At 71.9% G+C, this 54,709-nt stretch carries 56 protein-coding genes (1 of these 56 running past the window's edge); 24 read left to right on the top strand and 32 right to left on the bottom strand.

Annotation, left to right across the window (positions count from 1 at the left end; genetic code table 11):
- The first annotated feature begins 26 nt into the window (after window positions 1-26).
- Both KUV85_RS04425 and KUV85_RS04420 read left to right on the top strand, forming a co-directional pair.
- Window positions 27-1,094: a thiolase domain-containing protein gene (locus KUV85_RS04425; RefSeq protein ID WP_219962012.1), complete on the top strand. Its 1,068-nt coding sequence runs from the start codon at window positions 27-29 to the stop codon at window positions 1,092-1,094.
- Window positions 1,094-2,257 (top strand): thiolase domain-containing protein, encoded by a 1,164-nt coding sequence (locus KUV85_RS04420; protein ID WP_219962011.1) that lies wholly within the window; start codon window positions 1,094-1,096, stop codon window positions 2,255-2,257. Before KUV85_RS04425 ends, KUV85_RS04420 begins: the two co-directional genes overlap by 1 nt.
- On the opposite strand, the gene KUV85_RS04415 is transcribed toward KUV85_RS04420, so the two are convergent.
- From KUV85_RS04415 to KUV85_RS04405, 3 genes are read right to left on the bottom strand one after another with little or no spacing between them, the layout of a single operon-like run.
- Window positions 2,209-3,291 (bottom strand): ABC transporter ATP-binding protein, encoded by a 1,083-nt coding sequence (locus KUV85_RS04415; protein WP_219962010.1) that lies wholly within the window; start codon window positions 3,289-3,291, stop codon window positions 2,209-2,211. The two genes, KUV85_RS04420 and KUV85_RS04415, sit on opposite strands and share 49 nt — an antisense overlap.
- Window positions 3,288-4,823: an ABC transporter permease gene (locus KUV85_RS04410; protein ID WP_219962009.1), complete on the bottom strand. Its 1,536-nt coding sequence runs from the start codon at window positions 4,821-4,823 to the stop codon at window positions 3,288-3,290. The genes KUV85_RS04415 and KUV85_RS04410 overlap by 4 nt, the downstream gene beginning before the upstream one ends.
- Window positions 4,820-5,842 (bottom strand): extracellular solute-binding protein, encoded by a 1,023-nt coding sequence (locus KUV85_RS04405; RefSeq protein ID WP_219962008.1) that lies wholly within the window; start codon window positions 5,840-5,842, stop codon window positions 4,820-4,822. Before KUV85_RS04405 ends, KUV85_RS04410 begins: the two co-directional genes overlap by 4 nt.
- 116 nt (window positions 5,843-5,958) lie before the next feature.
- Here KUV85_RS04405 and map point away from each other — a divergent pair, with 116 nt between their 5' ends.
- Window positions 5,959-6,729, top strand: coding sequence for a type I methionyl aminopeptidase (gene map / locus KUV85_RS04400; RefSeq protein WP_219962007.1), 771 nt, complete (start codon window positions 5,959-5,961; stop codon window positions 6,727-6,729).
- Between the two features lie 11 nt (window positions 6,730-6,740).
- Here map and KUV85_RS04395 read toward each other — a convergent pair whose 3' ends face one another.
- Entirely contained in the window at window positions 6,741-7,979 is a 1,239-nt protein-coding gene (locus KUV85_RS04395; RefSeq protein WP_273543998.1) for a cytochrome P450, read from the bottom strand.
- 177 nt (window positions 7,980-8,156) lie between these two features.
- On the opposite strand from KUV85_RS04395, the gene KUV85_RS04390 reads away from it, so the two are divergent.
- From KUV85_RS04390 to KUV85_RS04380, 3 genes are read left to right on the top strand one after another with little or no spacing between them, the layout of a single operon-like run.
- A complete protein-coding gene (locus KUV85_RS04390; RefSeq protein ID WP_219962006.1) occupies window positions 8,157-9,320 on the top strand; it encodes a steroid 3-ketoacyl-CoA thiolase in 1,164 nt (387 codons plus the stop codon).
- 9 nt (window positions 9,321-9,329) lie between these two features.
- Window positions 9,330-9,743 (top strand): homing endonuclease associated repeat-containing protein, encoded by a 414-nt coding sequence (locus tag KUV85_RS04385; protein ID WP_219962005.1) that lies wholly within the window; start codon window positions 9,330-9,332, stop codon window positions 9,741-9,743.
- Between the two features lie 22 nt (window positions 9,744-9,765).
- Window positions 9,766-10,743, top strand: a complete 978-nt coding sequence (locus tag KUV85_RS04380) for an SDR family NAD(P)-dependent oxidoreductase (protein ID WP_219962004.1) — start codon at window positions 9,766-9,768, stop codon at window positions 10,741-10,743.
- 12 nt (window positions 10,744-10,755) lie between these two features.
- Here the strand turns inward: KUV85_RS04380 and KUV85_RS04375 are convergent, their stop codons facing one another.
- Both KUV85_RS04375 and KUV85_RS04370 read right to left on the bottom strand, forming a co-directional pair.
- Window positions 10,756-11,637, bottom strand: a complete 882-nt coding sequence (locus tag KUV85_RS04375; RefSeq protein ID WP_219962003.1) for an SDR family oxidoreductase — start codon at window positions 11,635-11,637, stop codon at window positions 10,756-10,758.
- The gene (locus KUV85_RS04370; protein WP_219962002.1) at window positions 11,634-12,428 is read right to left on the bottom strand and encodes an SDR family oxidoreductase; all 795 of its coding nucleotides are present in this window, start codon (window positions 12,426-12,428) and stop codon (window positions 11,634-11,636) included. Before KUV85_RS04370 ends, KUV85_RS04375 begins: the two co-directional genes overlap by 4 nt.
- A 42-nt stretch (window positions 12,429-12,470) precedes the next feature.
- On the opposite strand from KUV85_RS04370, the gene KUV85_RS04365 reads away from it, so the two are divergent.
- The 4 genes from KUV85_RS04365 to KUV85_RS04350 are packed head-to-tail and all read left to right on the top strand — an operon-like array spanning window position 12,471 to window position 16,058.
- Window positions 12,471-13,316, top strand: coding sequence for an enoyl-CoA hydratase family protein (locus tag KUV85_RS04365; protein ID WP_219962001.1), 846 nt, complete (start codon window positions 12,471-12,473; stop codon window positions 13,314-13,316).
- On the top strand, window positions 13,313-14,212 hold the full coding sequence (locus KUV85_RS04360; protein WP_237690197.1) for a CoA transferase subunit A: 900 nt from the start codon (window positions 13,313-13,315) through the stop codon (window positions 14,210-14,212). The genes KUV85_RS04365 and KUV85_RS04360 overlap by 4 nt, the downstream gene beginning before the upstream one ends.
- On the top strand, window positions 14,209-14,982 hold the full coding sequence (locus KUV85_RS04355; protein ID WP_219962000.1) for a CoA-transferase subunit beta: 774 nt from the start codon (window positions 14,209-14,211) through the stop codon (window positions 14,980-14,982). Before KUV85_RS04360 ends, KUV85_RS04355 begins: the two co-directional genes overlap by 4 nt.
- On the top strand, window positions 14,979-16,058 hold the full coding sequence (locus KUV85_RS04350) for an NAD(P)H-dependent flavin oxidoreductase (RefSeq protein WP_219961999.1): 1,080 nt from the start codon (window positions 14,979-14,981) through the stop codon (window positions 16,056-16,058). Before KUV85_RS04355 ends, KUV85_RS04350 begins: the two co-directional genes overlap by 4 nt.
- Window positions 16,059-16,070: 12 nt before the next feature.
- Here KUV85_RS04350 and KUV85_RS04345 read toward each other — a convergent pair whose 3' ends face one another.
- Window positions 16,071-17,057, bottom strand: a complete 987-nt coding sequence (locus KUV85_RS04345) for a GNAT family N-acetyltransferase (RefSeq protein ID WP_219961998.1) — start codon at window positions 17,055-17,057, stop codon at window positions 16,071-16,073.
- Between the two features lie 60 nt (window positions 17,058-17,117).
- Here KUV85_RS04345 and KUV85_RS04340 point away from each other — a divergent pair, with 60 nt between their 5' ends.
- Window positions 17,118-17,471 carry a hypothetical protein gene (locus tag KUV85_RS04340; RefSeq protein WP_219961997.1) on the top strand — a complete coding sequence of 118 codons (354 nt, stop codon included), beginning with the start codon at window positions 17,118-17,120 and terminating at the stop codon, window positions 17,469-17,471.
- Window positions 17,472-17,574: 103 nt separating this feature from the next.
- Here KUV85_RS04340 and KUV85_RS04335 read toward each other — a convergent pair whose 3' ends face one another.
- The 4 genes from KUV85_RS04335 to KUV85_RS04320 form a co-directional block, all read right to left on the bottom strand.
- Entirely contained in the window at window positions 17,575-18,741 is a 1,167-nt protein-coding gene (locus tag KUV85_RS04335) for an acetyl-CoA C-acetyltransferase (RefSeq protein ID WP_219961996.1), read from the bottom strand.
- A complete protein-coding gene (locus KUV85_RS04330) occupies window positions 18,734-19,351 on the bottom strand; it encodes a TetR/AcrR family transcriptional regulator (protein WP_219961995.1) in 618 nt (205 codons plus the stop codon). The genes KUV85_RS04335 and KUV85_RS04330 overlap by 8 nt, the downstream gene beginning before the upstream one ends.
- A complete protein-coding gene (locus KUV85_RS04325) occupies window positions 19,344-20,147 on the bottom strand; it encodes an SDR family oxidoreductase (RefSeq protein WP_219961994.1) in 804 nt (267 codons plus the stop codon). The genes KUV85_RS04330 and KUV85_RS04325 overlap by 8 nt, the downstream gene beginning before the upstream one ends.
- Window positions 20,148-20,229: 82 nt before the next feature.
- On the bottom strand, window positions 20,230-21,465 hold the full coding sequence (locus KUV85_RS04320; protein WP_219961993.1) for an acyl-CoA dehydrogenase family protein: 1,236 nt from the start codon (window positions 21,463-21,465) through the stop codon (window positions 20,230-20,232).
- Between the two features lie 42 nt (window positions 21,466-21,507).
- On the opposite strand from KUV85_RS04320, the gene KUV85_RS04315 reads away from it, so the two are divergent.
- From KUV85_RS04315 to KUV85_RS04300, 4 genes are all read left to right on the top strand, one after another.
- Window positions 21,508-22,992 carry a FadD3 family acyl-CoA ligase gene (locus tag KUV85_RS04315; protein WP_219961992.1) on the top strand — a complete coding sequence of 495 codons (1,485 nt, stop codon included), beginning with the start codon at window positions 21,508-21,510 and terminating at the stop codon, window positions 22,990-22,992.
- Window positions 22,992-24,143, top strand: a complete 1,152-nt coding sequence (locus KUV85_RS04310; RefSeq protein WP_219961991.1) for an acyl-CoA dehydrogenase family protein — start codon at window positions 22,992-22,994, stop codon at window positions 24,141-24,143. Before KUV85_RS04315 ends, KUV85_RS04310 begins: the two co-directional genes overlap by 1 nt.
- Before the next feature lie 168 nt (window positions 24,144-24,311).
- A complete protein-coding gene (locus KUV85_RS04305; protein WP_219961990.1) occupies window positions 24,312-25,259 on the top strand; it encodes an acyl-CoA dehydrogenase in 948 nt (315 codons plus the stop codon).
- Entirely contained in the window at window positions 25,259-26,260 is a 1,002-nt protein-coding gene (locus KUV85_RS04300) for an acyl-CoA dehydrogenase family protein (RefSeq protein ID WP_219961989.1), read from the top strand. The genes KUV85_RS04305 and KUV85_RS04300 overlap by 1 nt, the downstream gene beginning before the upstream one ends.
- A 19-nt stretch (window positions 26,261-26,279) precedes the next feature.
- Here KUV85_RS04300 and KUV85_RS04295 read toward each other — a convergent pair whose 3' ends face one another.
- The 7 genes from KUV85_RS04295 to KUV85_RS04265 all read right to left on the bottom strand — a co-directional run bounded on the left by KUV85_RS04295 (window position 26,280) and on the right by KUV85_RS04265 (window position 32,940).
- A complete protein-coding gene (locus KUV85_RS04295; protein WP_219961988.1) occupies window positions 26,280-26,930 on the bottom strand; it encodes a flavin reductase family protein in 651 nt (216 codons plus the stop codon).
- A 16-nt stretch (window positions 26,931-26,946) separates the two neighbouring features.
- A complete protein-coding gene (gene hsaC, locus KUV85_RS04290) occupies window positions 26,947-27,846 on the bottom strand; it encodes an iron-dependent extradiol dioxygenase HsaC (protein WP_237690196.1) in 900 nt (299 codons plus the stop codon).
- A complete protein-coding gene (gene hsaD / locus KUV85_RS04285) occupies window positions 27,843-28,769 on the bottom strand; it encodes a 4,5:9,10-diseco-3-hydroxy-5,9,17-trioxoandrosta-1(10),2-diene-4-oate hydrolase (protein ID WP_219961987.1) in 927 nt (308 codons plus the stop codon). The genes hsaC and hsaD overlap by 4 nt, the downstream gene beginning before the upstream one ends.
- 4 nt (window positions 28,770-28,773) lie before the next feature.
- Window positions 28,774-29,952 carry a 3-hydroxy-9,10-secoandrosta-1,3,5(10)-triene-9,17-dione monooxygenase oxygenase subunit gene (hsaA, locus tag KUV85_RS04280; protein WP_219961986.1) on the bottom strand — a complete coding sequence of 393 codons (1,179 nt, stop codon included), beginning with the start codon at window positions 29,950-29,952 and terminating at the stop codon, window positions 28,774-28,776.
- Window positions 29,953-30,019: 67 nt separating this feature from the next.
- Window positions 30,020-31,126 (bottom strand): 4-hydroxy-2-oxovalerate aldolase, encoded by a 1,107-nt coding sequence (dmpG, locus tag KUV85_RS04275; protein WP_219961985.1) that lies wholly within the window; start codon window positions 31,124-31,126, stop codon window positions 30,020-30,022.
- 1 nt (window position 31,127) lies between these two features.
- A complete protein-coding gene (locus tag KUV85_RS04270; RefSeq protein ID WP_219961984.1) occupies window positions 31,128-32,063 on the bottom strand; it encodes an acetaldehyde dehydrogenase (acetylating) in 936 nt (311 codons plus the stop codon).
- Between the two features lie 70 nt (window positions 32,064-32,133).
- Window positions 32,134-32,940 carry a 2-keto-4-pentenoate hydratase gene (locus KUV85_RS04265; RefSeq protein WP_237690195.1) on the bottom strand — a complete coding sequence of 269 codons (807 nt, stop codon included), beginning with the start codon at window positions 32,938-32,940 and terminating at the stop codon, window positions 32,134-32,136.
- 26 nt (window positions 32,941-32,966) lie between these two features.
- Between KUV85_RS04265 and kstD the strand changes: the two genes are divergently transcribed.
- The 4 genes from kstD to KUV85_RS04245 are packed head-to-tail and all read left to right on the top strand — an operon-like array spanning window position 32,967 to window position 36,803.
- On the top strand, window positions 32,967-34,685 hold the full coding sequence (gene kstD / locus KUV85_RS04260) for a 3-oxosteroid 1-dehydrogenase (protein WP_219961982.1): 1,719 nt from the start codon (window positions 32,967-32,969) through the stop codon (window positions 34,683-34,685).
- Complete coding sequence (locus tag KUV85_RS04255) at window positions 34,686-35,564, top strand: MaoC/PaaZ C-terminal domain-containing protein (protein ID WP_219961981.1); 879 nt, start codon at window positions 34,686-34,688, stop codon at window positions 35,562-35,564.
- Between the two features lie 44 nt (window positions 35,565-35,608).
- On the top strand, window positions 35,609-36,049 hold the full coding sequence (locus KUV85_RS04250; RefSeq protein ID WP_219961980.1) for an OsmC family protein: 441 nt from the start codon (window positions 35,609-35,611) through the stop codon (window positions 36,047-36,049).
- Between the two features lies 1 nt (window position 36,050).
- The gene (locus KUV85_RS04245) at window positions 36,051-36,803 is read left to right on the top strand and encodes a dienelactone hydrolase family protein (protein ID WP_219961979.1); all 753 of its coding nucleotides are present in this window, start codon (window positions 36,051-36,053) and stop codon (window positions 36,801-36,803) included.
- Between the two features lie 9 nt (window positions 36,804-36,812).
- On the opposite strand, the gene KUV85_RS04240 is transcribed toward KUV85_RS04245, so the two are convergent.
- The 7 genes from KUV85_RS04240 to KUV85_RS04210 form a co-directional block, all read right to left on the bottom strand.
- Window positions 36,813-37,316 (bottom strand): DinB family protein, encoded by a 504-nt coding sequence (locus tag KUV85_RS04240; protein WP_219961978.1) that lies wholly within the window; start codon window positions 37,314-37,316, stop codon window positions 36,813-36,815.
- A complete protein-coding gene (locus tag KUV85_RS04235; protein WP_219961977.1) occupies window positions 37,313-37,756 on the bottom strand; it encodes an MOSC domain-containing protein in 444 nt (147 codons plus the stop codon). Before KUV85_RS04235 ends, KUV85_RS04240 begins: the two co-directional genes overlap by 4 nt.
- A gap of 113 nt (window positions 37,757-37,869) precedes the next feature.
- On the bottom strand, window positions 37,870-39,039 hold the full coding sequence (locus tag KUV85_RS04230) for a lipid-transfer protein (RefSeq protein ID WP_219961976.1): 1,170 nt from the start codon (window positions 39,037-39,039) through the stop codon (window positions 37,870-37,872).
- A complete protein-coding gene (locus KUV85_RS04225; RefSeq protein ID WP_219961975.1) occupies window positions 39,036-39,440 on the bottom strand; it encodes a MaoC family dehydratase in 405 nt (134 codons plus the stop codon). The genes KUV85_RS04230 and KUV85_RS04225 overlap by 4 nt, the downstream gene beginning before the upstream one ends.
- Window positions 39,437-39,850, bottom strand: coding sequence for a Zn-ribbon domain-containing OB-fold protein (locus tag KUV85_RS04220; protein WP_219961974.1), 414 nt, complete (start codon window positions 39,848-39,850; stop codon window positions 39,437-39,439). Before KUV85_RS04220 ends, KUV85_RS04225 begins: the two co-directional genes overlap by 4 nt.
- A complete protein-coding gene (locus tag KUV85_RS04215; RefSeq protein ID WP_219961973.1) occupies window positions 39,847-40,416 on the bottom strand; it encodes an FAS1-like dehydratase domain-containing protein in 570 nt (189 codons plus the stop codon). Before KUV85_RS04215 ends, KUV85_RS04220 begins: the two co-directional genes overlap by 4 nt.
- Window positions 40,417-40,427: 11 nt before the next feature.
- Entirely contained in the window at window positions 40,428-42,626 is a 2,199-nt protein-coding gene (locus KUV85_RS04210; protein WP_219961972.1) for an acyl-CoA dehydrogenase, read from the bottom strand.
- A gap of 84 nt (window positions 42,627-42,710) precedes the next feature.
- Between KUV85_RS04210 and KUV85_RS04205 the strand changes: the two genes are divergently transcribed.
- Complete coding sequence (locus KUV85_RS04205) at window positions 42,711-43,556, top strand: hypothetical protein (RefSeq protein WP_219961971.1); 846 nt, start codon at window positions 42,711-42,713, stop codon at window positions 43,554-43,556.
- Here KUV85_RS04205 and KUV85_RS04200 read toward each other — a convergent pair whose 3' ends face one another.
- The gene (locus tag KUV85_RS04200) at window positions 43,557-44,960 is read right to left on the bottom strand and encodes a WS/DGAT/MGAT family O-acyltransferase (protein ID WP_219961970.1); all 1,404 of its coding nucleotides are present in this window, start codon (window positions 44,958-44,960) and stop codon (window positions 43,557-43,559) included.
- A gap of 87 nt (window positions 44,961-45,047) precedes the next feature.
- Here KUV85_RS04200 and KUV85_RS04195 point away from each other — a divergent pair, with 87 nt between their 5' ends.
- On the top strand, window positions 45,048-46,304 hold the full coding sequence (locus tag KUV85_RS04195) for an alpha/beta hydrolase (RefSeq protein ID WP_219961969.1): 1,257 nt from the start codon (window positions 45,048-45,050) through the stop codon (window positions 46,302-46,304).
- Window positions 46,301-47,086, top strand: a complete 786-nt coding sequence (locus tag KUV85_RS04190) for an enoyl-CoA hydratase/isomerase family protein (RefSeq protein WP_219961968.1) — start codon at window positions 46,301-46,303, stop codon at window positions 47,084-47,086. The genes KUV85_RS04195 and KUV85_RS04190 overlap by 4 nt, the downstream gene beginning before the upstream one ends.
- Window positions 47,087-47,100: 14 nt before the next feature.
- On the opposite strand, the gene KUV85_RS04185 is transcribed toward KUV85_RS04190, so the two are convergent.
- Entirely contained in the window at window positions 47,101-49,095 is a 1,995-nt protein-coding gene (locus tag KUV85_RS04185; RefSeq protein ID WP_219961967.1) for an acyl-CoA dehydrogenase, read from the bottom strand.
- A gap of 96 nt (window positions 49,096-49,191) precedes the next feature.
- On the opposite strand from KUV85_RS04185, the gene KUV85_RS04180 reads away from it, so the two are divergent.
- Window positions 49,192-49,830 carry a class I SAM-dependent methyltransferase gene (locus tag KUV85_RS04180; RefSeq protein WP_219961966.1) on the top strand — a complete coding sequence of 213 codons (639 nt, stop codon included), beginning with the start codon at window positions 49,192-49,194 and terminating at the stop codon, window positions 49,828-49,830.
- Between the two features lie 4 nt (window positions 49,831-49,834).
- Here the strand turns inward: KUV85_RS04180 and KUV85_RS04175 are convergent, their stop codons facing one another.
- From KUV85_RS04175 to KUV85_RS04165, 3 genes are read right to left on the bottom strand one after another with little or no spacing between them, the layout of a single operon-like run.
- Window positions 49,835-50,983, bottom strand: coding sequence for a hypothetical protein (locus KUV85_RS04175; protein WP_219961965.1), 1,149 nt, complete (start codon window positions 50,981-50,983; stop codon window positions 49,835-49,837).
- Complete coding sequence (locus KUV85_RS04170) at window positions 50,980-51,726, bottom strand: class I SAM-dependent methyltransferase (protein ID WP_219961964.1); 747 nt, start codon at window positions 51,724-51,726, stop codon at window positions 50,980-50,982. Before KUV85_RS04170 ends, KUV85_RS04175 begins: the two co-directional genes overlap by 4 nt.
- A 1-nt stretch (window position 51,727) precedes the next feature.
- Window positions 51,728-52,996 (bottom strand): glycosyltransferase family 4 protein, encoded by a 1,269-nt coding sequence (locus KUV85_RS04165; protein ID WP_219961963.1) that lies wholly within the window; start codon window positions 52,994-52,996, stop codon window positions 51,728-51,730.
- A gap of 218 nt (window positions 52,997-53,214) precedes the next feature.
- Between KUV85_RS04165 and KUV85_RS04160 the strand changes: the two genes are divergently transcribed.
- The gene (locus tag KUV85_RS04160) at window positions 53,215-53,823 is read left to right on the top strand and encodes a TetR family transcriptional regulator (protein ID WP_219961962.1); all 609 of its coding nucleotides are present in this window, start codon (window positions 53,215-53,217) and stop codon (window positions 53,821-53,823) included.
- Between the two features lie 15 nt (window positions 53,824-53,838).
- On the opposite strand, the gene KUV85_RS04155 is transcribed toward KUV85_RS04160, so the two are convergent.
- Together KUV85_RS04155 and KUV85_RS04150 are read right to left on the bottom strand one after the other, a co-directional pair.
- Complete coding sequence (locus tag KUV85_RS04155; RefSeq protein ID WP_219961961.1) at window positions 53,839-54,591, bottom strand: glucose 1-dehydrogenase; 753 nt, start codon at window positions 54,589-54,591, stop codon at window positions 53,839-53,841.
- A gap of 46 nt (window positions 54,592-54,637) precedes the next feature.
- Window positions 54,638-54,709 carry the 3' end of a glucose 1-dehydrogenase gene (locus KUV85_RS04150; RefSeq protein WP_219961960.1) on the bottom strand. It continues 684 nt past the right edge of the window, so the window shows 72 of its 756 coding nt (coding positions 685-756); the start codon falls outside the window, past its right edge; its stop codon occupies window positions 54,638-54,640.

Below are 54,709 nucleotides of genomic sequence, written 5' to 3'. Positions count from 1 at the left end.
GCCGCGGCTCACCGCTGAGGAGAGACATGAGAGACGTTGCCGTCGTCGGGTTCGCCCAACGACAGATGACCGACTTCGACGGGTCGCCCACCTGCGTGGAGCTGCTCGTCCCCATCTTCGCCGAGTGCTACGAGCAGACCGGCTGGACCCGCAAGGACGTCGGCTTCTGGTGCTCGGGTTCCTCGGACTACCTCGCCGGCCGCTCCTTCTCCTTCGTCTCGGCCATCGACTCGATCGGCGTGCTGCCGCCGGTCAACGAGTCGCACGTCGAGATGGACGCGGCGTGGGCCCTCTACGAGGCGTGGCTGAAGATCCAGATGGGCGAGGTCGACACCGCGATCGTCTTCGGCTTCGGCAAGTCCTCGGCCGGCCAGCTCCGGCGCACTCTCGCACTCCAGCTCGACCCGTACACGATGACGCCGCTGTGGCCCGACACCGTGTCGCTGGCCGGGCTGCAGGCGCGCCTCGGGATCGACGCGGGCAGGTGGGACGAGGCCGCGATGGCCGAGGTCGTCAACCGTTCGCTGACCGACGCGGAGAAGAACGAGTACGCCGTCCGGTCCGGCGGCTCCTCGATCGAGGACCTGCTCGCGCGGCCGCTGTACGCCGACCCGTTGCGCAAGCACGACTGTGCACCGGTGACCGACGGGGCCGCCGCCATCGTGCTCGCGGCCGACGACCGGGCACGCGAGGTGCGTGACCGGCCCGCCTGGATCAGCGGCATCGCCCACAACACCGACGGCCTCCAGCTCGGCACGCGCGACCTCACCCGGTCGGGCTCGGCCGAACGCGCGGCCGCGGCCGTGGGCGGGCTCGGCGGCGTCGAGGTCGCCGAGCTCCACGCGCCGTTCAGCCACCAGGAGCTGCTGCTGCGCGATGCACTGGGCCTGGCCGGGGACACCCGGATCAACCCGTCGGGCGGTCCGTTGGCCGGCAACCCGATGTTCACCGGGGGCGCCATCCGCATCGGCGAGGCCGCCCGTCGCGTGTGGGACGGCACGGCCGACAGGGTGCTGGGGCACGCCACCAGCGGACCGGCGCTCCAGCAGAACCTGGTGTGCGTCATGGACAGCGCGACGAGCGGAGGACGTTGATGGGCAAGCAACCTGCAGCCGTGATCGGGGTCGGCCAGACCCATCACCGCGCCGAACGCAAGGACGTGTCGATGGCGGGCCTGTGCCGCGAGGCCATGGACCGCGCCCTGGCCGATGCCGGCATGACGCTGGACGAGGTCGACGCGATCGTCGTCGGCAAGGCCCCCGACCTCTTCGAGGGCGTGATGATGCCCGAGCTCTACCTCGCCGAGGCGCTCGGCGCGGTCGGCAAGCCCCTGCTGCGGGTCCACACCGCGGGCTCGGTCGGCGGTTCGACCGCGATCGTGGCGTCCTCGCTGGTGCAGTCCGGGGTGCACCGCAAGGTGCTCACCGTGGCCTTCGAGAAGCAGTCGGAGTCCAACGCGATGTGGGCGCTCTCGGTGCCGGTGCCGTTCGTGATGCCGGTGCACGCCGGCGCCGGTGGCTACTTCGCGCCGCACGTGCGGTCCTACATCCGCCGCTCGGGTGCGCCGGACCACATCGGCGCGATGGTCGCGGCCAAGGACCGCACCAATGCCCTCAAGAACCCCTACGCGCACCTGCAGAACGAGGGCACCACCGTGGAGTCGGTGCTGGCCTCCACGATGCTGTGGGACCCGATCCGCTACGACGAGACCTGCCCGTCCTCCGACGGCGCGTGCGCGCTCGTCATCGCGGACGAGGACGTCGCCGCCGCCTCACCCGACCCGGCCTGGATCCACGGCACCGTGATGCGCTCGGAGCCCACCAGTGCAGCCGAGCGTGACCAGGTCAACCCCCAGGCCGGGCGTGAGGCCGCCGCCGCACTGTGGCAGCAGGCCGGCATCACCGACCCGCTGGCCGAGATCGACGCCGCCGAGGTCTACGTGCCGTTCTCCTGGTTCGAGCCGATGTGGCTGGAGAACCTCGGGTTCGCCGCCGAGGGCGAGGGCTGGAAGCTCACCGAGGCCGGGGCGACGGCGATGGACGGCCGGATCCCGCTCAACGCCTCCGGCGGCGTGCTCTCCTCCAACCCGATCGGGGCATCAGGCATGCTCCGCTTCGGCGAGGCCGCACTGCAGGCGCGGGGCGCTGCCGGCGAGCACCAGGTGGACGGCGTACGCCGCGCCCTGGGCCACGCCTACGGCGGCGGGTCTCAGTTCTTCGCGATGTGGGTGGTGGGGTCGGACAAGCCGACCAGCTGAGGTACGACGGCGGGGCGAGCCTCGGGCACGATGCCGACCCGGACGGCTGCGCCGACCTCGAGCGTCGCGCCGGGTTGGCGGGAGCGCACGTGCCGCCCCGACGGCAGCCGCAACTCGTGCAGCGTGTAGGCGCCGTGGTACTCCACCCGGGCGACGCGGGCCTCGCCGCCCGGGTCCGGGCTGACCATGACCTGGTGGGGCCGGAGCATGACGTCCACCTCGGCGTCGGCGCCGGGATCCGCAGTGTCGTCGGCGGCGACCGGGCCGACCTCGGTCTCGACGACGGCGCCCGCGCGCCGGCCGGGGAGGAAGTCGGCGTCGCCCATGAAGGTGGCGACGTACCGGTTGGCGGGGTGCTCGAAGACCTGTGCCGGGGTGTCGACCTGCTCCAGGCGACCCGACCGCAGCACGGCGACCCGGTCCCCCAGCATCAGCGCCTCGTCCTGGTCGTGGGTGACGACGAGGGCGGCGCTCCCGGTGCGGCGCATGATGTCGAGGGTGTCGACGCGCACCCGCGCCCGCAGGTTCTCGTCCAGGCTCGAGAACGGCTCGTCCAGCAGCACCGCCGCCGGGGCGGGGGCCAGGGCGCGCGCGAGGGCGACCCGCTGCTGCTCGCCCCCGGAGAGCTGGTGCGGGTGCCGGGCCGCCACGTGGGCCAGGCCCACGATGTCGAGCACCTCGGCGATCCGCGCGGCGCGGTCGGTGGCGGGGAGGTGGCGCAGCCCGAAGCCGATGTTCGCGGCGACGTCCAGGTGCGGGAAGAGCGCGTGGTCCTGGAAGACCATCCCGACCCGGCGCCGCTCGGGCGGCACCATGGTCCGGGCATCGGCGACGACCCGCTCGTCGATCGCCACGCTGCCGGCATCGGGCGCCTCGAGCCCGGCGACCAGCCGCAGCAGGGTGGACTTGCCGCACCCGGACTCCCCCACGACCGTCACGATCTCGCCCGGCTCCACGGCCAGGTCGAGGGACCGCACGGCGTGAGTGTCGCCGTAGTGCTTGTCGACGCCGCTCAGGGACAGTGCGGCGCTCATCGGGCACCCACCGGGGCCGCGAGCTCGGCTGGCCGGGACGTCCGCAGCAGCATCGCGACGGGGACGGCCGCCACCGCGACGATCACCAGCGCCGGCAGTGCTGCCTGCTCCCAGAAGTTCTCCGAGGCCAGCTGGTAGACCCACACCGACAGGGTGGAGAAACCGAACGGACGCAGCAACAGCACGAGCGGGAGCTCCTTGATCGCGTCGACGAGCACGAGGGTCAGGGCGGCGGCGACACCGGGCCGCACCATCGGCAGGTGGATCCGTGCGAGGACGCGCGAGGGGCGCGCGCCCAGCGTCAGGGCCGACTGGGTCACGTGGGGCGAGATGCGTTGGAAACTGGCGTCGACAGCCTGGTAGGCCGGCGCCGTGAAACGGATCGCGTGGGCGAAGAGGATGCCCAGCACCGAGCCGGTCGCGACCGTGCCGCCGATGGGCTGGGACAGCGCGAGGACGCCGATGCCGACCACGGCCCCGGGGACGGCGTACCCGAAGGTCGTGAGCTGGGTGGCACCCCGCACCAGCGGACCTGCACCGAGACGGAGGGTGTGGGTCATCGCGAGCGAGATCCCCACGCAGACCACGGCGGCGATGACCGCGATGGTGACGCTGTTGGCGAGGTAGTCGAAGAACCGCGAGTCCAGCACGTCGAAGCGTTCGTCGCCGGCGCCCGCAACCGCCCAGCCCACGAGTCGGAGCACCGGGAACCCGAAGCCGGCGATCGCGACCGCCGCTGCGACCGCTGTGGCGGCCAGCGCGGATCGGCCACGCAGCTCACGCCGCGCGAGCCCGCGTCCCCGTCCACTGCGCTGGTGGAACCGCGCCCCGCCACGCAGCACCCGCTCGAGGGCGAGGACGGCCACGGCGGCGAAGAGCACCAGCACGGCCAGCGAGACCGCCGAGGCGACGTCGTAGCTGCCCTTCCAGGTGAGGTAGACACCGACCGAGAGGGTCTGGACCCCGAAGTACTGCACCGTGGCGAAGTCGGTCAGCGTCTCCATCATCACCAGCGCCAGTCCCGCGGCGACCGACGGCCGCGCCAGGGGCAGGAGCACGGCGCGGAAGGCGCGGGCACGTCCGGCGCCCAGCGTGCGGGCGGCGTCATATGCCGCGGGGCCGGTCTCGAGGAACGCCACGCGCGCCATCAGGTAGACGTAGGGATAGAGCGCCAACGTCATCACCGTGATCGCGCCGAGCATCCCGTCGAAGTCGAGGCTGGCGCGGTAGACGAAGCCGAGGATGTACGCCGGCACCGCCAGCGGCAGGACCAGCATCCAGCCGAGCGTGCGCCGGAAGGGGAAGTCGTGGGCGCTCACCAGCCACGCCAGGCCGACGCCGAGCACCGCGCACCCGGCGGCGGTGCCCACCAGCAGTACGACGGTGCCGAGGGTCATCGTCCCCACGCCGCGAGGAAGGTCGGGCGTCCCGGCGGTCGCGGCGCGCACGGCGACCGCCGCCACCGGGCTGGCGACGACCGCGGCGATCACCAGCACCAGGAGCGACCAGCGGCCGCGCCCGGTGCGGATCATTCGTAGCCGGCTTCGGCCAGGAGGTCCACGGCGTCGGCGTTCAGCGCGCCGTAGGCCTCGGCGTCGACCGGCATCCGCTCGAACGGGCCGAACGAGGCCGCGATCGGCTCCGGCTCCACCTCGGGGTTGACCGGCAGCTCGTGGTTGGCGTCGACGAACGCGCTCTGGCCGTCGTCGGCGAGCCACTCCAGCAGCGCCCGGGCGTCGGTCTTGTTGTCGCTGGAGGCGACGATGCCCGCGCCGGAGATGTTGGCGTGGGTGCCGTCACCGTCCTGGCTGGCCCAGTGCAGCGCGACGTCGTAGTCCTCGCCGTACTCCTCGATCTGGCGGGCGAGGTAGTAGTGGTTGGTGATGCCGACCTCGCACTCGCCGTCGTTGATCGCGTCGAGCAGCTCGACGTCGTTGCTCTTGATCTCGGCGTCGTTCGCGAGCCAGCCCTCGACGATCTCGCGGGTGCGCTCCTCGCCGTGGAGGTCGATCAGGCTCGCCACCAGCGACTGGGTGTAGGACGACTGGGCGGTGCGCAGGCAGAGGCGGCCCTGCCACTTCTCGTCGGTGAGCCCGGCGTAGGTGTCGCTGTCGTCGAACTCGGTGGGGTCGACGGCGTCGGGGTCGTAGACCACGGTGCGGGCGCGCATCGCCAGCCCGAACCAGCGGCCACCGGAGTCCCGCAGGTCGGCCGGGACCGCCTCGTCGAGGACCGCGGAGTCGACCTCGTCGAGCACGCCCTCCTCGCCGGCGTTCCACAGCATGCCGGCGTCGACGGTGATGAACAGGTCGGCCGGGGAGTCCTCGCCCTCCGCCTTGAGCCGCTCGAGCAGTTCGGCGTCGTCGCCGTCGAGGAACTCCACGCTGACGCCGGTCTCCTCGGTGAAGGCCTCGAATGCCTTCTCCAGGTCGTAGTGGCGCGCGGAGTAGATCTGCAGGTCGGCCTCGCCGCCGATGCCGAGGAATCCGCAGCCACTGAGCACCGTGCCGGTGGCCACGAGGCCCGCCATGAGAGTCGTGAGGCGGCGCATGGGTGTTCTCCTGTGGTGGTGGGTCGTCAGGCCGATGTGCTTCGGTGAGCCTAACCAATCCTCGGGCGCGTCGGGCGGCGGTGTCGGCCACTGGTCCCTCGTCTAGGCTCGAGGCCATGATCGAGCTGCGCACCCCCACCCAGATCGAGGAAATGCGTCCGGCGGGACGGTTCATCGCCTCGGTGATCACCGCCCTGGCCGAGAAGGCCGCCGTGGGGGTCAACCTGCTCGAACTCGACGAGATGGCCCACCAGATGATCAAGGACGCCGGGGCGGAGTCCTGCTACATCGACTACCACCCGTCCTTCGGCGCCTCCCCGTTCGGCAAGGTGCTGTGCACCTCGGTCAACGATGCGGTCCTCCACGGCCTGCCCCACGACTACACGCTCGCGGACGGCGACCTGCTCTCGGTCGACTTCGCGGCGGCGGTCGACGGCTGGGTGTCGGACTCCGCACTGTCGGTGATCGTCGGCGAGCCCGACCCGAAGGACGTGTGGCTCATCGACGTCGCCCAGCGCGCGCTCGACGCCGGCATCGCGGCCGCCCAGCCCGGCAACCGGCTCGGCGACATCTCCCACGCGATCGGGTCGATCGCCCGCGACGAGGGCCTCGGGGTCAACCTGCAGTTCGGTGGCCACGGCGTCGGTCGCACCATGCACGGCGACCCGCACGTCCCCAACGACGGCCGCGCGGGCAAGGGCCTCAAGCTCCGGCCCGGCCTGGTCATCGCGATCGAGCCGTGGTTCCTCCACACCACCGACGAGATCCGCTTCGACGAGGACGGCTGGACCATCCGCTCCGCCGACGGCTCCCGCGGGGCGCACGTCGAGCACACGATCGCGATCACCGAGGACGGGCCGCTGGTTCTCACCGACCGGGCGGCCTGAGCGGGTCGTCGTCACCCGTAGCTGACCGGCATCTCCTTCACGCCGTTGATCCACCCCGAGCGCAGCTTGACCGGGTCCCCGGCGAGGCGGATGTCGGCGTCGCGGTCGGCGAGCGCGTCGAAGATCAGCTTCACCTCGAGCCGGGCGAGGTTGGCGCCGATGCAGTAGTGCGCACCGTGGCCACCGAAGGCCTGGTGCGGATTGGGGTCGCGCTGGATGTCGAAGGCGAAGGGGTCCTCGAAGACGTCCTCGTCGTAGTTCGCCGACGCGTAGAAGAGGCCGACCCGGTCGCCTGCCTTGACCGCCTGGCCACCGATCTCGACGTCGTTGAGGGCGGTGCGCTGGAAGACCGTCACCGGGGTGGCCCAGCGGATCATCTCGTCGACGGCGGTGTCAGGACGCTCGCGCTTGTAGAGCTCCCACTGCTCGGGGTGGTCCAGGAACGCCTGCATGCCGTGGGTGATGGCGTTGCGGGTGGTCTCGTTGCCGGCGACGGCCAGCAGGATCACGAAGAACCCGAACTCGTCATCGGTGAGGTGCTCCCCGTCGACGTCGGCGGTCACCAACTTGGTGATGATGTCGTCCTGCGGGTTGCGACGGCGGTCGTCGGCCATCGCCATGGAATAGGCGAGGATCTCCATGAACGCCGTCATCTGGTCGCCCTCGACGTCGGGGTCGTCGTAGGCCATCATCTGGTTCGACCACTCGAAGAGCTTGCCGCGGTCCTCCTGCGGCACGCCGAGCAGGTCCGCGATCGCCTGCAGCGGCAGCTCGGCGGCGATGTCGGTGACGAAGTTGCCACCGTCCTTGGCCAGGGCGGCGTCGACGATGGTCTCGGCCCGCTGCTTGAGGGCGTCGTGGAGCCCGCCGACCGCCCGCGGCGTGAAGGCGCGCGAGATGATGCGGCGCAGCTTGGTGTGCTCGGGCGAGTCGTGGTTGATCAGCAGGAAGCGGGTCTGCTCCAGCTCCTCGCGCGTCATGTCGGGGGCGAACCGGATGATGACGCCGTTCTCGTAGGTGGAGAAGTTCGTCTGGTCCTTGGAGATCGCCGCGACGTCGGCGTGCCTGCTCACCGCCCAGTAGCCGGTGTCGGTGAAGCCGGCGCGGGCGGACTCGTCCTGCTCCACCCACGAGACCGGCGCCGTACGACGCAGGGTCAGCAGCTCCTCGTGCGGCATGCGCTCGAAGAGGATGTCGGGGTCGGACGGGTCGAAGCCGGCCAGGGGTGCGTCGGCGTCCACTGCGGTCACTCGGGGGTCCTCTCGCCGCGGCCCGGAACCGCCGGGCCGACTTGGAACACGTTCTAACGCGACACTACAGACTCTCGACGAAACATGAAAGTGTTTCGTCCGGCCGTGTCGTGCGTCACAGCACGCACCCCCTGTCTCGCCATTGCCCTTGCGTAGAACCTGTTCTACTTTGCTGCCATGGGTACTCCGGTGATCGTCGACGTCGTCCGCACTCCCCTGGGCAAGCGCAGGGGCTGGCTCGCGGGCCTCCACCCGGCCGAGTTGCTCGGCTTCACCCAGGCCGAGGTGCTGCGGCGCGCGGGCCTCGATCCCGACCTGGTGGAGCAGGTGGTCGGCGGCTGCGTCACCCAGGCCGGTGAGCAGTCCAACGGCATGGTGCGACGCGCGTGGCTGCACGCCGGTCTCCCCCAGCACACCGGGGGCACCGTCATCGACGCCCAGTGTGGCTCCGGACAGCAGGCAGCCCATCTGGTGCACGACATGGTGGCGGCCGGGACGATCGATGTCGGCGTCGCGTGCGGCGTCGAGGCGATGACCCGCATCCCGCTCGGGGGCAACGTGCCCCCCGGGCTGGGTGACCCGCGGCCGGAGAGCTGGACCATCGACATGCCCAACCAGTTCGAGGCCGCGGATCGCATCGCCCGCCACCGCGGTCTCACCCGCACCGATCTGGAGGAGTTCGGCCTGGCCTCCCAGACCAAGGCGCGCGCCGCGGTGGACGAGGGCCGCTTCAAGCGCGAGATCGCCCCTGTGGAGGCACCCGTCCTCGACGACGAGGGCAACCCCACGGGCGAGGTCCGCGCCGTCGAGGCCGACCAGGGACTCCGCGACACCACCGCCGAGGGGCTGGCCGGACTCTCGCCGGTCCTCCCCGACGGGTTGCACACCGCCGGCACGTCGTCGCAGATCAGCGACGGCGCCGCCGCGGCGCTCATCATGGACGAGGAGAAGGCACGCTCGCTCGGCCTCACCCCTCGGGCCCGGATCAGCTTCCACACCCTGGTGGGCGCCGATCCGTACTACCACCTCGACGGCCCGATCGACGCCACGCAGCGCGTCCTCGACCGCACCGGCATGGGTATCGGCGACTTCGACATCTTCGAGGTCAACGAGGCCTTCGCCTCCGTCGTCCTGTCGTGGGCCGGCCAGCACGGCGTCGACCTCGACCGCGTCAACGTCAACGGCGGCGCGATCGCCCTGGGCCACCCCGTCGGCGCGACGGGAGTCCGGCTGATCACCACCGCGCTGCACGAGCTCGAGCGACGCGACGCGAGCACCGCCATGGTGTCGATGTGCGCCGGCGGCGCCATGGCGACGGGCACGGTCCTCGAGCGCCTGTAGGGTCACGGCGTGGCCCACCAGCAGTACGACGACACCGCCCTGCTGGACGCCCTGCGCCGAGCGGCGGCCGAGGCCGGCGACCCGCTCCCGGTGGCGGCGTACGACCGGGTGCAGCGCACCCACGGTCTGCCCAGCAGTGCCCGGATCGTGCAACGCTTCGGCGCCTGGCGCACCGCCTGCCAGCGGGCCGGACTCTCCGCGCACGCCGCTCCCGGCGGCACCGGCAAGAAGTGGACAGCGGAACGGGTGACCGCCAGCGTCCGCGAGTTCCTCGCCGACCCGGAGGCGGGCACCAGCTTCGCCGCCTACCAGGCGTGGGCGAAGGGCCGCGCCGACGCGCCGAGCGGCCAGACCGTCCGCAACGCGCACGGGTCGTGGTCGGCGGCGACCACGGCGGCACGGGATGCGGCGGGCCACGGGTGAGACGCCGCGCTAGCGTCGGGGCATGCGCACCCAACGCCTGAGCTCGTTCATCGACACGGCCCTGGACAAGACCGTCGCGCCGGGCTACACCAAGATCGGCTGGGCCGTCCGCCGCCGCCTCCCGGGCTGGCCCGCCGACCCCACGCCCGGGTCCCTCCGCGGCCAGGTCGCCATCGTCACCGGAGCGACCTCCGGCCTGGGCCTTGCCACGGCCGAGGGCCTGGCCGCGCTCGGCGCCACGGTGCACCTGATGGTGCGCGACACCGACAAGGCCGAGGGCGTGATGGCCGGGATCCGCGACCGGGTGCCCGGGGCCGACCTGCATGCCGTGCGCTGCGACATCGGCGACCTCGGCGATGTACGCCGCTGCGCGACCGAGCTCCTCGACCGGCTCGACAGGGTCGACGTGCTGGTGCACAACGCCGGCGCGATGCCGCCGGAGCGGACCGAGTCGCCGCAGGGGCACGAGCTCACCATGTCGCTGCACGTGCTCGGGCCGGTGCTGCTCACCGAGCTGCTGCTGCCGCTGCTGGCCGGCGGCCGGACCATCATGGTGACTTCGGGCGGTATGTACGGCCAACGGCTCCGTGACGACGACCCGGAGTACCGCAACGGCGAGTACTCGCCGACGACGGCGTACGCCCGCAGCAAGCGCGGCCAGGTGGAGCTCCTCCCGGTCCTCGCCGACCGTTGGCACGCCCGGGAGGTCCAGGTGACGGCCACCCACCCGGGCTGGGCCGACACCCCCGGCGTCGTCGACTCCCTGCCGACCTTCCACCGCATCACCGGCCCGCTGCTGCGCAGCGCGGCCCAGGGTGCCGACACCACCGTGTGGCTCGCGGCGACCGGCGGGGACGGCTCCTCGGGGACGTTCTGGCACGACCGCCGGCGACGCGACACCCACCTGCTGGCCCGCACGCGGACCGGCGCGGTGGAACGTGACCGGTTCTGGGCATGGACCGCGGCGGCGCTCGACCTGGACCCGGTCGAGAGCCCCTGACCAGAGCGGGGCTCAGGTGCCGTAGACCGGCTCCGGCGCCGTGCCACCGGCCAGCAGGTCGCGCAGCGCCGGGCCGACCTCGGCGGCGTCCCACCGCCCCTCGGCGGTGGTCGCCGCGCCGTGGCGCCAGCCGTCCTCCACCGTCATCGTGCTGCCCTCGATCTCGATGACCCGCCCGGTCACGTCGCCGGCCCCCTCCGAGGCCAGCCAGGCCACGACCGGCGAGTTGTCCTCGGGCTCGGGCATGGCGGAGGTGTCGAAGGCGCCCTCGGTCATGCGGGTCCGCGCCACCGGCGCGATCGCGTTGACGGTGACGCCGTACCGCCCGAGCTCCGCGGCCGCGACCAGGGTGAGACCCGCGATGCCGGCCTTCGCAGCCGAGTACGTCGCCTGGCCGATCGAGCCCTGCAGCCCGGCGCCGGAGGAGGTGTTGATGACGCGCGCGGCCCGCTGACGCCCCGCCTTCGCCTCGGCGCGCCACCACGCACCGGCGTGGCGCATCGTCGCGAAGTGGCCCTTCAGGTGCACCCGGATGACCGCGTCCCACTCCTCCTCAGAGGTGTTGACCAGCATCCGGTCGCGCACGAACCCGGCGTTGTTGACCAGCACGTCGAGGCCACCGAAGGTGTCGATCGCCTGCTGCACCAGCGCCGCCGCGGCGTCGAAGTCGGCGACGTCCGCGCCGTTGACGACGGCCTCCCCGCCCGCCGCCTCGATCTCGCGCACGACCTCGTGCGCGGCGGTGTCGTCGTCGTGCTCCCCGGCCAGGGTCACGCCGTAGTCGTTGACCACGACCTTCGCGCCGTGACGGGCCAGCTCCAGCGCGTGGGCGCGGCCGATACCGCGTGCGGCCCCGGTGACGATGGCAACGCGACCCTCCAACAGGTTGCTCACTGGTGCTCCTTCTCCTCGGTGGCGGACCCGGCCGGGCCCGACTGGACGATGTGCAGGAAGACCGGCGGCTCTCCCCCGCCGTGGCAGGCCACGCAGGCTCCGGTGACGTAGGAGGCGAGGTCGCTGGCCAGGAACGCCGCGACCCGACCGACCTCGCGCGGGTCGGCCATCCGGCCCAGGGGGATCGTGCGCTCGATCGCCGCGACCGTGGTGTCCCCTCCGTAGTGGTCGGCGGTGTCGGGGGTGCGGACGAGTCCGACGTCGATGGCGTTGACCCGCACCCCGTCGGTGCCCCACTCCTGGGCCAGCGAGGTGGTGAGCGCGTCGAGCCCGGCCTTCGCGGCGCCGTACGCCGCCGTGCCCGGCGAGGGGCGCGTGGCACCGATGGAGGAGACGTTGAGGATCACTCCCCCGCCGCGCTCGGCCATGGCCCGGTGCGCGACCTGGCTGACCAGCAGCGGGGCGACCAGGTTGAGTCCCACGACCTTCTCGTGGAGCCGCGGCGAGGCCTCCGCTGCGGGGGCGTAGGGCGCACCGCCGGCGTTGTTGACCACGATGTCGAGCCGGTCGTGGTCGGCGAGGACTCCGTCGACGAGCTCGGCGACCGACTCCGGGTCCCGAACGTCGCAGGTGCGATGGGTGGCACCGGCCGGAGGCTCGGCCACGGAGCGGGAGCACACCACGACCGTGGCGCCCGCCTCGAGCAGCACCTCGGCGATGCCACGCCCGATGCCGCGCGTGCCGCCGGTGACCAGCGCGACCCTGCCGTGGAGATCCACTTCGATGGACATGGCTCCAGAGCATACCAAGCAAATGCTTGGTAGGGTTCGGGCATGCCCATCACGAGCACGCTCCGCGACGACGGGATCCGCGTCGTCACCATGGACGCCCCACCGGTCAACGCCCTGACCGTGCAGGGGTGGTACGACGTCGCGGCGGCGCTTGACGAGGCCGGTGCGGACCCGGCCACCCGCGTGGTGGTGCTCCGCGCGGAGGGCAAGGGCTTCAACGCCGGCGTCGACATCAAGCAGATGCAGCAGACGAGCGGGTTCGACGCCCTCCTCGGCGCCAACCGCGGCTGCCACGCCGCGTTCAAGGCCGTCTACGAGTGCGCGGTGCCCGTCGTGGCCGCCGTCGCCGGCCACTGCCTCGGCGGGGGCGTCGGCCTGGTGGGCAACGCCGACTGCGTGGTCGCCAGCGACGACGCCTACTTCGGCGTCCCCGAGGTCAACCAGGGCGCCCTCGGCGCCGCCACCCACATGGCGAGGCTGGTGCCGCAGCACCTCATGCGCACGCTCTACTTCACCGCGCGCACCATCCCGGCTGCCGACCTGGTGCAGTTCGGCTCGGTGCTGGAGGTGGTGCCGCGCGACCGGCTCGACGATGCCGCGCTCGCCGTCGCCGGTGAGATCGCCGCCAAGGACCCGCGTGTCATCCGCGCGGCCAAGGAGGCGCTCAACGGCATCGACCCCGTCGACGTCAACGCTTCCTACCGGTTCGAGCAGGGCTTCACCTTCGAGCTCAACCTGGCCGGCGTCAGTGACCAGCTCCGTGACGGGTTCGCCGGCACCGAGAAGGGATCTCGACAGGCTCGATCAACGGGTGCGCAGGCTCGACCAACGGGTGCGCAGGCGCGGCCGACGAGTGGACCCACCCCAGCGACGGAGGACGAGCAGTGAGCAGCAGGCCCCGCGACAAGCAGATGTCGATCGAGGAAGTCGTCGGCTCGCTGGAGTCGGGCATGACCGTCGGTATCGGCGGGTGGGGGTCACGGCGCAAGCCGATGGCCCTCGTCCGCGCCCTGTGCAACTCCGACCTCACCGACCTCCACGTCGTCAGCTGGGGTGGACCGGACGTGGGACTCCTGGCGCGGGCGGGCAAGATCGGCAAGCTCACCTTCGCCTTCGTCACCCTCGACACCGTGCCGATCGAGCCGAACTTCGCCCGCGCCCGGCAGGAGGGCACCATCCCCGATGTCGAGGAGTGGGACGAGGGCATGTTCCTCACCGGCCTGCGGGCGGCCTCGCAGCGCCTGCCGTTCCTGCCGATGCGCGCCGGCCTCGGCTCCGACGTGCTGGTCACCAACCCCGGCCTGCGCACGATCAGCAGCCCCTACCCCGACGACGAGGGAGTCCACGAGGAGTTCGTCGCGGTGCCCGCCCTGGACCTCGACGTCGCACTGGTGCACCTCGACCGAGCCGATCCGCACGGCAACGCCGCCTACCTCGGCCCCGACCCGTACTTCGACGACCTCTTCGCGATGGCCGCCGACCGCACCTACGTCAGTGTCGAGCAGGTCGTCGACACGGCCGGCCTCACCGCGGGACCGCCCCCGATCCCGGTCCAGCGGCTGCTGCTCAACCGGATGCTCGTCGACGGCGTGGTCGAGACCCCCCGCGGCGGCCACTTCACCATGTGTACGCCGGACCACGAGCGCGACGAGCGCTTCCAGAAGGCCTACGCGGCCGCAGCCAAGGGCACCGAGGAGGACTGGCAGGCGTTCCACGACCGGTTCCTCGCCGGCGACGAGGCGGCGTACCAGGCCGCGGTGACCGCGTTCGAGGAGGAGCAGTGAGCGACGTGACGCGAGCAGACGTGTGTGCGGCGGCCATCGCCGACGCCTTCGCCGAGGACGGCGAGATCTTCGGCAGTCCGATGGGGTTGCTCCCGATGCTGGGCGTGCGACTCGCGAGGTTGACCTCCAACCCGGACCTGGTGCTCTCCGACGGACAGAGCCTCTTCCTCGGCGGCGTCCCGCCGCTGGGCTCGACGGCCGAGGTCGTCGAGGGATTCGTGCCCTTCCGGCAGGTCTTCGACATCGTCGCGCACGGCAAGCGCCACGTGATGATGGGCGCGACGCAGGTGGACCGCCACGGCAACCAGAACATCTCCGCCATCGGGCCGCACGAGCGTCCGAAGCGGCAGCTGCTGGGATCGCGGGGCGCCCCCGGCAACACGGTCAACAACCGCACGTCGTACTGGGTGCCCAAGCACTCCCCCAGGGTCTTCGTCGAGCAGGTCGACGTCGTCTCCGGCGTCGGCCCCCGCCGCGCCCGGGAAGCCGGCCCCGCGGCGACGAAGCACCACGACATCCACCGGATCGTCACCAACCTCGCCGTGTTCGACGTGCACGGCCCCGACGACACGGTGCGCCTGCTCAGCATCCACCCGGGCGTGGGTCCGGACGAGGTGGTCGAGGCGACCGGGTTCGCCCTCGAGGTGCCCGCGGACGTCGCCACCACCCGCGAACCCACCACCGAGGAGCTCGTCCTCATCCGTGAGGTGCTCGACCCGAAGGGACTGCGCTTCAACGAGGTGCCCGAGCCCGACGGGGAGCCGGCATGATCGAGCAGCGCCTGCGCACCCCGCTGACCGAGCTCACCGGCGTCCGCCACCCCGTGGTGCAGACCGGCATGGGGTGGGTGTCGGGTCCCCGCCTCGTGTCGGGCACGGCCAACGCCGGCGGGCTCGGGATCCTGGCGTCGGCGACGATGACCCTCGACGACCTCGAGAAGGCCATCGTGGAGGTGAAGGAGCGCACCGACCAGCCGTTCGGCGTCAACCTGCGGGCCGACGCCGGTGACGCGGCCGACCGCTGCCGCCTGCTGATCGAGCACGGCGTGAAGGTGGCGTCCTTCGCCCTGGCCCCCCGACCGGAGCTCATCGCGCGGCTCAAGGAGCACGACGTCGTCGTGATGCCCTCGATCGGGGCCGCCAAGCACGCCCGGAAGGTCGCCTCGTGGGGTGCGGACGCGGTGATGGTGCAGGGCGGAGAGGGCGGCGGCCACACCGGACCGGTGCCCACGACGCTGCTGTTGCCCTCCGTCCTCGACGCGGTCGACATCCCCGTGGTCGCCGCCGGCGGGTTCTTCGACGGTCGCGGGCTCGCCGCCGCCCTGTCCTACGGAGCCGCCGGCGTCGGCATGGGCACGCGCTTCCTGCTCACCCGCGACAGCGCAGTGCCCGACGCCGTCAAGCAGCTCTACCTCGACCACGGGCTGACCGACACGGTCGTGACCGCGAAGGCCGACGGGATGCCGCACCGCATGCTGCGCACCCCCTTCGTCGAGGGGCTGGAGGAGACCAGCGCGGTCAAGCGCCTCGGACCGACCGTGCGCCGCACCCGGGAGTTCAAACGGGACTCGGGCCTGTCGTGGTGGCAGTTGGCCAGGGACGGCCGGGCGATGCGCCGCGAACAGGGACGTTCCCTGGGCCAGATGGCGCTCGCCGCGAACACGCCGACGATGCTCAAGGCGGGCCTGGTCGAGGGCGACACCGACGCAGGCGTCCTCGCCAGCGGCCAGGTCGTCGGGATGATCGACGACCTGCCCAGCTGCGAGGAGCTCCTCGACCGCATCGTCACGCGGGCCGCCGACGAGCTCGGCCGTGCGGCGGCGTACACGCTCGACGCGACGGACTGAGCAAGCTGAGCCTCACAGGGTCCGCTGGTAGCCCGGTACCCGGGCCATCACGCGGTAGCCGAGCAGCTCGTTGATGGCGATCATGTGGGCGTTGCTGCCGGCGTTGCCGGTGTCGATGTGGTCCAGCTCCGGCTCCACCTCGCGCAGCCACCGCAGCATCTCGACCTTGAGCAGCAGCCCGAGACGGTGGCCACGATGGTCCGGGGAGACTGCCGTGTCGTGCTGGCCACCCACCCCGGGGCGAGCGCCCTCCGCACCCACGACCGTGTGGCCGGCGAGTGCGCCGGAGCCACGATGGCGGGCCACGACGCGGTACATCCGGTGGCCGCGCCCGAGCTGCGCCGCCTCGTAGTCCCGCACCCGGTCAGCGGTGTAGACCTCGTCCTCGATCGCCAGGTCATCGGTCGGCGCATCGTTGATCACCGCCGTCACCTCCGCGAGCTCGGCCAGGTCCTCGGCAGGCGTGGGGAACCTGTGCCGCTCGAAGGCGTAGTCCGCTGCGTGCGGCAGCGCGGCGTCGTACGCCGCGTCGACGGCGGGCCAGTCGACCTCGGCGAGGTACTGGCGTCGCTCGACCTCGACGTAGGCACGCTCGTAGCCGTGGTGGGCGGCGAAGCCGTCGAGCGCCGGGTGCTCGTCGGCGGCAAACCCGCCCATCGTGCGGCCACGCCGGGTCGCCTCGGCCTCGAGGTGGGCCAGCAGGGCGCTGCCGTGCCCGCGTCGCTGGTGGTCGGGGCGGACCGAGAGGTCGAACCACGCGAAGTGCTGGTTGTCCCGTTCGGTGGTCTCGATCGTGCCGACGGCCACGACCTGTCCGTCCACCCGCCCCAGGTAGGGCGTGCCCGGCTCGAGGTCCCACGAGTAGCGCAGGTAGCCGGCGATCGACTCCGGCGTCTCCGGGTCGCGCCACGGCGCGGTGGCCAGGTTGGCGGCATTGAACACCTCGGCGTACGCCGCGGTGGCCCCGGCGTCGTCGGGATCGAACGCGACGATCTCCATGGCGACAGCCTGCCGCGCCCCGGCGGGATCGGCCACTGGTTTTCGCCCTACGCTGAGTCCGTGAACGACACCGGTCCGGCGCCGCGACGCAAGCACCTGATGGACCCCTCGGCACCGCCCGAGGCGCCCGACCCCGCGGACCTCGCGCGGCTGCACCGCGTGCAGCGCATCGTGATCTCGGTGCTCGTCCTCACCACGATCCTGCACCTCTCCTTCGGGCTGGTCCTCGCCGCCGACCACGTCGCCGAGGACCGCCTCGACGCCCAGGTGGTGCTGATCGCGCTCGGCACCGCCTCGATGGTGCTCGGCGTCGCCGCCGCCCTCGCCATCCTGCGCCGCCCCGTCCTCTCGCCCTGGCTCACCCTCGGGCTGCTGCCGGGCCTGGCCGGTTGGTGGTGGGTCTTCCTGCGCTGACGCGGGGAGCGATCCCCGGTCGGCCGGGGATCGCTTACCTTGTCGGGCACTGCAGTGCCCGACAAGGTAAACGAACGCAGGACAACCCTCGGCGCGTGCTCGCTCAGCCGAGTCGTTCGATGATCGTGACGTTGGCCTGGCCGCCGCCCTCGCACATCGTCTGCAGGCCGTAGCGGCCGCCGGTGCGCTCGAGCTCGTTCAGCAGCGTGGCCATCAGGCGGGTGCCGGTCGCGCCGATCGGGTGGCCGAGCGCGATGCCACCGCCATTGACGTTGACCTTCTCGTGGGGCACGCCCGTCTCCGCCATCCAGGCGAGTACGACGGACGCGAACGCCTCGTTGCACTCGAACAGGTCGATGTCGTCGACGATGAGCCCCGTGCGCTCGAGGGCGTGCCGGGTCGCGGCGATGGGGCCGGTGAGCATCCACACCGGGTCGTCGCCGCGCACCGACAGGTGGTGGATCCGCGCACGGGGCGTGAGGTCGTGGTCGGCGACCGCCTGCTCGGAGGCGATCAGCAGGGCCGAGGAGGCGTCGCAGATCTGGGACGCGACGCCAGCGGTGATCCGACCTCCCGGCGCCAGGGGCTCGAGGTCGGCCATCTTCGCCAGCGAGGTCTCGCGGGGGCACTGGTCGGTGTCGAAGGTGGTCCCGTCGGGCAGGGCCACCGGCACGATCTCCCGGCCGAAGCGACCCTCGGCAATCGCCGCGCGCGCCCGCTCGTGGGACGCGAGTGCGTACTCCTCCATCGCCACCCGGTCGATGTCCCACTTCTCCGCGATCATCTCCGCGGAGTTGAACTGGCTCACCTCGACGTCGCCGTAGCGCGCGACCCAGCCGGGCGACTCGGCGAAGGGGGTGCTGAAGCCGTACTGCTGCCCCACCAGCATCGCGGCCGAGATCGGGATCGCGCTCATGTTCTGCACTCCCCCGGCGACCACCAGGTCCTGGGTGCCCGACAGCACCCCCTGCGCGGCGAAGTGCACCGCCTGCTGCGAGGAGCCGCACTGCCGGTCGATCGTCACCCCGGGCACGTGGTCGGGCAGTCCGGCGACCAGCCACGCGGTCCGCGCGACGTCGCCGGCCTGGGAGCCGATGGTGTCGCAGCAGCCGAGGATCACGTCGTCCACGGCGCCCGGGTCGACGCCGGTGCGGTCCACCAGCGCGGCCAGTGAGTGGGCCGCGAGGTCGGCCGAGTGCACCTCGGCGAGCGCTCCCCGCCGCTTGCCGACCGGCGTACGGACGGCGTCGACGATGTAGGCCTCAGGCATGGGACTCCCCCTGGGATGCGGCGATCCCGTCGAGCAGGATGCGGATGTACTGGTCGGCGATGTCGGTGTGGGCGAGCCCGCCGCCGGGGCGGTACCAGCGCACGGCCACCCACACCGTGTCGCGGATGAAGCGGAAGGTGAGCGTCACGTCCAGGTCAGGGCGGAGTACGCCGGTGCGCACCCCCTCCTCGAGCAGGGTCACCCACACCTGGCGTGACTGGGCGTTGCGCTCGGCGAGGTAGCCGAAGCGCTCGTGGGCGCCCAGGTGGCCGGCGTCGTTCTGGAAGATCGCCACCTCGTGGGGGTGCTGGTCGATCGCGGCGAAGGAGACGCGCACCGCCTCCTCTAGCTTGGTGCGGGCGTCGGCGTCGCTGGCGAGGATCGCGTCGTACTGCCCGAAGAGCTCCTCCTGGAAGCTGCGCAGGATCTCGTCGACCATCGACTCCTTGGAGTCGAAGTGGTGGTAGAGGCTGCCGGACAGGATCCCGGCGGCGTCGGCGATGTGGCGCACCGTGGTGTTGCGGAACCCCTTCTCGGCGAAGAGCTCCGCGGCGATCTGCAGCAGTTCGCTGCGTCGCGTCCCGGCCGCGTTGGCGTTGGACTCAGGCATGTTGGCTGCTCACGGACAGGACCTCACCGGTGAGGTAGGAGGAGTAGTCACTGGCGAGGAACACCATCACGTTGGCGACCTCCCATGGCTCCGCGGCCCGGCCGAAGGCCTCCCGCTGCTTGAGCTCGCCGAGCAGCTCGGCGGAGGTCACCTTCTCCAGGAACGGGTGCATGGCCAGGCTCGGCGAGACCGCGTTGACCCGGATGCCGTGCTCGGCGAGGTCCATGGCGGCCGACCTGGTCAGCGCCATCACGCCCGCCTTGGCGGCGGCGTAGTGGGCCTGCCCCTCCTGCGCGCGCCAGCCGATGACCGAGGCATTGTTGACGATCACGCCCCGCGTCCCGGCCCCGCTCATCCGGCGACCCGCGGCCCGGATGCACCGGAAGGTGCCGGTCAGGGTGATGTCCAGGACCCGCGACCACTCCTCGTCGGTCATCTCCAGGATGCTCGCCGTGCCACCGAGGCCGGCGTTGTTGATCAGTACGTCGACCCCACCGAACTCGTCGGCGGCGTCGAGCAGTCCGGTCACCTGCTCCTCGTCGGTGACGTCGCAGACGCGCTGCCGGACCCGGTCGGCGCCGAACTCCTCGGCGAGCGTGGCCTCGGCCTCGCCCAACCGGCGCTCGTGGGTGTCGCCGAGCACCACCGCCGTGGCCCCCTCCTCCAGTGCGCGTCGGGCGGCCGCGGCACCGATGCCGGCGCCGGCCGCCGCGGTGACCACCACGACCTTGCCCGCGAGCAGGTCGTGGCCGGGCACGTAGTCGGGTGCGGGTTGCTCGGTTCGCTGGGTGCTCACTTCCAGGGCCGCCTCTCTCTCGGCAAACCGATCCGGATGGGTCCGCCTCGGTTCGGCGGCTGCGTCACCAATCGCGGTCGTCTCACTTCTCCGGCCGCCTCTCTCTCGGCAAACCGAGCACGCGCTCGGCGAGGATGTTCTTCTGGATCTCGTCGCTGCCGCCGTAGATGGTGTCAGCCCGGGAGAACAGGAAGAGCCGCTGCCACTCGTCGAGGTCGTACCCCTGAGCGGTGCCCTCCTGGGCGAGGAGGCCGTCGCGCCCGGCGACGTCCATCGCGACCTCCCCGAGCCGGCGGTGCCAGTTGGCCCAGGCGAGCTTGAAGATCGAGCCCGCCCCACCGCCGGCGGCGGAGTCCTGGCCGCCCTCGACCGCGGCGAGGGCCCGAAGTGCGAAGCTGCGGATCGCGCTGAGCTCGACCTTGAGCGAGGCGAGCCGGTCACGCACGACCGGGTCGTCGATGCGGCCGTTGTCCTTCGCCCGCGCGATGACACCGTCCAGCTCGCGGGCGAAGCCGACGGTCTGGCCCAGGGTGGAGACCCCACGCTCGAACCCGAGCAGGCCCATGGCCACGCCCCAGCCCTTGCCCGGCTCCCCGACGAGGAGGTCGGCGTCGGTGCGGGCGCCGGAGAAGAAGACCTCGTTGAACTCCGACCCCCCGGTGAGCTGTTCGATCGGGCGGATCTCGACGCCCACCTGGTGCAGCGGCACGAGGAGGAAGGAGAGACCGCGGTGTCGCTGCTCCGCTGCGGATCCGGGCTCGGTGCGGGCGATGACGAAGCACCAGTCGGAGACGTGGGCGTTGGAGGTCCAGACCTTCTGGCCGTCCACGACCCACTCGGGTCCGCCGCCCGTGCCGGGGTCCTCCAGCCGCGCCTTCGTCTGGACGGCGGCGAGGTCGGAACCGGCGCCCGGCTCGGAGTAGCCCTGCGCCCACAGCTCGGTCACGGCCACGATGGGGGGCAGGAAGCGCTGCTGCTGCTCGGGGGTCCCGAAGGCGATCAGCGTCGGCCCGAGGAGCTCCTCGCCGAGGTGGTTCACCCGCGCCGGGGCGTTCGCACGGGCGTACTCCTCGTGGAAGATCACCTGCTGCCACAGGCTCGCCCCGCGGCCGCCGTGCTCGGTCGGCCACCCCAGGCAGGTCCACCCGTGCTCGGCCAGCAGGCGGTTCCAGGCGAGGCGCTCCTCGAAGGCCTCGTGGTCGCGCCCCGGCCCGCCACGACCGCACAGGTCGCGCCACTCGCCGACGAGGTGGTCACCGAGCCACGCGGCGACCTCGGCTCGGAACGCACGGTCCTCCGCGCTCTCGGTCAGGTCCACACCACCCAGCATACCAAGCAAATGCTTGGTAGGGTTGTCGCCATGGACACGATCCCCGCAGCCCTGCGCGCGGCGGCGGCGACCCACGGCGACAAGTCGGCGTACGTCGAGGGCGACCGCGTCGTGTCGTTCGCCCACCTGCTCGACCTCGTCCGACGGACCGCGGCCGGCTACCGCAACCGCGGCCTCGGGCCGGGTGACCGGGTCGCCGTCTGGGCCCCCAACAGCATCGACTGGGTCGTCGCCGCCCTCGCGACGTCGTACGCCGGCGGCACGCTCGTGCCGATCAACTCCCGCTACACCGGCCCCGAGGCCGCCGACATCGTCGACCGCACCGGTGCGGTCCTGGTCGTGGTCGCCGACGGCTTCCTGGGACGCACCCAGGTCGCCGACCTCCGCGCGGCCAGCGGCCTGTCGTCGGTGGCGGAGATCATCGACATCGCCGACCTCGACCGGGTCACGGAGGAGCCCGGTGGGATCGACGAGGTCGCCGCGGCCGTCTCCCCCGACGACGTCGCGGACGTGCTGTTCACCTCGGGCACGACCGGCAGCCCCAAGGGCGCCATGAGTGCCCACCGCCAGACCGTCGGCGTGGCGCGCGCCTGGGGCGAGCTCGGCGGCGTCACCGCCGAGGACCGCTACCTGGTCCTCAACCCGTTCTTCCACTCCTTCGGCTACAAGGTCGGCATCGTCACCGGACTCACCACCGGCGCCACGTTGTACCCGATGGCGACCTTCGACCCGACGGGCACGATGCGCGCCATCCAGGAGGAGCAGATCACCGTGCTCCCGGGCGCACCGACGATCTACCAGTCGCTGCTGACCGCACCGGACCGCGGCGACCACGACCTGTCCTCGTTGCGGCTCGCCGTCACCGGGGCCGCGGTCATCCCGGTCGTGCTCATCGAGCGGATGCGCGAGGACCTGGGGATCGACACCGTCGTCACCGCGTTCGGCATGACCGAGGCGGTGGTCGTCACCATGGCGCGTGACGGCGACCCGGCCGAGCTGGTCGCCGCGACCTGCGGCCGGGCGATCCCCGGCATGGAGACCGCCATCGGCGCCGAGGGCGAGCTGCTGGTGCGGGGGGACTTCGTGATGCTGGGCTACCTCGACGACCCGGAGGCGACCGCGGCCGCGATCGATGCCGACGGCTGGCTGCACACCGGTGACGTCGGGGAGCTCGATGAGCAGGGCAACCTCCGCATCACCGACCGCCTCAAGGACATGTACATCTCCGGCGGCTTCAACGTCTACCCCGCCGAGGTGGAGCAGGTGCTGCTCCGCGCCGAGGGCGTCGCGGACGTCGCCGTCGTCGGCCTGCCCGACGATCGGATGGGCGAGGTCGGGACGGCGTACGTCGTCGGCACGGCGAGCGCGGAGGACGTGCAGGCGTTCGCCAAGGAAAGACTGGCCAACTTCAAGGTGCCGCGGCACGTGGTGCACCTCGACGCGCTGCCCCGCAACCTGGCGGGCAAGGTGCTCAAGAACGAGCTGCGACGTGCGCACGAGCGGGAGGACCGCTGATGGACCTGGACCTGAGCCCGGGCGAGCTCGCCTTCCGCGACGAGGCGCGCGCGTGGCTGGCGGCCAACGTGCCCGCCGACCCCCTGCCGTCGATGGACACGTCTCCGGGGTGGCGGGCCCACCAGGAGTGGGAGGCGCGTCTCGCCGCGGACCGCTGGTCGGTGGTGTCGTGGCCCGAGGAGTTCCACGGCAGGGACGCCTCCCTGGTGGAGTGGGTGGTCTTCGAGGAGGAGTACTACCGGGCCGGGGCACCCGGCCGGGTCTCCCAGAACGGCATCTTCCTGCTCGCGCCGATCATCTTCGGCCACGGCAATCCCGAGCAGCAGCGTCGCTGGCTGCCGACCATGGCCACCGGGGAGCAGATCTGGGCCCAGTGCTGGTCCGAGCCCGAGGCGGGCTCTGACCTGGCGTCCCTCTCCTCCACCGCACGCCGGGACGACGAGCGGGGCGGCTGGGTGCTCAACGGTCAGAAGACCTGGTCGTCGCGCGCACCGTTCGCCGACTGGGGTTTCGGGTTGTTCCGCTCCGACCCGGACGCGCAGCGCAAGCACGACGGACTGACCTACTTCTGCTTCCCGCTGGACGCCGCGGGGATCACGGTGCGGCCCATCGCCCAGCTCGACGGCGAGCCCGGGTTCGCGGAGGTGTTCTTCGAGGACGTCTTCGTGCCCGATGCCGACGTGCTCGGCGCCCCCGGGGACGGCTGGCGGGTGGCGATGAGCACGGCCGGCAACGAGCGTGGCCTCTCGCTGCGCTCCCCGGGCCGCTTCTGCGCGGCGGCGGACCGTCTCGTCGACCTGTACGCCGCGACGCGCACCTCATCGGCCACTGAGCGCGTGGTCGACGCCTGGATCCGTGCCGAGGCCTACCGGCTCTACACCTGGGGCACCGTGACTCGGCTCGCCGACGGCGGCGAGATGGGCGCGGCGGGATCGGTCAACAAGGTGTGGTGGAGCGAGCTCGACGTCGCCCTGCACGAGACGGCGCTGGACCTGCTCGGGCCGGAGGCGGAGGTCGCCGGCCCCTGGCTCGACGGCTACCTCTTCTCGCTGTCGGGCCCGATCTACGCCGGCACCAACGAGATCCAGCGCAACATCATCGCGGAGCGCGTGCTCGGACTGCCCCGCGAGGCGAAGGGAGCGCGGGCATGAACCGCACCACCACCCCGACGCAACCACTGCCGCGCGCACTGAGCCGAGCACGAGGACGCCGCGAGGCGAAGGGAGCGCGGGCATGAACCGCACCACCACCCCGACGCAACCACTGCCGCGCGCACTGAGCCGAGCACAATCACGCCGCGAGGCGAAGGGAGCGCGAGCATGAGGTTCGAGCACACCACGGACCAGCGGGACTTCGCCCGCTCGTTGGACAAGCTCGTCGCCGGCAGCGACCCGATCGCGGTGGCGCGTGCGTGGGCCGAGGGCGACCACGCCGCCGGCCTCACGTTGTGGGCGCGGCTGGCCGAGCAGGGCGTCACGATGCTCGCCACCGAGGCGAGCCCCGTCGAGGTCTGCGTCGCGTTCGAGGTGCTCGGGCGCCATTCCGTCCCGGGCCCGTGGGTGGAGTCGGCGGCGTACCTGCCCGTGGCGCTGGGCCGCGAGGTCGCCGGTGTCGCGACCGTCGCGGTTCCACCGCACACCCCGTACGCGTTGGACGCCGACGTGGCCGAGGCCGTCTACCTCGACAGCGGCCGGGGTGAGCCCACGTTGGTCCCGCCGGAGCGCCGTGCGTCCGAGCCGGTGGTCTCCGTCGACCCGACGCGCCGCCTCTTCCGCGTCGGGGAGGCGGTCGACGTCGCGGGGGTCTCCGGCTCGAGGGCCTTCGACCTCGCCGCCCTGGCGACGGCCGCGCAGCTGCTCGGCCTGGGCGAACGGGTGCTGGCCGACTCGGTGACCTACGTGACGCAGCGCCGCCAGTTCGGCCGCGAGATCGGCTCCTACCAGGCGATCAAGCACCAGCTGGCGAACGTGCGGATCGCCCTCGACTTCGCCCAGCCGCTGGTGTACGGCGCCGCGGTCGCCCTGAGTGAACCCGCCGGGACCGCCGAACGATCGGTGTCCGCGGCGAAGGTCCAGGCCGCCGAGGCGGCGTACCTCGCCTCGCGGGTCGGCCTCCAGGTGCACGGGGCGATCGGCTACACCCGGGAGCACGACCTCAGCGTCTTCCTCACCAGGATCCGTGCGCTGGTCACCGCGTGGGGCACGCCGGCCTTCCACCGGTCGCGCATCCTGGACTCGCTGCTGGGCGAGCGGATCGGGAGTGCCTGATGGAATTCGCCCTCAGCGAGGAGCAGTCCGAGCTCGCCGCGACCGTCCGCGCCGTGCTCGATCGCCATGCCGACCCGGCTGCGGTGCGTCGCGCGATGGCCGCCGAGCAGGGCCACGACCCGGACCTGTGGGAGCGACTGTGCACGCAGGTCGGCGTCGCCGCACTCGCCGTCCCCGAGGAGTACGACGGCTTCGGTGCGTCGTTCTTCGAGGCGGCGGTCGCGCTGGAGGAGATCGGGCGATCGTTGGCACCCAGCCCCCTCCTCGCGACCGTCGTCGCCACCGAGGCGCTCCTCGCCGGTGGTGATGCCGCGGCACGTGAACGCCTGCTCCCCCGGATCGCGGCCGGCTCGATCGCCACCCTCGCCCTCGACGAGGAGGTCGTCCTGGACGGGGACCGCGCCGGGATCGTGCTCGGGCTGTCGCCGGACGGCAGCGACCTGGTCGAGGTCGACGTCACTGGCACCGCGCCCCGGTGGCGGGAGTCGATGGACCAGACGCTGCGCCTCGCCCGCGTGTCCCCCGACGCCCCCCGCACCCCGATCGGCGACGGCACCGCGGCACGCGAGCGCGCCGAGCTCGTGGGATCCGCCGGGGCCGCCGCCCTGGCCGTGGGCCTGTGCGACCGTGCGCTGCGGATGACGGTGGACCACAGCGCCGAACGCGAGCAGTTCGGCCGTCCCATCGGCTCGTTCCAGGCCCTCAAGCACCGCATGGCCGACATGCTCGCGCGGCTCGAGATCGCCAGGTCGGCCAGCTGGGCGGCGAGCCACGCGCTGGCCGACCCGGAGACAGCGGCCGAGCAGGCGGCGTACCTCACGCACGCAGCCGCGTCCTACGGAGGCGAGGCCGCCGCCCACCTCGCCGGGGAGTGCATCCAGCTCCACGGCGGCATCGCGATCACTTGGGAGCACGACGCCCACCTGGTGTTCAAGCGGGCCCACGCGCTGGGGCAGCTCTTCGGTGCCCCACACGAGCACCGCAGCCGCATCCCGCTGTGACGTCGCCGTCCGGGAGCGCTCAGTCGGTGGTGCGGTAGCCGCCCTGGAAGTAGAGCAGCGGCGCGTCCGTGCCGGCGTCCGCGCCGGCAGCGAGGTGTTCCACCCGCGCCAGGACGACATAGTGGTCGCCGGCCTCGTGGACCGCGTGGATCGTGCAGTCCAGGTGGGCGAGCACGCCGTCGATGAGCGGCGAGCCGGTCACCGGTCCCGGCTGCCAGGTGATGCCGTCGAACTTGTCGATGCCGCGGGTGGCCATCTGGTTCGACACGTCCTGCTGGTCCGCGGCGAGCACGTTGATCGCCAACCGGCCGGACCGTTGCATCAGCGGCCACGCACGGGAGGTCTTCGCCGGCGAGAACAGCACCAGCGGCGGCTCGAGCGAGACGCTGCAGAAGGACTGCAGCGTCATGCCGATCGGCTCCTCACCGCTCATGGTGGTCACGACGGTGATGCCGGAGGCGAAGCGGCCGACCACGTCGCGGAAGAGCCGCGCCGCGGCGCGGGCCGCGGGGTCGTCGTGGACGGCGACGTCCTCACCGGGACGGAACTGGAAGTCGACGTCCTCGTCGCCGAGCCAGGAGTCGATCAGTGAGGACGAGGGCCAGGTCTCGCGGGCATCGGGGCTCACGCCGGCCAGGAAGTCGGCGTCCTCGGAGCGGTCGGTCGGCACGCGAGCCACGGTAGCCTCAGGTCCCGGCGCCGAAGTCATGGCCCCAGTAGGAGACGGCCGTCGACTCACGGGCGACCCAGGTCTGGTCGTCCACACGGAGTCCGTCGGTGCCGAACTCGACGTCGAAGCCGGCCGGGGACTTCACGTAGAACGAGATCATCTCGTCGTTCATGTGCCGGCCCAGCGTCGCCGAGAGCGGCGCACCGTGCTTGCGCACGCGTTCCAGCGCGCGGCCGACGTGGTCGAGCTCGTCGACCTCGAGCATGATGTGGACGCACTTGCTGGGGTTGGGCATCGGCAGGAAGGCCAGCGAGTGGTGCCGCGGGTTGACGCCGAGGAACCGCAGCCAGACCTTCGAGCCGGGTTCCTTGCCGACGAACTCACCCGGCATGCTCATCGAGTCCCGCAACCGGAACCCGAGCACCTCGGTGTAGAACCGCAGCGCCTCGACGTCGTCGAGGACGGGCAGCACGATGTGGCCCATGCCCTGGTCGCCGGTCACGAAGTTCGCGCCGTACGGCGGCACCGCGGGTCGCGCCTCGTAGGTGATGCCGTGGAAGAGCTCGAAGACGTTGTCCCACGGGTCGCGGAAGCGCACCAGTTCCTGCACCCGTCGCTCGTCGAGCTCGGCGGAGGTTCCCTCCTCGAAGTCGACCCCGGCCTTCTGCAGGTGCTCACGCGCGTCCTGCAGTGCCTGGTGGTCGGCGACCTCCCAGCCGACGGCGTCGAGCTGGTCGACGTCGGAGGGCACCACCACGAGTCGGGCCGACACCTGGTCGATGCGCCAGTACTGGTGGTCCGGGTTCGGCCCGCGTCCCTCGGCGAGGCCGAGCACCTTGCCGGCGAAGGTCTGCCAGGCGTCCATGTCGGTGCTGGCCACGCGGACGTAGCCCATGGACTTGATGTCGATGCTCATCGCGCACCTCCGTTGCCGGCCGCATGACGGTTGAGGAAGGCCACGGCCACCTCTCGGAACTCGTCGGCGGCCTCGATCTGCGCCCAGTGCCCGCAGCGGGGGAAGACGTGCAACCGGGCCTTCGGGATCAGTTTCAGCGCCGCCATGGCGCCGTCGAGCGGGTTGACCCGGTCCTCGCGTCCCCAGGTCAGCAGCGTGTGGTGGCGCAGCCGGTGGGCCTCGCGCCACAACATGCCGTCCTCGGCGGTCTCGGGATTCCAGAACGACATCCCCATCGACGCCATCGCCTCCTGGGCCCCGGGCGCCGTGGCGTCTACGTAGCGCTCCTCGACCAGCTCGTCGGTGACGAGGTCCTGGTTGACGACCATGGTGGAGATGAAGGACCGCAGTGCCTCCCGCGTCGGGTTGCCGGCGAAGTCCATCAGCCGCTGCACGCCCTCGGTCGGGTCGGCGTGGAAGAGGTTGAGCGACAACCCACCGGGCCCCATCAGCACCAGCCGGGCCACCCGGTCGGGGTGCTCCAGCGCGAGCCGCATCGCCGTACCGCCGCCGAGGCTGTTGCCGAGCAGGTGGACCTGCTCCAGGCCGAGCTCGTCGAGCAGCGCGACCACCGCCTCGGCCGCGAACCGGTAGTAGTTGCCGACCACGGCGGGCTTGTCCGAGCCGCCGAAACCCGGCTGGTCGACCAGCAGGGTGTGGTACTCCGCGGCGAAGCCCGGCAGGGCGGAGCCGAAGTTGGACCACGCCGAGGCACCGGGGCCGCCGCCGTGGAGCATCATGAGCGGGAGGCGGTCGCCCCTGGTCTCGACAGGCTCGACCACCGAGGAGTCGTAGTAGTTCAGGGTCAGCTCGCCGGCGGCCTCGGTCTTCACCGTGGCGGACCGGCGTACCGACTCCTTGGACAGTGCGGCAGCGTCGCTCATGCGATCAGTACATTCCCGGGTCGATCTTGTGCCCGAACTGCTGGGCGCCGTACATCTGCAGGGCGCGCTCGGGGTCGTTGGCGGCGTGCACCCGGCCCGCGTGGGCATCGCGCCAGGCCCGCTGCAGGTAGGTGCCCTCGGCCAAGGCCCGGCCACCGGATGCCTCGAAGAGCGTGTCGATCGCCTCGATGGCTCGTGCGGTGCCGAGCACCTGGTCGCGTCGGACCTTGAGCCGCAGCTCCAGTGGGATCTGCTCACCCCGGGCGACGTGGCCCTGCTCCTCGCGGATGTTCTGCATCAACAGTGCCCAGGCAGCGTCGATCTCAGAGGACGCGCGGGCGATCCGCACCGCGGCGAAGGGATCCAGGGACGCCTTCTCCCCGATGTAGGAGGCGCGGACGCGCTTCTGCTGCATCTCCACGTGCTCGGCGTAGGCGCCCATCGCCATGCCGATGATGGGCGTGGCGATGGTGGAGGTGAAGATCGAGTGGAACGGCAGCTGGTAGAGCTCGCTGTCGTTGACCGCCTGGCCGGGCCCCTTGCACTGGCCGGTCTCCCCCATCGACAGGGTGAACTCCTCGGGGACGAAGACCTCCTCCACGACGATGTCGTTGGAGCCGGTGCCGCGCAGCCCGACGACGTTCCAGACGTCGTTGATCTGGTACTTCTCCCTCGGCACCATGAAGGTGCGGAAGTCGATGACGTTCCCCTCGTCGTTGAACACCAAGCCGCCGAGCAGGACCCAGCTGCAGTGGTCGCAGCCGGAGGAGAAGCTCCACTTGCCCGAGAGCAGGAAGCCGCCGTCGGCCGCGACGGCCTTGCCGGTCGGCGCGTAGGAGGAGCTGAGCCGCACCGTGGTGTCCTCACCCCACACCGCTTGCTGGGCCGTGTCGTCGAAGAGCGCCACCTGCCAAGGGTGGACGCCGACCACACTGGAGACCCAGCCGGTCGAGCCGCACGCCGAGGCGATGTCGCGCACGGCCGTGTAGAAGATCTCGGGGTCGGCCTCGAAGCCGTCGAAGCGCCGCGGCTGGAGCAGCCTGAAGAAGCCCGTCTCCTCCAGCTCCTTCATCGAGGCATCGGGTACGACGCGCAGGCGCTCGGCCTCGTCGGCCCGGTCGCGGAAGGTCGGGAGCAGGTCACGGACTCCGTCGAGGACCGCGTGCGCCTGGGGCTTGGTCATGGATGGCTCCTGTTCGAAGGTTCTCTGTCGACCATACTAGAACACGTTCTAGTTGCGAGGGAAGTCGTCAGCTCGCCGCCGCGTCCGACTGCTGCTCACGCAGGCGCAGGGCGATGTCGATGAGCTGGTCCTCCTGCCCGCCGATCAGCTTGCGGCGGCCCGCCTCGAGCAGGATCTCGGCACCCGACACTCCGTAGCGCTCGGCCGCGTTGCCGGCGTGCTTGAGGAAGCTGGAGTAGACGCCGGCGTAGCCCATCATCAGCGTCATCCGGTCCAGCTGGCACTCCTCGGGCATCGCCGGCCTGATGACGTCCTCGGAGGCATCCAGGACCGTCAGGAAGTCGACCCCGGTGCGCCAACCGAGCTTGTCGCACACGCCGATGAACGCCTCGAGGGGCGTGTTGCCGGCACCGGCACCGAATCGGCGCACCGATCCGTCGATCTGGGTGGCCCCGGCGCGCGCGGCGATGATGGTGTTCGCCACGCCCAGGCCGAGGTTCTCGTGGCCGTGGAACCCGACGTCGGCCTGGGAACCCACCTCGGCCACCACCGCCGCGACCCGGTCCGCGGTCTGCTCCATCACGAGTGCGCCGGCCGAGTCGACGACGTACACGCACTGGCACCCGGCGTCGACCATGATCCGGGCCTGCTTGGCCAGTGCCTCCGGAGGCTGGGTGTGGCTCATCATCAAGAAGCCGACCGTCTCCAGGCCCAGGTCGCGGGCGAGCCCGAAGTGCTGAATCGAGACGTCCGCTTCAGTGCAGTGGGTCGCAACCCGGCAGATCTGGCCGCCGTTGTCCTGCGCGGCACGGATGTCGTCCTTGGTGCCGACGCCCGGCAGCATCAGGAAGGCAATGCGGGCCCGGCGCGCAGTGTCGGCGGCGATCGCGATCAGTTCCTGCTCCGGCGTCCGCGAGAAGCCGTAGTTGAAGCTGCTGCCGCCCAGCCCGTCGCCGTGGGTCACCTCGATCACGGGGATGCCCGCGGAGTCGAGCGCGCCGACGATGTCGCGCACCTCCTGGCCGGTGAACTGGTGTCGCTTGTGGTGGGACCCGTCGCGCAGGCAGGTGTCGGTCAGCCGCAGGTCCAGCTCGCCCCACGGCTCGCTGCCGTGGGTGCCGGACCAGGTCCGCGGCAGGGCGTCGCGCCGGCCGCGCTCGTCGGGGTCGGTCATCTCAGTTCCCTCCCGGGGTCTCGGTGGGCCCGCCCACCGCACCAGCGATCATCGAACGGGCGATGTGCTCGCCCACCTGGGTGGCGGCGGCGGTCATGATGTCGAGGTTGCCCGAGTACGCCGGCAGGTAGTCGCCGGCGCCCTCGACCTCGAGGAAGATGCTCACCTTCGTCTGGCCGCGCGTGGCCTCCGAGGGCGGGTCGATCTGGGGCTCCTGCAGCAGGCGGTAGCCCGGCACGTAGCGCTGCACCGCCCGCTCCATCTCGCGCACCGACGCGAGGATGGCGGCCGTGTCGGCGTCGGGCGGCACGGCGCAGAAGATGGTGTCGCGCATGATCATCGGCGGGTCGGCCGGGTTGAGGATGATGATCGCCTTGCCGTGCTCGGCGCCACCGATCCGCTCGACCCCGTCCGCGGTGGTACGGGTGAACTCGTCGATGTTGGCGCGCGTCCCGGGGCCGGCGCTGACCGAGGACACCGAGGCGACGATCTCGGCGTAGGAGACCGTGGCGGCGCGCGAGACGGCGGCGACCATGGGGATGGTCGCCTGCCCACCGCAGGTGATCATGTTGACGTTGGGCGCACCGACGTGCTCCTCGCCGTTGACCGGCGGGATCACCGCGGGCCCGACCGCGGCGGGCGTCAGGTCGATCGCGCGGATCCCGGCCTCCTCGTAGCGAGGTGCGTACGCGGCGTGGACGTGGGCCGAGGTGGCCTCGAAGAGCAGGTCGGGCAGCTCGTCCTGCTTCAACAGCCAGTCCACGCCCTCGTGACTGGCCTCGAGCCCGTGGTCCCGGGCGATCCGGAGCCCCTCACTGCTCGGATCGACACCGATCATCCACCGGGGCTCGATCACCTCCGAGCGGCGCAGCTTGAACAGCAGGTCGGTCCCGATGTTGCCGGGGCCGACGATCGCTGCGGTGAGCTTGTCGGTCATGGCGCTTCCTTCCCCTCGTTGAGGTACGTCGTGTGCGTGGCCGCGGCGCGGGGCGGGGAGACGGTGCGGCTCACGGTGCGAACTCCGCCACCAACGGCGCGAAGCCGCTCACCGTCGCCTCGACGCGGTCACCCGGCACGAACGGAACGAAGGGACCCAACGCCCCGGAGAGCACGAGGTGGCCGGTGCGCAACGGGTCGCCGAAGCGGTGCGCCTGGACGGCGAGCCACCGCAGCGCCTCGAGCGGGTCACCGAGGCACGCCGCGCCGTTGCCCGCCGAGCGCTCCTCGCCGTTGACCCGCAGGGACATGGTGACCTCGCGGGGCTCCATCTCGTCCAGCGGTCGCCCCTCCCGACCGACCACGAAGAGGCCGCTGGAGGCGTTGTCGGCCACCGTGTCGGTGAAGGCGATGTCCCAGTCGGCGATGCGGGAGTCGACGATCTCCAGGGCCGGTAGTGCCACGTCGACGGCGTCGCGGACGAGGTCAAGGGTGATGTCGGCCTCGTCCTGCGGCGCGATCTCGCGACTGAGCACGAAGGCGACCTCGGCCTCGACCCGCGGCTGCACGAGCGTGCGCATCGAGATCGGGTGCTGATGGCTGACGTCCATGTCGCTGAGGAGGTAGCCGAAGTCGGGCCGGTCCACGCCGAGCTGGCGCTGCACGGCCTCGGAGGTGGCGCCGATCTTGCGACCCACCACGGTGACTCCGGCGTCGAGCCGCCGGGCGACGAGGCCCTGCTGGACGGCGTACGCCGCGTCGAGGTCGTCGGTGCCGATGAGGTCACGGACGGGGGCACACGGCACGCGCTGGTCCTGTGCCTGCGCCAGCCGGTCCACGGCTGCCGAGACGGCGTCGGGGGAGCTCACGACAGCCATACTAGAACCTGTTACAGTTTTGCGCCATGACGGGGTCTGCAGACGCGCTCGACGCGAGTCCGATGTCCGTGCCGGACGAGGTCGACGTGGTGGTGGTCGGCGCCGGCGGTGCCGGCATGAGCGCAGCCCTGGCCGCCGCGCGCCTGGGCCTGGACACCGTCCTGGTCGAGAAGAGCGCCTACTTCGGCGGGTCCACCGCCCGCAGCGGCGGCGGGGTGTGGATCCCCGGCAACTACGCCCTCGCGGCGGCGGGGCAGGTCGACCCCGACGACCGGGCCCGCGCCGGGGAGTACCTCGACGCGATCGTCGGCGACACGGCGCCCAGGGCGAACCGCGAGGCCTACCTCGACCACGGTCCTGCCGTGATGGACTTCCTCCGCGAGCACACGCCGGTGCGTTTCCAGTGGGTGCCGCAGTACGCCGACTACCACCCCGAGGCGCCCGGCGGACGCGCCGCGGGTCGCAGCGTGGAGCCGGTGCCGCTGGACGCGCGGTTCCTCGGCGAGGAGCTCGAGCGGCTCCACCCGCAGTACACCAAGGCGCCGGCCAACATGATCGTCACCCAGACCGACTTCCGGAAGATCAGCCTCGGCATGCGCACCCTGCGCGGGCCGATCACCATGGCGAAGGTGATGCTGCGCCGGCTCGTCGCGATGCTGGGGCGCAAGCGCATGTACGCGATGGGCAACGCCATCGCGATCGGCCTGCGCCAGGGACTCATCGACGCCGGCGTCCCGGTCCACTACGAGACCGAGCTGACCGGGCTCGTGCTCGAGGACGACCGGGTCGTGGGGGTCCGGGTGCGCGGCGCCGGGGACGAGGGCGAGCGCGTCGTACGGGCCCGACGCGGCGTGATCCTCGGGTCCGGTGGCTTCGAGCGCAACCTGGAGCTGCGCGAGAAGTACCAGCCGCAGCCGACCTCGGTGGACTGGACGACGGGGTCTGAGTTCAACACCGGTGGCGGCATCCTCGCCGGCATCGCGGCCGGCGCCGACACCGCGCTGATGGACGACGCGTGGTGGGGACCGACGATTCCGCTGCCGAACGGGCCGTGGTTCTGCCTCTCCGAGCGCAACCTGCCGGGGTCGATCATCGTCAACGCCGCCGGACAGCGCTTCATGAACGAGGCGCTCCCCTACGTCGAGGCAACCCACGAGATCTACCGGGGCGAGGCCACCGGCGTGTCCCACGTGCCGGCCTGGATGATCATCGACCAGCGCTACCGCAACCGCTACCTCTTCGCGGGCCTCGGTCCGCGCCAGCCGTTCCCGGGGCGGTGGCTCAAGCACGGCGTCGTGCGGAAGGCCGACACGCTCGAGGGGCTCGCCGCCGAGATCGAGGTACCGGCCGAGGCGTTGGCGGTCACTGTCGAGCGGTTCAACGGGTTCGCCGGCACCGGCGTCGACGAGGACTTCCACCGCGGCGAGTCCGCCTACGACCAGTACTACTCCGACCCGACGGTGACACCGAACCCCTCGCTGCACGCCATCGACCAGGCGCCCTTCTACGCGGTCAAGATCGTGCCCGGCGACCTGGGAACCAAGGGCGGCCTGCTCACCGACGAACGCGCACGGGTGCTCCGCCCGGACGGCTCGGCCATCGCCGGGCTGTACGCCGCCGGCAACGCGTCCGCGGCGGTGATGGGGCGGACCTACGCCGGTCCGGGCGCCACCATCGGGCCCGCCATCACCTTCGGCCACCTGGCGGCCGCCGACATCCACGCCCACGCCACGAAGGACGACTGAATGCCCATCGACCCCGCCGTCGCGATCGGCGCCGACCTCGGCACGACGACCTTCCGCTGGGACGCCAGCGACGTGCTGCTCTACCACCTGGCGATCGGGGCGGGATCTCGCGACGGCGACCATCTCGACCCCGGTGCACTGCGCTACACGCTCGACGACGAGGCCCTCCAGGTCCTCCCCTCCTTCGGGGTGGTCGCGCCCTCCTTCCACGAGACCGACCCGCCGCCACTGGACCTGCCGGGGTGCGACATCGACCTCGCGCAGGTGGTCCACGGCTCCCAGACCATCGAGGTGACCGGCCCGCTCCCGACCGAGGGCGCCGCCACCCTGCACACCTCGATCACCGACGTGTGGGACAAGGGCAAGGCGGCCGTGATCTGGCAGGAAGGCGTCGCCCGCGCCGACGGCGGCGAGGAGCTCTGGCGGGTCCGCTCGTCCATCTTCGTCCGCGGCGAGGGCGGTTTCGGCGGCGATCGCGGCACCTCGGAGCCGACCGAGGTGCCCGACCGGGGACCGGACCTGCGCACGTCGTACCGCGTCGCGCCGCAGCAGGCGCTGCTCTACCGGCTGTGCGGCGACCGGAACCCGCTGCACGCCAGTCCGGCCTTCGCCGAGGCGGCCGGCTTCCCCGAACCCATCCTGCACGGCCTGTGCTCCTGGGGCATCGTGCTGCGCGAGCTCACCGACGGCCTCCTCGACGGCGACGCCGGGCGGGTCGCGGGATTCACCGCACGGTTCGCGGGCGTGGTCCTCCTGGGCGACACCATCGAGGTCTGCGGCTGGCACGAGGACGACCGCATCGTGGCAACCGCCGTGGTCCGTGGGGGTGAGCGCGACGGCTCCCCCGTGCTGGCCGACTGCGTCCTCACGACCGCCTGAGTAGCGTGGGAGGCGTTGTCCCCCATCGAGAGAAAGGACCGGCGATGCCCACCCGCACCGCTCGCACTGCATGGAACGGCGGACTCCAGGACGGTTCCGGCCAGGTCGAGATGACCTCCTCCGGCGTCGGCACCTACGACGTCTCCTTCCCCAAGCGCTCCGCCGACGAGGCCGGGGGCACCACCAGCCCCGAGGAGATGGTGGCTGCGGCCCACTCCTCCTGCTTCGCGATGGCGCTGTCCAACGAGATCGCCCAGGCCGGCGGCACCCCGCAGGCCCTCGACGTGACCGCTGACGTGTCGCTCGGCGAGGACCCGGCGGGCGGCTTCCAGCTCACCGGGATCAAGCTGACGGTGCGCGGCGAGGTCGACGGCCTGGACGCCGACGGCTTCGACAAGGCCGCCCAGGCGGCCAAGGCCGGGTGCCCGATCAGCAAGGCGCTCTCCGCCGTCGACATCACCCTCGACGCCGCGCTCGAGGGCTGACATGGGCGGCCCGGACGTGCTCGCCACGTGGAGCACCGGCGAGCACACCGGCGCCGCACTGGACGGGAAGTCACTGACCTTCCCGACCTACCGCAAGGGCACGGGCCCGGGGGTGATCGTGATCCACGAGATCCCCGGGCTCACGCCCCAGGTCGTCGCCTTCGCCGAGGAGGTCGTGGCGGCCGGCTTCACCGTGGTGCTCCCCCACCTCTTCGGCACCCCCGGCAAGGGTCTCAGTCCGGCGAGTCTCGCCACTGCCTTCCGGCAGGTCTGCGTACGCCGGGAGTTCACCAAGCTCGCGACCGGCACCACCTCGCCCGTGGCCGGGTGGCTGCGGAGCCTCGCTCGCGACCTGCACGACGAACTGGGCGGCCCCGGGGTCGGCGCGCTCGGCATGTGTTTCACCGGCGGCTTCGCGCTCGCGATGATGGTCGAGGACACGACCGTGGCGCCCGTGCTGTGCCAGCCGTCGGTGCCCTTCGCCGTCACCCCCGGACGCAGCCGCGACCTAGGACTCTCCCCGGCCGACCTCGACCGGGTCAAGGAGCGAGCTGCGGGCGGGTGCCAGGTGCTGGGCCTGCAGTTCGCGAAGGACCCGATGACGGGCCGCCGCTTCGACACCCTCGAGCGCGAGCTCGGCGAGGCGTTCCTCCGCGTCGACTTCCCCGGCATGAAGCACGGGACGGTCACGATCGACCGCCAGCAGGAGGGCGTCGACCGCGTGCTCGGCTTCTTCGCCGAGAAGCTGCACTGACGCTCCGCGTCACCCCGCGCCGGTGGTTTCCGCTGCGCCGAGCAGTTGTTCGCGGAGGATGTCGCCGTGTCCGGCGTGGCGGGCCAGCTCCTCGATCATGTGGACATACATCCAGCGCAGGCTGACCTCGCCGAGCCGCGGGTGCGGGCCCGTGTCGTCGAGGTCGTGGTCGAGAGCGATCCGGTCCGAGGCGGCCGTCGCCTCCCGGAACTCCTCGCTGACCGAGGCGATGGTGTCCTGCTCGTCGAGGCGGAAGCTCGCGTCGACGTCGGTCGGGATGCCGAGGTCCGCGCGCGGCGTACCGGTCAGCGTGGCGTGGAACCACACGCGTTCGGCGAAGGCGGCGTGCTTGACCAGGCCGAGGAGTGTCGTCAGCGACGGCACCAGCCGACGGCGTACCTGCTCCTCACTCAGTCCGTCGAGGAGGCCGAGGATCTCCGCTCGGTTGTCGGCCAACAGGTCGACCAGGGTCTTGCGCTCCGCGGCGAGGGTGTCGGGACGCTGGCTGCTCACGCCTCGAGCGTAGCCACCGCGTCACCACGGATGATGGTGCCGCTTTCCACCACTCGGAAGATCGTCCCGGCCCGGCGTCGCAGCGCGTCCTGGGCCCCGGTGCCGATCGTGTCGTCGAGCAGCTTGCAGGGGGCGGCGACCCGCACGACCTCGAGCAGGGCGCCGCCGATGCGCAGCCGCGCGCCCGGCTCTCGTGGTACCTCCCCGTGGCTCACCGTCACGTTGCGGCGGGTGAGGTCGCTCGGCACCTCGCGACCGAGGATGTCGGCGGCCTCGTCCAGCGAGGTCCGGCTCTGCACGGTCACGTGGCGGTGGCGGGTGCCGTGGTAGCGGTCGCCGACGATGCCCTTGCCGGCCTCGGCCACCACCGACGGGACCGACCGCATCGGCAGCCGCGTCGCCTTCGCGACGTGGAGCTCCACCACCGTGACGTCCGCCATGGCCCCAGTCTGGCAGTGCCGCTCGTGGCGCCGAGTCGGCGTGAACTCGGCCCTAGGAGCCGAGTTCACGCCGACTCGGGCCGTTCCGGAGCCGAGTTGGCGCCGACTCGACCTCAGCGGCCGAGCACCAGCCCGCTGGTGGGGACGCCGGTGCCGGCGGTGACGAGCACGTGGTCGGCGTCCCGGACCTGGTTGACCGAGGTGCCGCGGACCTGGCGCACGCCCTCGGCGATGCCGTTCATGCCGTGGATGTAGGCCTCGCCCAGTTGTCCGCCGTGGGTGTTGACCGGCAGGCGGCCACCGATCTCGATGGCACCGTCGGCGATGAAGTCCTTCGCCTCGCCACGGCCGCAGAAGCCGAGCTCCTCCAGCTGCATCAGCACGTACGGCGTGAAGTGGTCGTACAGCACTGCCGTCGCGATGTCCTCGGGACCGAGGCCGGACTGCCGCCAGAGCTCCCGCCCGACGACGCCGATCTCGGGGATCCCGATGTCGTCGCGGTAGTAGGAGGTCATCACGAACTGGTCCCGGCCGCTGCCCTGCGCCGCGGCGACGACGTACGCCGGCGGGTGCGGCAGGTCCTTCGCGCGCTCGGCGGAGGTGACCACGAGTGCCACGGCACCGTCGGACTCCTGGCAGCAGTCGAGGAGGTGGAGCGGGTCCGCGATCATCCGGGAGGCCTGGTGGTCGGCGAGGGTGATCGGGCGCTCGTGGAAGAACGCCTGGGGGTTGGTGGCGGCGTGCCGGCGGTCGGCCACGGCCACGCGGCCGAAGTCCTCCGAGGTCGCGCCGTACTCGTGCAGGTAGCGGCGCGCCTGCATCGCCACCGTGGCCGCGGGGGTCGAGAGCCCGAGCGGGTAGGTCCAGGCGTTGTCGAGGCCGTTGGTGTTGACCTGGGCCGCTGCCCAGTTCTGCACCTGGCCGAAGCGCTGGCCGGACCGCTCGTTGAAGCCGCGGTAGGCCACCACGACGTCGGCCACCCCGGTGGCGACGGCCATCGCGGCCTGCTGGACGGTCGCGCAGGCAGCGCCGCCGCCGTAGTTGATGCGGCTGAAGAAGCGCAGCTCCCCCATGCCCAGCTCGCGGGCCAGGGCGATCTCGGCGGAGTTGTCCATCGTGAACGTGGTCAGTCCGTCCACGTCGGCCGGCGTGAGCCCGCAGTCGGCGAGCGCCGCCTGCGTGGCCTCCACCGAGAGCTGCAGCTCGGAGCGTCCCGACTCCTTGGAGAACTCCGTCGCGCCGATGCCGACGATCGCCGCGGCGCCGCTGAGGGTGCGGCTCATGCGCCGGCCCCGACGGAGTCGGCATCGACGGTGACGGTGCCGGTGACGTGCGAGCCGAGCGAGACCTCGCCGGTCACCGCGATGGTCGCGAGGCCGTCGGTCACGTCGGTGACCTCCCCGGAGAACCGCAACGTGTCGTAGGGGTACGCCGGCGCGCCCAGCCGGATCGCGATCGAACGGATCTGCACCTGCGGGCCGGCCCACTGGGTCACGAAGCGCTCGCACATCGCGTTGGAGGTCAAGATGTTCATGAAGATGTCCTGCGACCCGGCGCCCTGCGCGACGTCCCGGTCGTGGTGGACGTCCTGGAAGTCCCGCGTGGCGATGGCGGTCGACACGATGGTCGTCGGTGACATCGGCAGCTCGAACCCGGGCAGTCGGGTGCCCACGGTGACCGTCATCCCTGCTCCTCCACGCGCCGCCAGATCGGCAGCGTCAGCTCCTCGTCGATCACGTTCCACTCCACGGCGAGCCGGTCGCCGATCTGCAGCGCGTCCGGACCCTCGGGCGGGACCCCGGTGACCTCGCCGACCATGCGCACGCCCTCGTCGAGGTCGATCAGGGCGATCACCAGCGGCAGCTCCTTGCCCGGCACCTGTGGCGCGTGGTGGACCACGTGGGAGAACACGGTTCCCTCCCCCGCGGCGACGACGTGGCCCCGGTCGAGGGCCCCGCAGTCGGGGCAGGCGGGCCCGGGCGGGTGGCGGAGTACGCCGCAGGCGTTGCAGCGCTGGATCCGCAGCTCCCCGCGTGAGGTGCCCTCGAAGAAGTAGGCGTTGTCGCGGTTGGTGACCGGGCGGACGACACTCATCGGCCGCTCCCACCGGTCTCGCCACGCTCGCTGGCGCTCGCGGCCTTCGGGATGAACTTCAGCACCCGGAAGAGCATGGTGGCGACCTGCTCGCTGGAGCCGTCGTCGTGCTCGACGTACCAGGTGTTGCGGGAGGTGACGAAGTACCCCACGCCCATGCCGGTGGTCTTGGGGCCGGCCACCGACTCCAGGGCGCTGGTGACCCGCAGCTGCTCCCCGACGCGGAGGTAGCGCTCGTAGTGCTGTTCGCAGTTGGTGCCCAGCACGGCGGTGAAGCCGAGGTCGGTGAGCACGGTCATCATGCCGTGGAGCGGGTCGGTGGCGGGTGGCCTGCCGACGAGCCCCGGCATGGTCCAGACCTGCGCCATCGAGGGGGGCGCCTCACCCTCGCGGAAGCGGGGGTTGTCCACGCCCATCGCGTCGAGCCAGTTGTTGATGGTGGGCTGGTTGACCGGGTCGCGCGCGAAGCGCTCCGAGGCCTCCCCGAGCGCACGGATCCGCTCGGCCTCGGCCATGACCTTCTCGTGGACCGCCGGGTCGACCGGGGACCGGTCGGGATCGACCACCGTGGACCTCCTCATCGGGGGACCCGGGGCAACCCGAGTCCGAACATCGCGATCAACTCCCGCTGCACCTCCTGCACGCCGCCACCGAAGGTGAGGACGAGGTTCCGCTTGGCCTGGGCGTCGAGGTAGTCGAGCAGCTCCCTCGTTCCGGGGTCGGACGGGTCCCCGTGGCGGTGCACCGCGGCGATCAGGTCGGCGAGGAGGTACTGCACCCGGTCGGCGGCGAAGACCTTCGACGCCGAGGCGTCGGCCACGCTGACCTCGCCGGACTCGCCGGCGCGGGCCACGTTGTGGTTGAGCAGCTCGTTGACGCGGAAGACCGCGGTGCACTCCCCCAGCGTCGCCGCGACGTCGGGCTCGGCACGGACGCCGGCGGCGTCGGCCCACCGCACGACACGGTCGCGCAGGCCCTCGATGCGGCCCGCCGGCCCGAGCATGACCCGCTCGTGGTTGAGCTGGGTCGTGATCAGCTTCCAGCCCTGGTTCTCCTCGCCGACGAGCATGTCCGCCGGCACCCGGACGTCGTTGAAGTACGTCGCGTTGACGTGGTGGGAGCCGTCCGCGGTGATGATCGGGGTGTGGCTGTAGCCCGGGTCGGAGGTGTCGACGATCAGGATCGAGATGCCCCGGTGCTTGGGCGCGTCGGGGTCGGTGCGCACGGCGAGCCACAGGTAGTCCGCATGGTGGCCACCGGTGGTCCACAGCTTCTGCCCGTTGACCAGGTAGTGGGGCTCGCCGTCGTCCTCGACCAGGCGCGCGGTGGTGCGCAGCGATGCGAGGTCGGTGCCGGCGTCGGGCTCGGAGTAGCCGATGGCGAAGTGGACGTCACCGGCGAGGATGCGCTGCAGGAACAGGTCCTTCTGCTTCTGCGTGCCGTAGCGGATCAGGGTGGGACCGACGGTCTGCAGCGTGACCGCGGGCAGGTGGACGTCGGCGTACTGCGCCTCGTTGGCGAAGATCGTCTGCTCCACCTCGCCCAGGCCGTGGCCGCCGTACTCCGTCGGCCAGCCGACGCCCATCCAGCCGTCCTCGCCCAGCTGCCTGATCAGGCGGGTGTAGGAGGGGCCGTGGCGGTCCCAGGTGCCGGGCTCGGGGCCGGGATCGCCGGGCTCGCCGTGGGTGGCCACTGAGGCGAAGTAGTCACGCAGCTGCTGTTTCAGTGCGCGCTGCTCCTCGGTGAGCTCGAGGTTCTTCGACTCCGCAGCCTCGATCGGCACGTCGGCCGCGGTGGTGTCGAGCGCGTGCGCGAGGTCGGTGCCCCAGGTGCTGAGGCCCACCAGGGGATAGGTGATGTCCACGCCCATACCGCCGTGGAGGTGGTGGCAGGTGCGGAAGGCGTACGGCGCCTCCCGGCTCACCCAGTAGCCGGCGACGGCGAGGTCGTCCCCGGCAGGGAGGCCGGCGGCCACGCGGGCGACCGCGTTGTCCGCGGCGAGGTCGAGGGCGCGGGAGGTGATGTAGACGTCGGCGATCTGCATGGCGACGGCTTGGAACTCGGCGAGGGAGCGGCCGAACTGCCGGCGGTTCTTGATGTAGTCGGCCGTCAGTTGCGCGGCGCCGGCTAGCACTCCCGCTGCGGTGACCGCGAGTCCGGCGCGAGCGAGGTCGACCAACGCGGTGGCGGCGCCGGGCTCGAGGACGTCGGCGGGCGCGTCGCCCAGGACGAGGGTGTGCTGTGCTCCGGCGGAGGAGGCGCTGGCGTCGAGCAGGGTGACGCCGCCGGCGGCGGGATCGACGAGTGCGACGACGGGTTCGCCGGTCGTGGCGTCGCGGGCGGTCACCAGGAGGCGGCTCGCCTCCGCGGCGCCGGTCACCCCGATCTTGCGTCCGGTCACGCGCCCCTCCTCGAGGACCGTCACCGGGGTCGAGCGCTGCCCGACTTCCCGCCAGGCGGGAGCCAGGAGCACCTCACCGGCGGTGACGCCGGGCAGCAACTCCTTGCGCTGGGTCTCCGTGCCCCACCCGGCGAGGGTCAGGGCTCCGCAGCACAGCGTCTCCCAGGCGGGGGTCCGCACGCCGCGGCGGCCGGCCTCCCGCAACAGCACCGCGATCTCGGCCAGGCCGAGTCCGTCGCCACCGTGCTCGGTGGGGACCGGCAACCCGGTGAGCCCGGACGAGACCCACTCCGACCAGGGGCTCGCTCCGTCCTCGGCCCGGTCCAGCACCTCGCCGACGACCGCACGGACGGCTTGGATCGACTCTGTCTCCACGCCAGAACTGTAACGTGTTCTACTTCTCCGCGCACCCCGGTCCGCCGTCGCGGTCGGCGGGGCCGACTCCTCTAGGCTGCAAGCGTGCACAGCGCGACCCGACTGCGGGACCACGTCGACCGCCTCGCCGTCGAGCATCCTCCGCTCCGACTGGACGCGGTGGACTTCACCGTCCGGGACGCCGCGGCACTCGACCACCGCTTCGGGCACGTCCTGGACTACATGGCCCGCGTCGAGCTCGAGGTGGACCGCAACGTGCTCGAGCTGACCACGATGCTCCCGGACCCACCGGAGGTCGACCGCTACTTCTACGCCGACGTCTGGCAGCCCCAGGAGCTCCAGCACGGACTGATCCTCGACCGGCTGCAGGAGCACATCGGCCGCGCCCCCGCCGTCACCGACACCGACACCGTCAGCGCCAAGCTGCGCGTGCTCGGCGTACTCGCCCATGCGGACTCCTTCCAGGACGTGTGCCGGATGCTCTACTACCTCACCGGCATGGCCACCGAGCGGTCCGCGGTCCTGGCCTACAACCTGCTGCACAAGGGCCTGCTCGAGATCGGCGAGGCAGCGATCGCCCACACCGTCGTCGGTCCGATCAAGCGCCAGGAGCCGGGCCACTTCGTCTTCTACCAGCTCTCGGCCCGCGGCCTGTGGGCCGAGCTGGCCCCCTGGCAGCGCTGGCTCGTACGCCGCCTGCGCACCCTCTCCTTCGGCCCGGTCGGGGTGAACGACCGCAGCCAGCACGCGGATTTCGGTGAGGTGATGGACGCGCTGGGCATCCCCACCGACGACGACTTCGCGGCGCAGGTGGTGCGCACCGAGACCGAGCTGCTCTGGGCCCATCGGCGGGGCATGGCGGTGCCGGGCTACGTCCGGACCGCGTTCCGCGAGGCGACCGAGCTGGCGCGGGAGCGGGCCGCGGCCTGATCAGGACCCGACCGCGTCCGCGAGCAGCGCCAGCTCCTCGGCGAAGCCCGCGACGAGGGCGTCGGGGTCGGGCATCGACTCGCGACAGGCGATCGCGCCGATGTGCAGCGTGCCCGCATTGGACAGCACCGTCAGGTTGAGCCCGGCCCCGTGGAAGACCGGGCCGAGCGGGAACATGCCCTCGATCCGGCCGCCCATGAAGTAGAGAGGCACCGGCGGCCCGGGGACGTTGGAGATCACCAGGTTGTGCACGACCGGGTGCTTCTCGGCCAGCCGGAGGTTGGCGTAGGCCCGTACGGCGAGGCCGAAGGTCCGGGGCGCGGCGAACTCGGCCCAGTCCTGCAACGAGTCGGCGTCGACGGCGTTGTGGTGGTCCTTGGCGTGGCGGTTGCGCTCGGCGAGCATGCCCAGCCGCTCCACCGGGTCGGCGATGTCGGTGCCGAGCTTGCAGAACAGCGCGGAGACCTTGTTGGCGCCCTCCGCGCGTCGGGAGGTGTCACGGACACTCACCGGGACGGTGGCCAGCAGCGAGGCGTGCGGCAGTTCGCCGCGTTCGTCCAGGTAGCGCCGCAGCGCGCCGCCGGCCAGGGTCAGCACCACGTCGTTGACCGTGGTGCCGGTGGCGGCCTTGACCGCGCGCACGGTCTCCAGCGGCACGTCGAGCAGGCCGACCGCACGGTGGCCGGTGATGGTGCCGTTGAAGGAGGTGCGCGGCGCGGAGAAGGGTGCGGCCATCGCCGTGCCGCGGCGTGCGCGCGAGATGCTCTTCGCGACCAGGCCGACCGAGGGCCGGACCACCTTGACCACGGTGGCGGGCCGGGCCAACGTGCCGACGACCGCGCGGCCGAGCAGCTCGCGCCGGCCGGGGTCGCGGGGGTGACGACCCGCCGTCTCCGCGGCGACCGGGGCCGCGTCGGGCTCGAGGGCACACAGGTGGGACAGCAGGTTCTGGCCGGAGACACCGTCGACCGTGGCGTGGTGCATCTTGGCGAACACCACGACGCGCTCCTCGTCCTCGGGGGTGCGGTAGCCCTCGATGACCCACATCTCCCACAGCGGACGGGACCGGTCCAGCGGCAGGGCCGCGAGGTGGCCGCACAACGACATCAGCTCGTCGTACCCGCCCGGCGTGGGGAGCGCGAGCCGGTGCACGTGGCGCTCGACGTCGAACCGGGTGTCGCGCACCCAGACCGGGTGATCCAGCCCGAGCGGGACGCGACGCACCTTGCGGGTGAAGGCCGGGACGTCGGCGATCGCGGCAGCGATGTGGTCCTGGAAGTCGGCGAAGGAGTACGACGCCGTCATCGTGGCCGGGTCCAGCACGAGCACGCCACACACGTGCATCAGCTGCTCCGGGGTCTCCAGGTACAAGAAGCTCGCATCCAGTCCGGACAGTCGATCCATGTCATCCCCTCGTGCCAGTGGTGGCTCGCAGCCGCAAATACTAGAACGTGTTTCATTATCGCGCACGCACTCAGTAGTGTCCTGACCGTGAGACCACGCTTCGCGCTCCGCCAGGCCGCCTTCGCGGCGTTGACCGCCAACGCGATCCGCCCCCTCCCGGGCTTCCGCACCGGGATCCCGGCGTTCTTCGCCGGCTGGCTCACCGACGAGCTCGCTCCCCACCTGCTCGGGGCCGCCACCGCCGACGCGGCGAGCCAGGTGCTGCGCCGCCGGGCCACGCCGGCCGGCATGCTCGTGGCCGGTGCCAACATCGCCGGGCTGGCCTACCTGGTGGCACGCAGCACCCGCTCGCGCCAGGAGGTCTCCACCGCGCTGTCGAGCGGGCTGGGTCCCGACCACGAGACGCTGCTCGACCCTCCCGCGGACGAGGACCTGCGACTGCCGCTGGCCACGATCGCCTCGCCGTTCAGCTTCGAGCGCCGGCGACGGAGCCTGGGCGTCCAGGTCCACCGGGACGTCCCCTACGGCGAGCACCCCACCCGCCACCGCCTCGACGTCTACACCGCGACCCCCGCACCCGCGGCCGGCGCGCCGGTGTTGCTGCAGGTGCACGGCGGCGGCTGGACGATCGGCAACAAGGAGCAGCAGGCGCTGCCCCTGCTGGCGCGCATGGCCGCCAAGGGCTGGGTCTGCGTCACGATCAACTACCGCCTCGCGCCACGACACCCGTGGCCGGCACAGATCATCGACGTCAAGCGGGCGCTGGCGTGGGTGAAGGACAACATCGCCGACTACGGCGGCGACCCCACCTACGTCGCGATCACCGGCGGGTCGGCCGGTGGGCACCTGAGCTCGCTGGCGGCGCTGACCCCGAACGACCCGGTCTGGCAGCCCGGCTTCGAGGACGCCGACACGACCGTCCAGGTCGCCGTCCCGCACTACGGCGTCTATGACTTCGCGGGCGCGACGGGCCTGCGCAGCGCCGAACTCCTGCGCGACACCTTCCTGGCCCGCCGGATCCTGCAACGGGACCCCGCCACGGAGCCGGAGGCCTTCGAGGCGGCCTCTCCCCTGCTGCGGATCACCCCGGACGCACCGGACTTCTTCGTCATCCACGGCGCCCACGACACGCTGGTCCCCGTCGGCCAGGCACGCGCGTTCGCGGAGCGCCTGCGCGCGGTGTCGCAGAAGTCGGTGACCTACGCCGAGTTCGGTGGCGCCCAGCACGCCTTCGACATCTTCCCCTCGATCCGCTCGACTCACCTGTTGCGGGCGGTCGACCGCTACCTCACCTGGCACCACCGCACCTCCCAGGCCGTGGCGCGCGCGGAGCAGGCGCGATGACCCTGGTGCAGGTCGCCGATCGCGACCGGGTGCGCACGCTCACCCTCGACCGCCCCGAGGCACTCAACGCCTTCAACGAGGCGATGTACGACGAGACGACCGAGTGCCTGCGCGCGGCAGCCGGCGACCCGGAGGTGGCCGTCGTACTCCTCACCGGGACGGGGCGGGCGTTCTCGGCGGGCACCGACCTGGCCGAGATGGCCGAGCGGACCACGAACCCCGACTTCGTGCCCGGCGAGCACGGCTTCCTCGGCCTGGTTGACGCTTTGGTGGAGTTCCCCAAGCCGCTCGTGATCGCCGTGAACGGCCTCGGGCTCGGCATCGGCTGCACGATCCTCGGCTTCGCCGACCTCGCCCTCGCCTCGACAACGGCGCGGTTCAAGTGCCCCTTCACCAGCCTCGGTGTCGCACCGGAGGCGGCGTCGAGCCTGCTGTTCCCGCAGCTGCTCGGTCGCCAGGCGGCGAGCTGGATCCTGCTCTCCGCCGAATGGATCTCCGCCGAGGACGCCCTTGCGGTCGGCCTCGTCCGGCAGCTGTGCGCCCCCGATGACCTGCTCGCCGCCGCGCACGAGCAGGCGGCCACGCTCGCGCGGCGCCCCGTCTCCAGTCTCGTCGCGGTCAAGGAGGCGATCACCGCGCCGCAGCGTGCTGCGATCGCCGAGGCGCGGGACCGGGAGAACGCCTGGTTCGCCGAGCTGATGGGTGGCCCTGCCAACGCCGAGGCCCTGCGTGCGTTCGCGGAGGGCCGCGAGCCGGACTTCGGCGACGTGCCCGGCGCCTGAGTCCGCGCGACCGGCTACCGCGGCAGGCCGAGGATCCGCTCGCCGGCCACGTTGCGCAGGATCTGCGTGGTGCCACCGGCGATCGAGAGGCAGCGGGTGTTGAGCGCCTCCCAGACGTCGGCCTGCACGTCGGGGTCGCCGAGCGCGACCCGGTCGCGCTGGAGGTCCACCACGAGGTCCGAGGCGTCCTGCCGGCTGCGGACGCCCAGCAGCTTGGCCACGCTGGACTCGGCACCGGGGCCGCGCCCGTCCAGGGCGCGGAGTGTCGTCCGCACCCCGAGCAGGCCGCACACGGTCGCCAGCGCGACGGCACGGCCCACCCGGACCCGTTCGGTGGCACCGAGGTCGCCGCTCGCGAGCTCGACCGCCCGCTCCACGCTCTTGTCCAGTCGGGCAGTGGCCATCGCCACCCGCTCGTTCGCCAGGGTGGTGCGCGCCAGTCGCCACCCGTCCCCGGGCTCGGCGACGACGCAGTCGTCGGGCACGAACACGCCGTCGAGGAAGACCTCGTTGAACAGCGCCTCGCCGGTGATCTCCCGCAGTGGCCGCACCTCGATGCCGGCGGTGCGCATGTCCACGACGAAGTAGGTGATGCCGCGGTGGGCCGGGGCGTCGGGATCGGTCCGCGCCAGGCAGATCGCCCAGTCGGCCCGCTCGGCCATCGACGTCCACACCTTCTGGCCGGTCAGCCGCCAGCCGCCGTCGACCCGCTCCGCGCGCGTGCGCAGCGACGCCAGGTCCGAGCCCGACCCGGGCTCGGAGAAGAGCTGGCACCACACCAGGTCACCGTGGAGTGACGGCTCGACGAACCGCTCGCGCTGGGCATCGGTGCCATGCTCCAGGATCGTGGGCAAGGCCCAACCGGCGATGACCAGGTCGGGCCGCTGCACGCCGGCACGGTCGAGCTCCTGGTCGATGACCACCTGGGTCACCGGGTCGGCGGCGAGTCCCGCGGGTCGCGGCCAGTGGGGGGTCAGGTAGCCCGTGGCGACCAGTGCCGCCCGCCGCTGCTCCTCCGCAAGGCCGGCGATCCGCTCGACGGTGGCGCGCACGTCGCCCCGGACCGCGTCGTCGCGGCCGTCGAGGTCGAGGGCCACGCGGCGGCGTACGCCGGCAGCGGCGGCAGCCGTGAGGCGCTCGGCCGCGAGGTCGGCGTCGCCGACGAGCGCTCGCAGCGACATCGCCCGTCGGAGGTAGAGGTGGGCGTCGTGCTCGAAGGTGAAGCCGATGCCACCCAGCACCTGGATGCAGTCCTGCGCCACCCCTACGGCGCCCTCGAAGCAGGTGGCCTGCGCGACGTCGACCGCGAACCCCCACTGCTCGGCGTCGTCGCGGTCGGCGGCGGAGGCCGCGTCCCAGGCGGCAGCGGTGACGGCCTCGGCGGTCTCGAGCATCTGCGCACACAGGTGCTTCACGGCCTGGAAGCTGCCGATGGGCCGGCCGAACTGCTCACGGACCTTGGCGTGGGCGACCGCGGTCTCCAGGCACCAGCGCGCCACACCGGACGCCTCGGCGGCCGCCAGCGTGATCGCCGTACGCCGCCGCTGCGGGTCATCCTCGCCCCCGCCGGTGGTCGTGGCGTGGCGTGCGGTGAGGTCCAGCCCGAGCGTCGCCGTGCCGGCCGCGGCGCCCGCGAGCAGGATGTGGTCGGTGGCGGCGCCGCCGTCCCAGAGCGCGCCACCGGGGTGGACCTGGACGCCGTAGCGGCCCGGTCGGCCGGTCAGCGCGGACCCGATGGCCGCGCCGAGCAGACCGGAGGGCAGGAGCTCGTGGGCGCACGCCTCGAGCGCGACCGCCTGGTCGAGCAGGCTGCCGCCCCCGCCACCGGCGTCCTCGGGCACGGCGATGGCGGCCACACCCATGTCGACCACGGCCGCCCAGGCGTCGCCGAAGTCGGCGTCGGCCTTGCCCTCCGCGGACCGCGCCGCCTCGACGCCACCGAGACCGGCGGCCCACTTCCGCAGGCTCGCCGCCAGCTCGACCTGCTCCTCGCTCAGTGCGATCGACATGCGTCTCCTCGGTCTCGGGCCCCGTCGCGGGCAGCCTCGCGGCGCCACCACCGGAGGGCTCGACTAGAACACGTTCCACTTTACTAGACTGGTGCCGTGTCCGACACGATGCCCGAGGACCTGCTCGCCCACGCCCGCGCCGCGAAGGGCTTCATGCCCGAGGACGAGGGCGCGGCCCTCCACCGCATCGCACGCGAACGCCTCCCCCACGGACCCGCACTGGAGGTCGGCACCTACTGCGGCAAGTCCGCGATCTGGCTGGGCGCCGCGGCCCGGGAGGTGGACGAGCGAGCGGTCGTCTTCACCGTCGACCACCACCGCGGCTCGGAGGAGAACCAGGCCGGCTGGGAGCACCACGACACCACCCTCGTCGACCCGACCACGGGGCTGATGGACACCCTCCCCACGTTCCGCAGCACGATCGCCGACGCCGACCTGGAGGACCACGTGGTCGCCGTCCTGGGACGCTCCGCGACGGTCGCTCGCCACTGGACCACGCCGCTGTCCCTGCTCTTCATCGACGGCGGCCACGGCGAGGAACCGGCGCGCACCGACTACGAGGCGTGGACCCCGCACGTGATGCGCGGCGGCCTCCTCGCCGTCCACGACGTCTTCCCCGACCCCGCACACGGTGGCCGGCCGCCATACGAGCAGATCTACCTGCCCGCCCTCGCGTCCGGCCGTTTCGTCGAGGTCGACGCCGTCGGTTCGCTGCGCGTCCTGCGGCGCACCTGAGCCGTCAGGGGCGCTGGCGCGAGGAGTTGGCGTACTCGTCGGAGCAGCCGCACTCCAGGCCGATCTCGTCGAAGGGTGCCGCGAGCGAGGTGCCCCGCATGATCGCCGAACCGGGCGTGCTGTGGCCGAACGTCTCCCCCAGCGCGTCGGCGGCCAGCACCACCGCGGCCGCGGTGTAGGTGGTGTGCTCGACCGGCCAGTGGACGTCGACCGGCTCGTCCGGCGGGGCCGGGCGCCGGGGGTCGGCGTAGACCCACCCGGTCCAGTAGCGACCGTCGCCCTCACGCAGGTGCTGCATGTCGGTGAAGAGCTGGAGCGCACGGCGCTGGTCGCCGATCAGGTCGAGCGCCATCGCCAGCTCACACGTCTCTGCGCCAGTCACCCACGGGTTGGTGTCGACGCAGTGGATGCCCAGGCCGGGCACCACGAAGTCGTCCCACCGCATCGCGAGCAGGTCGTACGCCGCCTGCCCGCGCACCGCGCCACCGAGCACCGGGTAGTACCAGTCCATCGAGTAGCTGGACTTGTCCGCGAACAGGTCCGGGTGGCGGCGTACCGCATGGCCGAGCCGGCCGCCGGCCAGCTCCCACTCCGGCTGCGGGTCGTCCATCAGGTCGGCCAGGGCCACCCCGGCACGCAGCGAGTGGTGCACGCTGGCGTTGCCGGTGAGCAGGCAGAACTCGTCGATCGGGGTCCACCAGATGCCGCCGAAGGGCTGCTGGAGGGAGATCACCCAGTCCAGGGCGGCGCGCACACCGGGCCAGTGCCGCTCGATGAAGCGGATGTCGCGGCGCAGCAGCCAGTGATGCCACAGGCCGACGGCGAAGTAGGCCGACATGTTGACCTCACCGCGCTCGTCGGTGACCTCGCCGTCGACGATCTGCATCGGGAAGGAGCCGTCACTGCGCTGCATCGTCGGGATCCAGTCATAGGCCCGTTCCGCGGCCTCGACCTGACCACCGACCAGCATCGCCATGGCGGCCTCGACGTGGTTCCAGATGTCGACGTGCTCGCCGGTCGTCCAGGGCACGGCGCCGCGGGGCTCCTGCATCGCCGCGATCGAGGCCGCCGTGTCGGCCACCTGACCGGCGGTCAGCACCCCGTCGACGTAGGGCAACCGCGCCAGCGGCACCTCGGACCGACGGGCCGTCACGCAGCCGCCTTGTGGAAGTAGAGCACCATGCTCTTGCCGATGAGGGGGTCGAGCACCCGGCCGGCCAGCCGCAGCGGCAGCGGGTTCTTCATGATCTCCCACACCAGGAGCTGGTGGTAGGCCTTCGCCAGCGGGTGTCCGTCGTTCTCCACGCCCACGGCGCACTTGATCCACCAGTACGGCGCGTGCAGGCCGTGGGTGTGGTCCTTGCCGTCGAAGACCATCGCGGTGCCCGGCGTGCCGTCGTTGGCCCGGCCGCCCTTGGTCACCTTGTCGATGAGCTCGTGGTCGGTGTAGATCCGGATGTGGCCGCCGGTCGCGTTGTGGTAGTCCGCGGAGAGGCGCCAGTTGACGACCTCCGGAAGCCAGCGCGGCACCGAGACGGCGAGGGAACCGCCGGGGCGCAGCACCCGGATGAGCTCCTCGATCGCCGCGACGTCGTTGGGGATGTGCTCGAGGACCTCGGCAGCGACGATGCGGTCGAACTCACCGTCGGCGAAGGGCAGCGCGAGGGCGTCGCCCTGCTTGATGTCGGCGCTGGCCCCCGCGGGTACCTCGCCGGCCTCCTTCATGGCACCGAAGAGCTCCAGGACGCCGGCGAGCTCGTCGCCGTCCTGGTCGAAGGCGACGACGTCGGCGCCGCGGCGGTACATCTCGAAGCTGTGGCGTCCCGCCCCGGCACCCATGTCGAGCACACGGTCGCCGGGACGCAACCCGAGCCGGTCGAAGTCGACGGTCAGCATCTCAGCGCTCCTCCTCGGTGGCCGCACCCGCGGACCGGTGGTCCGCGATGACCTGCTCGTACGCCGCCGCGACCTTCTGCGCGACCGCCCGCCAGCTGAACATCTCCTCGACCCGCCGACGACCGGCGACGCCCATCCGCTCCCGGCGCTCAGGATCGTCGAGCATCCGCGTCAGTGCGGCGTACAGCTCGCCGACGTCGCCGGGCGGGACCTGGTCGGCGCACTCGCCGTCGGGACCGACGACCTCGGGGATCGCGCCCGCCCGGCTCACCACCAGTGGGGTGCCGCACGCCATCAGCTCGGCCGTGGGGAGCGAGAAGCCCTCGTAGAGGCTCGGCACGCAGGCCACCTCGGCGGAGCCCATCAGCGCGACGAGCTCGTCGTCGCTCAATCCGCTGGCGAAGCGCACCGACTGGGCGATGCCGAGCTCGTCGATCAGCTTCTCGGTGCGCCCACCGGGCGCGGGGCGGGTGACCAGGACGAGTTCGACGTCGCGCTCGGTGCGGAGCTTGGCGAACGCCTCGAGGAGCGTGGCGATCCCCTTCATCGGGGCATCGGCACTGGCCATCGCCATGATTCGGCCCGGGACCCGCGGCTTGGTCGGCGGCACGAAGTTGTCGTTGACGCCCAGCAGGATGACCTGCATCCGGGCCGGGTCGACGCCGAAGTCGCGGGCGATGTCGCGCTTGGACGCCTCGCTCGGGGTGAGGATCCACCGGACCCGACGGGCGACGTGCGCCTGCATCCGCAGGAACCCGTACCAGCGACGCAGGGTCACCTTGCGCCACGGGTTGCGTGTCTGGCTGAGGTCGATGCGGCGGTCGAAGGTGATCGGGTGGTGGATCGTGGTGATCATCGGGAGGTCGACCTTCTCCGGGTCGGAGATGTCGAGCATGCCGTGGCCCAGCACCTGGTTGTCGTGGACGACGTCGAAGTCGTCGCGCCGCTCGGCCATCACCTTCGCGATGCGGCGGCTGAACGTCCGGGGCTCGGGGAAGCCCGCGGCACACATGATGGCGAACTCCTGCACGTCAGTGAGGTCGCGGAACTCGCGCAGCTTGGGTACGCGGAACGGGTCGGTCTCCCGGTAGAGGTCGAGGCTGGGCACCTTGGTCAGCCTCACGCCCTCGTCCAGGTCCGGATAGGGCTGACCCGAGAACACCTCGACCTCGTGGCCCAGGCGGACCAACTCGCGACTCAGGTGACGCAGGTAGACCCCCTGCCCCCCGACGTGCGGCTTGCTGCGATAGGACAGCATTGCGATCCGCATCGCTTCTCCTCCCGGCGCTGGCTCCGTGCCCCTCGAGTCGTAGCGCCCGCGCTCCGGGACGGAGGAGGGACGAACAAACGAACTGGCAACCTGATCGTTCAAGGGTAGAACGTGTTCCTATTCTAGGCTACGTGCTAGTAGCCTAACCGTGTCGGGCCACCTGCCGAACCCCGCGGGTCCCGACCGGTGCACCACAGTGGGGACGGGACGGGAGAAGCATGACCATCACCAAGCCGGCATCCGGCGAGGACTCGGGTTCGAGCGCACAGCAGGAGCGCCGCAAGCGGATCCTCGACGCGACGTACGCGCTGGCGAGCGAGGGCGGGTTCGACGCCGTGCAGATGCGCGCCGTCGCCGACCAGGCCGATGTCGCCCTGGGGACGCTCTACCGCTACTTCCCCTCCAAGATCCACCTGCTCGTCTCCGCACTCCAGCGGGAGTTCGAGTCCGCCGTCGACCGCCTCAACGCCAAGGCGATCCCCGGTGACACCGCAGCCGATCGGGTCATCCACGTGCTCAAGCGGCTCACGCGCGGCATGCAGGGCGACCCGCAGCTCACCGAGGCGCTCACGCGCGCCTTCATGTTCGCCGACGCCTCGGTGGCCAACGAGATCCACGGCGTGGGCATGTCGATGACCGCCATCGTGACCCATGCGATGCACGGCGGCGTCCCGACCGATGAGGACATCACCGACGAGGACATCGCGATCGCTCGCGTCATCGGCGACGTGTGGCTCTCCGCCCTCGTGGGCTGGGTCACCGGACGCTCCACCGCCAACGAGACCGCAGCCCACATGGACACCGCGGTCCGGCTCGTCCTGCGCTGAGTCCCCCGCCACCGCTCACGTCCGGTGCGGGACCTGGGTGACAGTGCCGCCGTCGATCACGAACTCCGAGCCCGTGGCGTAGGAGGACTCCTCGCTGGCCAGGAAGACCACGAAGCTCGCCACGTCCTCCGGCCGGCCCGGCCGCCCCAGGGGAATCGGGATCAGGTCGTCGGGGATGCCGTCGGTGATCGCGGTCCGGATCAACCCCGGGTGCAGTGAGTTGACGCGAATGCCGTGCTCGGCCAGTTCCATGGCGACGGACTTGGTCAGTCCGCGCAGCCCCCACTTCGAGGCGACGTAGCCGTGGGTCCACGGGCTGCCCCGCAGGCCCTCGATCGAGGAGGTGTTGATGATCGACCCACCTCCGGCCGCCACGAGGGCGTCGGTCGCGGCACGGATGCCCAGGAACGGCCCGGTCAGGTTGACGTCGAGGACCTGCTGCCACTGCGCCTCCGGGTAGCGGTTGATCGGCGCCCCGTCGACGATGCCGGCGTTGTTGAACAGCACGTCGAGCCTGCCGAACGCCGCCACGGTCGCGTCGACCGCCGCACGCCAGTCCTCGGCCCGCGTCACGTCCAGGTGCACGTAGCGGGCGGCGTCCCGGCCCGACCCGGCAGACAGCTCCGCCGCCAGCTCGGCTCCCTCCCCGTCGAGGAGGTCACCGATCACCACCCGCGCACCCTCGGCCACCAGCATCCGGGCACTGGCGGCGCCGATACCCCGCGCGCCGCCACTGATCAGCGCGACCTTCCCGGTCACGCGCCCCACGGCCGACCTCCGGGAGGTCCCACGGCACCGCGGCGGGCCGGCACGATCAGCCGCCGAACGCGTGGGTTGCCGTCACGCCGCCGTCGATGGCGATCTCGGCCCCGTTGACGTAGCCGGA

The sequence above is a fragment of the Nocardioides panacisoli genome (genome assembly GCF_019448235.1).
In the GTDB taxonomy this organism is placed as follows: Bacteria; Actinomycetota; Actinomycetes; order Propionibacteriales; family Nocardioidaceae; genus Nocardioides; species Nocardioides panacisoli_A.
This window is presented reverse-complemented; position numbering and strand designations above follow the sequence as displayed.

Excerpts from the sequence above, each read along its gene's own strand:
- map (WP_219962007.1), top strand. The coding sequence starts at position 5,959 with ATGATCGAGCTGCGCACCCCCACCCAGATCGAGGAAATGCGTCCGGCG.
- KUV85_RS04190 (WP_219961968.1), top strand. The coding sequence starts at position 46,301 with ATGACCCTGGTGCAGGTCGCCGATCGCGACCGGGTGCGCACGCTCACC.
- hsaA (WP_219961986.1), bottom strand. The coding sequence starts at position 29,952 with ATGACCAAGCCCCAGGCGCACGCGGTCCTCGACGGAGTCCGTGACCTG.
- KUV85_RS04220 (WP_219961974.1), bottom strand. The coding sequence starts at position 39,850 with ATGAGTGTCGTCCGCCCGGTCACCAACCGCGACAACGCCTACTTCTTC.
- KUV85_RS04390 (WP_219962006.1), top strand. The coding sequence starts at position 8,157 with ATGGGTACTCCGGTGATCGTCGACGTCGTCCGCACTCCCCTGGGCAAG.
- KUV85_RS04230 (WP_219961976.1), bottom strand. The coding sequence starts at position 39,039 with ATGAGCCGCACCCTCAGCGGCGCCGCGGCGATCGTCGGCATCGGCGCG.
- kstD (WP_219961982.1), top strand. The coding sequence starts at position 32,967 with ATGACGGGGTCTGCAGACGCGCTCGACGCGAGTCCGATGTCCGTGCCG.
- KUV85_RS04160 (WP_219961962.1), top strand. The coding sequence starts at position 53,215 with ATGACCATCACCAAGCCGGCATCCGGCGAGGACTCGGGTTCGAGCGCA.
- KUV85_RS04225 (WP_219961975.1), bottom strand. The coding sequence starts at position 39,440 with ATGACGGTCACCGTGGGCACCCGACTGCCCGGGTTCGAGCTGCCGATG.
- KUV85_RS04310 (WP_219961991.1), top strand. The coding sequence starts at position 22,992 with ATGGACCTGGACCTGAGCCCGGGCGAGCTCGCCTTCCGCGACGAGGCG.
- KUV85_RS04365 (WP_219962001.1), top strand. The coding sequence starts at position 12,471 with ATGCCCATCACGAGCACGCTCCGCGACGACGGGATCCGCGTCGTCACC.
- KUV85_RS04235 (WP_219961977.1), bottom strand. The coding sequence starts at position 37,756 with ATGGCGGACGTCACGGTGGTGGAGCTCCACGTCGCGAAGGCGACGCGG.
- KUV85_RS04170 (WP_219961964.1), bottom strand. The coding sequence starts at position 51,726 with ATGCTGACCGTCGACTTCGACCGGCTCGGGTTGCGTCCCGGCGACCGT.
- KUV85_RS04335 (WP_219961996.1), bottom strand. The coding sequence starts at position 18,741 with ATGCCTGAGGCCTACATCGTCGACGCCGTCCGTACGCCGGTCGGCAAG.
- KUV85_RS04245 (WP_219961979.1), top strand. The coding sequence starts at position 36,051 with ATGGGCGGCCCGGACGTGCTCGCCACGTGGAGCACCGGCGAGCACACC.
- KUV85_RS04370 (WP_219962002.1), bottom strand. The coding sequence starts at position 12,428 with ATGTCCATCGAAGTGGATCTCCACGGCAGGGTCGCGCTGGTCACCGGC.
- hsaD (WP_219961987.1), bottom strand. The coding sequence starts at position 28,769 with ATGAGCGACGCTGCCGCACTGTCCAAGGAGTCGGTACGCCGGTCCGCC.
- KUV85_RS04200 (WP_219961970.1), bottom strand. The coding sequence starts at position 44,960 with ATGGATCGACTGTCCGGACTGGATGCGAGCTTCTTGTACCTGGAGACC.
- KUV85_RS04250 (WP_219961980.1), top strand. The coding sequence starts at position 35,609 with ATGCCCACCCGCACCGCTCGCACTGCATGGAACGGCGGACTCCAGGAC.
- KUV85_RS04425 (WP_219962012.1), top strand. The coding sequence starts at position 27 with ATGAGAGACGTTGCCGTCGTCGGGTTCGCCCAACGACAGATGACCGAC.
- KUV85_RS04420 (WP_219962011.1), top strand. The coding sequence starts at position 1,094 with ATGGGCAAGCAACCTGCAGCCGTGATCGGGGTCGGCCAGACCCATCAC.
- KUV85_RS04265 (WP_237690195.1), bottom strand. The coding sequence starts at position 32,940 with ATGGCTGTCGTGAGCTCCCCCGACGCCGTCTCGGCAGCCGTGGACCGG.
- KUV85_RS04315 (WP_219961992.1), top strand. The coding sequence starts at position 21,508 with ATGGACACGATCCCCGCAGCCCTGCGCGCGGCGGCGGCGACCCACGGC.
- KUV85_RS04300 (WP_219961989.1), top strand. The coding sequence starts at position 25,259 with ATGGAATTCGCCCTCAGCGAGGAGCAGTCCGAGCTCGCCGCGACCGTC.
- KUV85_RS04405 (WP_219962008.1), bottom strand. The coding sequence starts at position 5,842 with ATGCGCCGCCTCACGACTCTCATGGCGGGCCTCGTGGCCACCGGCACG.
- hsaC (WP_237690196.1), bottom strand. The coding sequence starts at position 27,846 with ATGAGCATCGACATCAAGTCCATGGGCTACGTCCGCGTGGCCAGCACC.
- KUV85_RS04165 (WP_219961963.1), bottom strand. The coding sequence starts at position 52,996 with ATGCGGATCGCAATGCTGTCCTATCGCAGCAAGCCGCACGTCGGGGGG.
- KUV85_RS04380 (WP_219962004.1), top strand. The coding sequence starts at position 9,766 with ATGCGCACCCAACGCCTGAGCTCGTTCATCGACACGGCCCTGGACAAG.
- KUV85_RS04305 (WP_219961990.1), top strand. The coding sequence starts at position 24,312 with ATGAGGTTCGAGCACACCACGGACCAGCGGGACTTCGCCCGCTCGTTG.
- KUV85_RS04185 (WP_219961967.1), bottom strand. The coding sequence starts at position 49,095 with ATGTCGATCGCACTGAGCGAGGAGCAGGTCGAGCTGGCGGCGAGCCTG.
- KUV85_RS04410 (WP_219962009.1), bottom strand. The coding sequence starts at position 4,823 with ATGATCCGCACCGGGCGCGGCCGCTGGTCGCTCCTGGTGCTGGTGATC.
- KUV85_RS04270 (WP_219961984.1), bottom strand. The coding sequence starts at position 32,063 with ATGACCGACAAGCTCACCGCAGCGATCGTCGGCCCCGGCAACATCGGG.
- KUV85_RS04415 (WP_219962010.1), bottom strand. The coding sequence starts at position 3,291 with ATGAGCGCCGCACTGTCCCTGAGCGGCGTCGACAAGCACTACGGCGAC.
- KUV85_RS04330 (WP_219961995.1), bottom strand. The coding sequence starts at position 19,351 with ATGCCTGAGTCCAACGCCAACGCGGCCGGGACGCGACGCAGCGAACTG.
- KUV85_RS04345 (WP_219961998.1), bottom strand. The coding sequence starts at position 17,057 with ATGGAGATCGTCGCGTTCGATCCCGACGACGCCGGGGCCACCGCGGCG.
- KUV85_RS04350 (WP_219961999.1), top strand. The coding sequence starts at position 14,979 with ATGATCGAGCAGCGCCTGCGCACCCCGCTGACCGAGCTCACCGGCGTC.
- dmpG (WP_219961985.1), bottom strand. The coding sequence starts at position 31,126 with ATGACCGACCCCGACGAGCGCGGCCGGCGCGACGCCCTGCCGCGGACC.
- KUV85_RS04255 (WP_219961981.1), top strand. The coding sequence starts at position 34,686 with ATGCCCATCGACCCCGCCGTCGCGATCGGCGCCGACCTCGGCACGACG.